General features: G+C 44.9%; 54 protein-coding genes, 1 tRNA gene and 2 pseudogenes (1 of these 57 running past the window's edge). 26 read left to right on the top strand and 31 right to left on the bottom strand.

Going from position 1 to position 57671, the window contains the following annotated elements:
• Positions 1–65: the final stretch of a virulence RhuM family protein/type II toxin-antitoxin system death-on-curing family toxin gene (locus AC1XTG_RS04220; protein ID WP_484841132.1), read on the top strand. 895 nt of this gene lie to the left of the window's left edge; only the last 65 of its 960 coding nucleotides appear in the window; its start codon lies beyond the left edge, outside the window; the stop codon is at positions 63–65.
• A 146-nt stretch (positions 66–211) separates the two neighbouring features.
• Here AC1XTG_RS04220 and AC1XTG_RS04215 read toward each other — a convergent pair whose 3' ends face one another.
• The 8 genes and pseudogenes from AC1XTG_RS04215 to AC1XTG_RS04180 all read right to left on the bottom strand — a co-directional run bounded on the left by AC1XTG_RS04215 (position 212) and on the right by AC1XTG_RS04180 (position 6432).
• Positions 212–1003: an MAE_28990/MAE_18760 family HEPN-like nuclease gene (locus AC1XTG_RS04215; protein WP_484841131.1), complete on the bottom strand. Its 792-nt coding sequence runs from the start codon at positions 1001–1003 to the stop codon at positions 212–214.
• On the bottom strand, positions 1003–2145 hold the full coding sequence (locus AC1XTG_RS04210) for a GmrSD restriction endonuclease domain-containing protein (RefSeq protein WP_484841130.1): 1143 nt from the start codon (positions 2143–2145) through the stop codon (positions 1003–1005). The genes AC1XTG_RS04215 and AC1XTG_RS04210 overlap by 1 nt, the downstream gene beginning before the upstream one ends.
• A 152-nt stretch (positions 2146–2297) precedes the next feature.
• Positions 2298–2921: an NADAR family anti-phage protein gene (locus tag AC1XTG_RS04205; protein ID WP_484841129.1), complete on the bottom strand. Its 624-nt coding sequence runs from the start codon at positions 2919–2921 to the stop codon at positions 2298–2300.
• Between the two features lie 4 nt (positions 2922–2925).
• Positions 2926–3969, bottom strand: coding sequence for a phosphoribosyltransferase-like anti-phage protein (locus AC1XTG_RS04200; RefSeq protein WP_484841128.1), 1044 nt, complete (start codon positions 3967–3969; stop codon positions 2926–2928).
• 347 nt (positions 3970–4316) lie between these two features.
• Positions 4317–4514, bottom strand: a complete 198-nt coding sequence (locus tag AC1XTG_RS04195) for a relaxase/mobilization nuclease domain-containing protein (RefSeq protein ID WP_484841515.1) — start codon at positions 4512–4514, stop codon at positions 4317–4319.
• Positions 4472–4600: pseudogene (locus tag AC1XTG_RS04190) on the bottom strand (relaxase/mobilization nuclease domain-containing protein); the annotation flags it as partial. The gene AC1XTG_RS04195 and the pseudogene AC1XTG_RS04190, both read right to left, overlap by 43 nt.
• Positions 4601–4848: 248 nt before the next feature.
• Positions 4849–5238, bottom strand: coding sequence for a plasmid mobilization protein (locus AC1XTG_RS04185; RefSeq protein ID WP_484841127.1), 390 nt, complete (start codon positions 5236–5238; stop codon positions 4849–4851).
• 264 nt (positions 5239–5502) lie between these two features.
• Positions 5503–6432: a toprim domain-containing protein gene (locus tag AC1XTG_RS04180; RefSeq protein ID WP_484841126.1), complete on the bottom strand. Its 930-nt coding sequence runs from the start codon at positions 6430–6432 to the stop codon at positions 5503–5505.
• 200 nt (positions 6433–6632) lie between these two features.
• Between AC1XTG_RS04180 and AC1XTG_RS04175 the strand changes: the two genes are divergently transcribed.
• Entirely contained in the window at positions 6633–6857 is a 225-nt protein-coding gene (locus tag AC1XTG_RS04175; protein ID WP_484841125.1) for a hypothetical protein, read from the top strand.
• A gap of 40 nt (positions 6858–6897) precedes the next feature.
• On the opposite strand, the gene AC1XTG_RS04170 is transcribed toward AC1XTG_RS04175, so the two are convergent.
• The 3 genes from AC1XTG_RS04170 to AC1XTG_RS04160 all read right to left on the bottom strand — a co-directional run bounded on the left by AC1XTG_RS04170 (position 6898) and on the right by AC1XTG_RS04160 (position 8686).
• On the bottom strand, positions 6898–7875 hold the full coding sequence (locus AC1XTG_RS04170; RefSeq protein WP_484841124.1) for an AAA family ATPase: 978 nt from the start codon (positions 7873–7875) through the stop codon (positions 6898–6900).
• 45 nt (positions 7876–7920) lie between these two features.
• Positions 7921–8214 (bottom strand): helix-turn-helix domain-containing protein, encoded by a 294-nt coding sequence (locus AC1XTG_RS04165; RefSeq protein ID WP_026629440.1) that lies wholly within the window; start codon positions 8212–8214, stop codon positions 7921–7923.
• 399 nt (positions 8215–8613) lie between these two features.
• Positions 8614–8686: transfer RNA gene (locus AC1XTG_RS04160), tRNA-Phe, on the bottom strand.
• 239 nt (positions 8687–8925) lie between these two features.
• Here AC1XTG_RS04160 and AC1XTG_RS04155 point away from each other — a divergent pair.
• Genes AC1XTG_RS04155 through AC1XTG_RS04140 form a run of 4 tightly spaced genes read left to right on the top strand, consistent with a single transcriptional unit; the run spans position 8926 to position 12190 of the window.
• The gene (locus AC1XTG_RS04155) at positions 8926–10251 is read left to right on the top strand and encodes a 4Fe-4S dicluster domain-containing protein (protein ID WP_484841123.1); all 1326 of its coding nucleotides are present in this window, start codon (positions 8926–8928) and stop codon (positions 10249–10251) included.
• Between the two features lie 30 nt (positions 10252–10281).
• The gene (locus AC1XTG_RS04150; protein ID WP_484841122.1) at positions 10282–11079 is read left to right on the top strand and encodes a (Fe-S)-binding protein; all 798 of its coding nucleotides are present in this window, start codon (positions 10282–10284) and stop codon (positions 11077–11079) included.
• Between the two features lie 47 nt (positions 11080–11126).
• Positions 11127–11678 carry a hypothetical protein gene (locus AC1XTG_RS04145; protein WP_484841121.1) on the top strand — a complete coding sequence of 184 codons (552 nt, stop codon included), beginning with the start codon at positions 11127–11129 and terminating at the stop codon, positions 11676–11678.
• A gap of 32 nt (positions 11679–11710) precedes the next feature.
• The gene (locus AC1XTG_RS04140; RefSeq protein WP_484841120.1) at positions 11711–12190 is read left to right on the top strand and encodes a gliding motility lipoprotein GldH; all 480 of its coding nucleotides are present in this window, start codon (positions 11711–11713) and stop codon (positions 12188–12190) included.
• Positions 12191–12237: 47 nt separating this feature from the next.
• On the opposite strand, the gene AC1XTG_RS04135 is transcribed toward AC1XTG_RS04140, so the two are convergent.
• Entirely contained in the window at positions 12238–13464 is a 1227-nt protein-coding gene (locus AC1XTG_RS04135) for an AI-2E family transporter (protein ID WP_484841119.1), read from the bottom strand.
• Here AC1XTG_RS04135 and AC1XTG_RS04130 point away from each other — a divergent pair.
• Both AC1XTG_RS04130 and AC1XTG_RS04125 read left to right on the top strand, forming a co-directional pair.
• Complete coding sequence (locus AC1XTG_RS04130; protein ID WP_484841118.1) at positions 13463–14302, top strand: hypothetical protein; 840 nt, start codon at positions 13463–13465, stop codon at positions 14300–14302. The genes AC1XTG_RS04135 and AC1XTG_RS04130 overlap by 2 nt on opposite strands.
• Positions 14303–14389: 87 nt before the next feature.
• On the top strand, positions 14390–15100 hold the full coding sequence (locus tag AC1XTG_RS04125; protein ID WP_484841117.1) for a response regulator transcription factor: 711 nt from the start codon (positions 14390–14392) through the stop codon (positions 15098–15100).
• A 3-nt stretch (positions 15101–15103) separates the two neighbouring features.
• Here AC1XTG_RS04125 and AC1XTG_RS04120 read toward each other — a convergent pair whose 3' ends face one another.
• On the bottom strand, positions 15104–17596 hold the full coding sequence (locus AC1XTG_RS04120) for an AsmA family protein (protein WP_484841116.1): 2493 nt from the start codon (positions 17594–17596) through the stop codon (positions 15104–15106).
• A 211-nt stretch (positions 17597–17807) separates the two neighbouring features.
• On the opposite strand from AC1XTG_RS04120, the gene lysS reads away from it, so the two are divergent.
• Positions 17808–19523 carry a lysine--tRNA ligase gene (lysS, locus tag AC1XTG_RS04115; RefSeq protein ID WP_484841115.1) on the top strand — a complete coding sequence of 572 codons (1716 nt, stop codon included), beginning with the start codon at positions 17808–17810 and terminating at the stop codon, positions 19521–19523.
• A gap of 63 nt (positions 19524–19586) precedes the next feature.
• Here the strand turns inward: lysS and AC1XTG_RS04110 are convergent, their stop codons facing one another.
• Positions 19587–19781 carry a cold-shock protein gene (locus AC1XTG_RS04110; RefSeq protein ID WP_026629450.1) on the bottom strand — a complete coding sequence of 65 codons (195 nt, stop codon included), beginning with the start codon at positions 19779–19781 and terminating at the stop codon, positions 19587–19589.
• A 347-nt stretch (positions 19782–20128) separates the two neighbouring features.
• On the opposite strand from AC1XTG_RS04110, the gene AC1XTG_RS04105 reads away from it, so the two are divergent.
• Positions 20129–20350, top strand: a complete 222-nt coding sequence (locus tag AC1XTG_RS04105) for a PspC domain-containing protein (RefSeq protein ID WP_056279397.1) — start codon at positions 20129–20131, stop codon at positions 20348–20350.
• Here the strand turns inward: AC1XTG_RS04105 and AC1XTG_RS04100 are convergent.
• The 4 genes from AC1XTG_RS04100 to AC1XTG_RS04085 all read right to left on the bottom strand — a co-directional run bounded on the left by AC1XTG_RS04100 (position 20331) and on the right by AC1XTG_RS04085 (position 25807).
• Positions 20331–21359 carry a glycosyltransferase family 2 protein gene (locus tag AC1XTG_RS04100; RefSeq protein ID WP_484841114.1) on the bottom strand — a complete coding sequence of 343 codons (1029 nt, stop codon included), beginning with the start codon at positions 21357–21359 and terminating at the stop codon, positions 20331–20333. The two genes, AC1XTG_RS04105 and AC1XTG_RS04100, sit on opposite strands and share 20 nt — an antisense overlap.
• Positions 21360–21369: 10 nt before the next feature.
• Positions 21370–21717, bottom strand: a complete 348-nt coding sequence (locus AC1XTG_RS04095; RefSeq protein ID WP_082489051.1) for a YbaB/EbfC family nucleoid-associated protein — start codon at positions 21715–21717, stop codon at positions 21370–21372.
• Between the two features lie 48 nt (positions 21718–21765).
• Positions 21766–23697 carry a T9SS type B sorting domain-containing protein gene (locus AC1XTG_RS04090; RefSeq protein ID WP_484841113.1) on the bottom strand — a complete coding sequence of 644 codons (1932 nt, stop codon included), beginning with the start codon at positions 23695–23697 and terminating at the stop codon, positions 21766–21768.
• 169 nt (positions 23698–23866) lie between these two features.
• The gene (locus tag AC1XTG_RS04085; RefSeq protein ID WP_484841112.1) at positions 23867–25807 is read right to left on the bottom strand and encodes a T9SS type B sorting domain-containing protein; all 1941 of its coding nucleotides are present in this window, start codon (positions 25805–25807) and stop codon (positions 23867–23869) included.
• 176 nt (positions 25808–25983) lie between these two features.
• Between AC1XTG_RS04085 and AC1XTG_RS04080 the strand changes: the two genes are divergently transcribed.
• Genes AC1XTG_RS04080 through AC1XTG_RS04070 form a run of 3 tightly spaced genes read left to right on the top strand, consistent with a single transcriptional unit; the run spans position 25984 to position 28683 of the window.
• Positions 25984–27231: a bifunctional 3,4-dihydroxy-2-butanone-4-phosphate synthase/GTP cyclohydrolase II gene (locus AC1XTG_RS04080; RefSeq protein WP_056279390.1), complete on the top strand. Its 1248-nt coding sequence runs from the start codon at positions 25984–25986 to the stop codon at positions 27229–27231.
• Complete coding sequence (locus tag AC1XTG_RS04075) at positions 27228–27656, top strand: GNAT family N-acetyltransferase (RefSeq protein WP_484841111.1); 429 nt, start codon at positions 27228–27230, stop codon at positions 27654–27656. The genes AC1XTG_RS04080 and AC1XTG_RS04075 overlap by 4 nt, the downstream gene beginning before the upstream one ends.
• 43 nt (positions 27657–27699) lie before the next feature.
• On the top strand, positions 27700–28683 hold the full coding sequence (locus AC1XTG_RS04070; protein ID WP_484841110.1) for a bifunctional heptose 7-phosphate kinase/heptose 1-phosphate adenyltransferase: 984 nt from the start codon (positions 27700–27702) through the stop codon (positions 28681–28683).
• Positions 28684–28700: 17 nt separating this feature from the next.
• On the opposite strand, the gene AC1XTG_RS04065 is transcribed toward AC1XTG_RS04070, so the two are convergent.
• Positions 28701–29681, bottom strand: a complete 981-nt coding sequence (locus AC1XTG_RS04065; RefSeq protein WP_484841109.1) for a hypothetical protein — start codon at positions 29679–29681, stop codon at positions 28701–28703.
• A gap of 133 nt (positions 29682–29814) precedes the next feature.
• On the opposite strand from AC1XTG_RS04065, the gene AC1XTG_RS04060 reads away from it, so the two are divergent.
• Together AC1XTG_RS04060 and AC1XTG_RS04055 are read left to right on the top strand one after the other, a co-directional pair.
• The gene (locus AC1XTG_RS04060) at positions 29815–31578 is read left to right on the top strand and encodes a DUF4153 domain-containing protein (protein ID WP_484841108.1); all 1764 of its coding nucleotides are present in this window, start codon (positions 29815–29817) and stop codon (positions 31576–31578) included.
• Positions 31579–31690: 112 nt separating this feature from the next.
• Positions 31691–32689, top strand: a complete 999-nt coding sequence (locus AC1XTG_RS04055) for a polysaccharide deacetylase family protein (protein ID WP_484841514.1) — start codon at positions 31691–31693, stop codon at positions 32687–32689.
• Positions 32690–32696: 7 nt separating this feature from the next.
• Here the strand turns inward: AC1XTG_RS04055 and AC1XTG_RS04050 are convergent, their stop codons facing one another.
• Both AC1XTG_RS04050 and lpdA read right to left on the bottom strand, forming a co-directional pair.
• Positions 32697–34460 (bottom strand): response regulator, encoded by a 1764-nt coding sequence (locus AC1XTG_RS04050; protein ID WP_484841107.1) that lies wholly within the window; start codon positions 34458–34460, stop codon positions 32697–32699.
• A gap of 124 nt (positions 34461–34584) precedes the next feature.
• On the bottom strand, positions 34585–35982 hold the full coding sequence (gene lpdA, locus AC1XTG_RS04045) for a dihydrolipoyl dehydrogenase (protein ID WP_056279381.1): 1398 nt from the start codon (positions 35980–35982) through the stop codon (positions 34585–34587).
• Positions 35983–36283: 301 nt separating this feature from the next.
• Between lpdA and prfB the strand changes: the two genes are divergently transcribed.
• From prfB to AC1XTG_RS04030, 3 genes are all read left to right on the top strand, one after another.
• A protein-coding gene (gene prfB, locus AC1XTG_RS04040; RefSeq protein ID WP_157474498.1) for a peptide chain release factor 2 occupies positions 36284–37358 on the top strand; the annotation gives its coding sequence in 2 pieces (ribosomal slippage) (positions 36284–36343 and positions 36345–37358; 1074 coding nt in all).
• A gap of 249 nt (positions 37359–37607) precedes the next feature.
• The gene (locus AC1XTG_RS04035) at positions 37608–38402 is read left to right on the top strand and encodes an alpha/beta fold hydrolase (RefSeq protein WP_484841106.1); all 795 of its coding nucleotides are present in this window, start codon (positions 37608–37610) and stop codon (positions 38400–38402) included.
• A 24-nt stretch (positions 38403–38426) separates the two neighbouring features.
• Positions 38427–39722, top strand: a complete 1296-nt coding sequence (locus AC1XTG_RS04030) for an MFS transporter (protein ID WP_056279376.1) — start codon at positions 38427–38429, stop codon at positions 39720–39722.
• A 50-nt stretch (positions 39723–39772) separates the two neighbouring features.
• Here the strand turns inward: AC1XTG_RS04030 and AC1XTG_RS04025 are convergent, their stop codons facing one another.
• From AC1XTG_RS04025 to AC1XTG_RS04005, 5 genes are all read right to left on the bottom strand, one after another.
• Positions 39773–40648 (bottom strand): AraC family transcriptional regulator, encoded by an 876-nt coding sequence (locus tag AC1XTG_RS04025; RefSeq protein WP_056279374.1) that lies wholly within the window; start codon positions 40646–40648, stop codon positions 39773–39775.
• 115 nt (positions 40649–40763) lie between these two features.
• Complete coding sequence (locus AC1XTG_RS04020; protein ID WP_056279372.1) at positions 40764–41087, bottom strand: RNA polymerase sigma factor; 324 nt, start codon at positions 41085–41087, stop codon at positions 40764–40766.
• A gap of 25 nt (positions 41088–41112) precedes the next feature.
• Positions 41113–42090 (bottom strand): dihydrodipicolinate synthase family protein, encoded by a 978-nt coding sequence (locus AC1XTG_RS04015; protein ID WP_484841105.1) that lies wholly within the window; start codon positions 42088–42090, stop codon positions 41113–41115.
• 73 nt (positions 42091–42163) lie between these two features.
• Positions 42164–43747, bottom strand: coding sequence for a sodium:solute symporter family protein (locus AC1XTG_RS04010; RefSeq protein WP_484841104.1), 1584 nt, complete (start codon positions 43745–43747; stop codon positions 42164–42166).
• 128 nt (positions 43748–43875) lie between these two features.
• A complete protein-coding gene (locus tag AC1XTG_RS04005; protein ID WP_229238520.1) occupies positions 43876–44559 on the bottom strand; it encodes a TVP38/TMEM64 family protein in 684 nt (227 codons plus the stop codon).
• 178 nt (positions 44560–44737) lie between these two features.
• Between AC1XTG_RS04005 and AC1XTG_RS04000 the strand changes: the two genes are divergently transcribed.
• The 3 genes from AC1XTG_RS04000 (at position 44738) to crcB (ending at position 46721) form a co-directional block, all read left to right on the top strand.
• Positions 44738–45877 (top strand): cystathionine gamma-synthase, encoded by a 1140-nt coding sequence (locus tag AC1XTG_RS04000; protein ID WP_484841103.1) that lies wholly within the window; start codon positions 44738–44740, stop codon positions 45875–45877.
• Positions 45878–45956: 79 nt separating this feature from the next.
• Positions 45957–46310, top strand: a complete 354-nt coding sequence (locus AC1XTG_RS03995) for a DUF3127 domain-containing protein (RefSeq protein ID WP_056279363.1) — start codon at positions 45957–45959, stop codon at positions 46308–46310.
• Positions 46311–46337: 27 nt separating this feature from the next.
• Positions 46338–46721 (top strand): fluoride efflux transporter CrcB, encoded by a 384-nt coding sequence (gene crcB / locus AC1XTG_RS03990; RefSeq protein ID WP_056279361.1) that lies wholly within the window; start codon positions 46338–46340, stop codon positions 46719–46721.
• Positions 46722–46723: 2 nt separating this feature from the next.
• Here the strand turns inward: crcB and AC1XTG_RS03985 are convergent, their stop codons facing one another.
• Positions 46724–47377: an AlbA family DNA-binding domain-containing protein gene (locus tag AC1XTG_RS03985; protein ID WP_056279359.1), complete on the bottom strand. Its 654-nt coding sequence runs from the start codon at positions 47375–47377 to the stop codon at positions 46724–46726.
• Positions 47378–47563: 186 nt separating this feature from the next.
• Complete coding sequence (locus AC1XTG_RS03980) at positions 47564–47785, bottom strand: DUF2795 domain-containing protein (RefSeq protein ID WP_013927448.1); 222 nt, start codon at positions 47783–47785, stop codon at positions 47564–47566.
• Positions 47786–48083: 298 nt separating this feature from the next.
• On the opposite strand from AC1XTG_RS03980, the gene AC1XTG_RS03975 reads away from it, so the two are divergent.
• The 4 genes from AC1XTG_RS03975 to AC1XTG_RS03960 all read left to right on the top strand — a co-directional run bounded on the left by AC1XTG_RS03975 (position 48084) and on the right by AC1XTG_RS03960 (position 52360).
• Complete coding sequence (locus tag AC1XTG_RS03975) at positions 48084–48812, top strand: copper homeostasis protein CutC (protein ID WP_056279358.1); 729 nt, start codon at positions 48084–48086, stop codon at positions 48810–48812.
• 37 nt (positions 48813–48849) lie between these two features.
• Positions 48850–51288, top strand: a complete 2439-nt coding sequence (locus tag AC1XTG_RS03970; protein WP_484841102.1) for a penicillin acylase family protein — start codon at positions 48850–48852, stop codon at positions 51286–51288.
• A 2-nt stretch (positions 51289–51290) separates the two neighbouring features.
• On the top strand, positions 51291–51638 hold the full coding sequence (locus AC1XTG_RS03965) for a hypothetical protein (protein WP_056279354.1): 348 nt from the start codon (positions 51291–51293) through the stop codon (positions 51636–51638).
• A gap of 101 nt (positions 51639–51739) precedes the next feature.
• Positions 51740–52360 carry an OmpH/Skp family outer membrane protein gene (locus tag AC1XTG_RS03960; RefSeq protein WP_056279351.1) on the top strand — a complete coding sequence of 207 codons (621 nt, stop codon included), beginning with the start codon at positions 51740–51742 and terminating at the stop codon, positions 52358–52360.
• 72 nt (positions 52361–52432) lie between these two features.
• On the opposite strand, the gene AC1XTG_RS03955 is transcribed toward AC1XTG_RS03960, so the two are convergent.
• The 3 genes from AC1XTG_RS03955 to AC1XTG_RS03945 form a co-directional block, all read right to left on the bottom strand.
• A complete protein-coding gene (locus AC1XTG_RS03955; RefSeq protein WP_200942731.1) occupies positions 52433–53185 on the bottom strand; it encodes a succinate dehydrogenase/fumarate reductase iron-sulfur subunit in 753 nt (250 codons plus the stop codon).
• Between the two features lie 73 nt (positions 53186–53258).
• Entirely contained in the window at positions 53259–55247 is a 1989-nt protein-coding gene (locus AC1XTG_RS03950) for a fumarate reductase/succinate dehydrogenase flavoprotein subunit (RefSeq protein WP_056279347.1), read from the bottom strand.
• 59 nt (positions 55248–55306) lie between these two features.
• Positions 55307–55978 carry a succinate dehydrogenase cytochrome b subunit gene (locus tag AC1XTG_RS03945; RefSeq protein ID WP_056279346.1) on the bottom strand — a complete coding sequence of 224 codons (672 nt, stop codon included), beginning with the start codon at positions 55976–55978 and terminating at the stop codon, positions 55307–55309.
• 284 nt (positions 55979–56262) lie between these two features.
• Between AC1XTG_RS03945 and AC1XTG_RS03940 the strand changes: the two are divergent.
• A pseudogene (locus tag AC1XTG_RS03940) lies at positions 56263–57671 on the top strand (gliding motility-associated C-terminal domain-containing protein); the annotation flags it as partial.

The raw sequence follows: 57671 nt of genomic DNA, 5'->3' as shown, positions 1-57671 counted from the left end.
CGGAAGAAATGGAGACGGTAAAGAAATTGATTGTTAGCGTCTTGAATAGGAACCAATACAGCTAACGCAAATATTTAGGCGGGATAAATTGCCTAGGAAAAGAGATTTGCATTTACAGTTGCACACACGGAATATTGACACGTGTGAGTTGCCAAATACGAATATCGTTACACTACTGCCTTTCACCCCTACCAATTAGAATATATAAAAGCTAATTTTCAAAAATTCTGGCTAACTCAACATTCAAAATTTCGCAAATTGCTATTGACTCCACCCTAACCAGTTGAATATGAGTACCTAAAATCTGTATTGAAAGATCTGAGTTTGCTAGCCCGCTATGCGCAATAGCATTTCTCAACCGAAGAAGTTCTCTATGAAATTCATTTAGATACTTTTCTCTATCATTTACCCCCGATTGGCCATAAAACTTTTTAATACTGTCCGTTTTTGCAAGAACTTCGAAGTCCAATTTAATTTCACACAGTTCTAAAAATTCGAAAAAAGAATTTAAGCTAATCAACGCCTTCGGAAAATGCACCATTTCTGTATTTAAGCGATAATCCACAGATTCGTCAAAACAGGTTGCAATATTAGAGGTGATTTTACGGATATCAATTTTTAAATATGGAGGAGATGACGCGTGATTTGCTAGCAAAGTTCCCGTCGACTGTAAGTGTTTATTTCTTAATTGTATTGATAGACCACCGAATGGCCGAATGTTCCTATTAATTTCTGTAATTACAGTTACAAGTAAATTCCTAAGAAAATCTTCGTAGCATGCAGCAAACGACACAAACATTGAATTAAGAAAAGCGATATCTGGAAGGCTCTTTTGTAAATACCCCTGAATAAATTTCTTAGTACCCTGCTCAGTTTGGTTCCAATTTAGATTCTGTAATACGGCAGCTTTAAATTCCTTACTATCCTTAAGATGGATATAGCATGATTCAATATCCTCAATCTGAGCTTGAAAGACCAAAAAGGAATTCTCAAAGTATTTCATCAGGCTATTACCTCGGTAAAAATTGCACTAATAGCTTCCGAACGTTGTACTATCGACGGTGCAGTACCCACTTTTCCGGTAATCAGCTCATAGAAATCCTGATCCCGGCTTCGCTCTGTTAACAAAGCTGAAATTTCACCTTTTTTATCAATCAACTTTTGCAAATCAGCAAAATTATGATCAACCGCTACCATGACCGCATCAAATAGTGGAACCGAAACCTGCATCTTGCCTTTTGAATCTTTTATTTTAAAAGTGTCTTCTTCGAAAATATCATAACAACCATCCAGCCGAGAGACAAAAATGTCACGCAATTTGTCAATGTCCTTCTCCGGTAAATTACGATTCCTTTTCATACAACTATCTAAAATACCTTTAATTGTCCCTTTTACCTGTGATTTTATTCGAAAAGCGAAGAATCTTAAGACTATTTCGCAGTCAACCATGCGTTTAAATAAACTATTATTAGCTAACTCAGAGGAAATTTCACCATCGATAATGTTGTCCTCATATCTCGGAATTGACCATGTGTCATTAAATCTGGAATTTCCAGCTAACGAATTGATCAAATCGTTGAATGGGCCAGAGTAAATACAGTTACGCAATTCTTGGGCATTCAAACGCATTCCACCGGTGTTCAATCTCTCAAAAACCATTTGATGCATTGTCTGTTGATCAGACGCCATTTGATTTTGTCTACTTTCAGCTAGAATGACGGTCGCAGAAATCCGTCGTCGATCTAGCCCGCGCCGTATTACTGGTGGGCAATCCGAATAATTCTTGCCATTCAGCTCCTTCCAGCTTTCCAACCCCGACAACTTGTATTCATTGTTATAAAATCCTATAATAGAATTAAGCCTTTGCTGCCCATCCATCACCTCATATCTGCTATAATCCCATTCAAATAAAAAAATCGGCGGGATAGGTATGTTCATCAACAGCGATTCGATAAATAAAGATTTTCTGTTATTGTCCCAGACCATGCGCCTCTGGTATTCAGGATGCAAGTTCATCCAATGTTTTTGCTTTACAAAGTCTATAATTTGAGGAAGGAGGAAATCATTTCGCTCTTGAGTCAAATTAAACGATCCATTTCTATATCTCTCTTCAATTTCTCTATCAGTGAAAGTAGCTCTTGGCATCTTTTAATATATTAATTTTTATAGACCTAATTAACCTATTAGAATACTTTGAAAAACGTCAATTTAATTTAGCTTTATGAATTCAGCCGCTCAATGAGCTAATTAGCCCATGTATTGCTATTCAAAATTAATCGCTTGGAATAGTGGTTCTATTATGCCATTTGAATGTTATTCGAATCCTCACCTACAAGGTAAAAATCTTCATTACATATAGAATCAATTTCATATCCAAACAGCATAAATCCAGTTATATTTACGGGAGCAATACACTGAGGTTGATAGTCAAATATCACATACTTTTCTCTTAACTCCATCAATAAACGCCCCAAAGCATTTCTTCCGACTAATTGGTTGTTATCGTTTCGGCACGCTCCCCAGAACTGATCCTTCGTCGAATATTCAACAATTGATCTATCACCAGTTTCTTTCAAAAGAGTTGAAAATTTATTCCAGTTCTGTGAAAGCTTTACTTCTAAAACCCAACGCATTACCTTCACTCGTATTTCATCCCAATCTTGTCGAGTTCTCTGAATATATTTTTTACTTATCATTTTAGCTGTCATCGGACTCGATTGCGCGATAATTTCTCGCTGGATATCAGGAAATAAGGGATATCGCATTGCTTGATATAGGGCCTCACTGGTTAATATTATATTGTCATTAATAAACAATGGATATCCAGGTGCCATATTTGACAAACCGCCAAATAGCTCGTTTGTCTTTCCAAAAACAACACTATCACTATAGTGATAAGATCTCATGTTTGAATTTTCCATTCTCTTAATTATTTCCACGATTTTTCAACACAAATAAAGGACTCCATCCATTATTCGCCCACCAGAATACGACTGGACAGTTATTTGGAATATTTCTATACGTAAAGAATAGAGTTCCTAACCCGAAAGTTTTATGAGACTTTATGGTATACCCTAATGGCCTTAGAGACAAGACATTCATAGCTTTAACTCGGCCAAGAATCTCAATGCCTTTTTTTAAAAATATACTTTCCAGCCTATTGCGATTTAAAGGCGAGGAAAATAGCGTCTCTTCAGCTGGTTGATTAGCCTTTCTAAAAGCTCTATCTGCGTTCAAATTTGCATGCATTAGTGATGTAAGGTACCCAGCTTCCTCTGTCGCAAGAGTATCTAAGGGCAACATATTATTGAGAGCCGGCTTCGCACCTTTTAGATTATTTTGAACATTATATATGCTAAAATATTCAATATGCTTCTTGGTTTCAAAATCAATATTTGTCATCAATCTATACTCAACATTTGAGAGTCCCCAATCGTGCGAACAAAGTAGACATACACTCAACTTAATTTTGTTTCTTCTTAAATACTCAAAATTTGAAGATTCTCTTTCGAAATGATTTGCTGCTTTTAGCCACTCGTACAAATGATAATAAATAGTGTTTCCAGTAGCCAGAACGTCGTCTAGATATATATATTGTCGGCATCTGACTCCACAATCGTCTAGAGACATGCCATGTTCTTCAATCAATATTTCTTCTAACAGGCTTAAAAGTTCACTCTGACTCTTGTGTTCAGCTTGAAGATTCAGGAAAACTGTTTCAGTCAAAAGAAGACGAACGTCATTGTATTTAAAGTAACTTGTCAAGTATGCTACATACCTTCGAAGCATGTCTTTACACTTTTCTCTTGAAAAATAAGTTTTTTCAAATATTACAGCCAGTTCATCTAGAATAAACCCTTGATCCTCAGAACTAAATTGAGATACCCAATTTAATATATGTTTCCTAGACATTGCATTATTTTCATAGTCACCTATAATATCTAGGATCCTTTGAGCTTTATCTTCCATTCAAAATTTGATAAGGCCTAACAATCATTGGCTGCTATCGATAAGACAAAGTGCCTATTGCGCTACTTACAAGAGAAGCTCTAAGCTATTATCCTTGAGTTGACCCTGCAATCCTAACTTCTACTAGAATCTGATTCACTGTTTATATATTGTATTAGCCTTGAAAAGTAAGCAAGAAGGCAATATTACCTAATGTACTATAATTTAATTTAGCTTACCCAACTTGACAATAATCTTGAAGGGCCAAACACCAAGCTTTAAGGCTCTCATAATAGCTAAACTAACTACCTTCTGAGCGTTCTTCCCACTTTCCGTGACATGGCGCAATTTCCCTTCTGCTAGCTTCTCTACTTTGGCAAAACCAAGCTCCTGCGTAATCTTCTTACATATCCATACATTACGAGCATATTGTATGACGTCTCCAATGCTCTACTCCCCTCTGTCGGCACTCGGTTGATGTAGATATGTATATGCTTATGAGGCTTGTCGTGATGTTGGTAAACTACAATCTGATGATCTTTGGATAAGCACCCATCTTGGTGCAGTATTGGTTTGCCGCCTCAATCATCTGTTCTTTAGTTGGGTTCTCTTCCAATTTCCAGCTGAGAGAAGAATGCCACACTGGCTTTTTACATCTGCTGAAAGCTGCTTATTGTTGCATTTCCAGTGCAATACCGAGCGGATCTAGTAATACGTGCCGTCTATTCCGTTGGAAACTGTGCTGTTAAGGCACGGTTGATAGCTAATTTGAGTTAGTAGCTACCTCTGCAAGGCAGAACGTGACTCGAAAATGTAAAAAACGACCCACGTATACGTCGATAATCTTAAATCCGACTCTCAATCATCTTTGACTAATTCGTAAGGCTAAGCAGGCATGGATCATTTCAAATATTGGTCGGCTATTTTATCGGTTTGCGTCTTGATTTGATAAAGTATAGAGAACATGAGCATCTTTTCAGATTCGTAGCCCGCAATCCAATCTCGAAACTCTGAAATCTGGTTGATACTGTGCAGACGTTTAACGGACTGATTGAAGTTGTTACCAAGTTCAGTTAACCCCTTACGCAGCCTGGTCAACTCTTGCACTGTGTCATCGAAGGAACCGTTTCGTTCGATGACTGTCACTGGTCGGTTGAAGATTAAATGCCTGACAAATTCACTCAGTGCCCTGCACGTAGTTTGACTGCATTTGCCTTCCAGTCTAGCGTATTCATCGAGCGTGAGCCTAACACCCACCAGCCTCGTTCTGTTTGATTTTATCTTTTTCATAAGCTCCTATCTTCACGTTCAAACATTAATAAAACTCTTTCAAAAACCTGGACCGACTTTGGAGGGGAAGGCCAGACCGGGTGCGCAGCAACCGCGATTGTTTAACAATCGTACATCTGGCCAGACGCTGATAAGAGGCGGCTTAGCCAGTTTCAAGGTTGCAGAAAACAGCAAGCTGAGCTATGAAATCTCAAAGGGCCATTGTTGAGTTAAGTGTAAATTCTATATGTTAAAGGCATCCGCTTCCGCTTTGGATTCTTTCTTTCATACAGCAGGAGTAGCACATTCCTCTCCATCGCATTTACTGTTTTGGTTTAAAAATTCATTCAAATCCTTTTGCCCTGCATAGAACAAGCTCATATCAATCACGCGCGAATATGCTTGTTTAATTTGCGTTGCTGCCTTTATTCCGGACAGATCATTATCAAGAAAAAGGAACTTGGAATTATAGGCAGATAGATACTCGGATGCTCTTCGTACCAGCGAGATTGAATTAAGAATCAGAAAACTTGCATCGGCCACATGAAAAACCGGCAGCATGAGATAGGATAGGAAATCTATGAAGCCCTCAAACACGAGTAGGTTACCACTACCGTTGTCAATCAAGGATACGTCTTTCGGTGCTATGCAAGATTTGAAGCCTTTACTCCGTAGCTCGTAGCCGCCTGCTTGGCTTTTAAATCCAATCCCCTTAAAAATGCGCTCTCGATTCAAGTAGGTAAGCTCCGTGCAATGTTGGTTGGCCACTTCAATGGAGATGCCCCGGGCATTGAGATAATCGATCAGCCGCGGATCTTGGATGTAACCCTCCTTTACTATACGTAGCTTACTAATACTTCTATGTTCAGGAGCTGACTGTGCTGGTTGCGGGTGAAAAGAAGAAAAATTGCCGGTTGTGAGCCGGATTACCTCTTTAACATCTTCCGTTTTGAAAATATGGCAGGCGAGGTCTACTAGATTACCTCCTACCCCCATTCCATGGTCGTACCAGAGATTTTTATAGATGTCGACTTTGAATGATGCGTGCTTCTCCGAATCTCTTATCATGCTGATATACCAATAGTTAGCCCCTATTTTGGACGTTGGCCGGTAGCCATTTTGATCCAAAAATTCTATTATGCTGTGTTGCTGATTTAATTGTTTTGCATTCATGTCTTTTCTTTTTTCACCCGCAGTCGTTCCGTTCCGTTCCATTTTCCACGCGTTCCACTTGTTCCATTTTGCGTAAAAAATTGACTATCTAATTGAATATGAGGGCGTTCCATTTTTAGTCAAATTTTTGACCGAGAAATGTGGAACAAATGGAATTTCTGGAACAAGTGGAACGCCTGGAACGGAATGGAACAAGCGGAACAAATGGAACGAGATGGAACATCTGAGGCTAAATGGAATTAATGGAACGAATGGAACGAAACGGAACTTTGGAACAAATGAAACTTTTGGAACGAGATGGAACATCTCAGGAACAAATGGAAATAATGGAACGGCTGGAACGAAATGGAACTTTGGAACAAATGGAATTTTTGGAACAAGTGGAACAAAGGCGAACTGGCCGAGTTCAATTGCCAGATATCACCATTTTCTTCGAACATTTTTTCACAATCCCCTCTCATAAATAAGGAGGGGTTGTGAGAAAAATGTGGACTTCTTACAGGCCAATCATTCGTTTAGCCAGCGATGAATAGTCCCTTTGCCCCTGTTCAATATTTTCGCAATCTGCTCAATAGTCTTACCCTGATCCCGAAGCTCCCGTGCTAAGTCCTTTTGCTCCTCCTTCACAGGCATTACCTCCGTGCCTATGTGCTGCGCTTCGTCGATGTTGTCCTGGACAAATTCAAACCATAGCGTTTCAGGATTCAGGCGGATTAGCTTAGCACCGTCGGTCTCTTCGCAATGCCTGGATTTGGAGCGCTTGAAGATTCGGTATTGAATGTCCTGTTTGCTCTTCCGAAGGAACATGTCGCTATCCGTCAAATCAGATTTGACACCGGAACCGCTTTGAAGATCACTGTCGGTCAGCAAATTCCTTGTGTGCTTTCGCGTATGGTCTGTGATGATGATCGTTGTATCCAGCAAATCGCGTAGCGTCAAAATCAAGTGCATTGCTTTTGCCACTTCTTTTCCATTGTTAGTGTCGGAATTTAGAAAAGCTACCCTGAAATTGTCCAGGACTATTAAAACCGGCTTCAAGCTCTTCGACATCTCTACAATAGCCTGGACCTCTTCTTCCAACCCCTTTTTAGTTGTGTAGACTTTACTTCGGTAGGTTGAGAAATTGATTTGCTCAGGCGGAGATTCGAATAGCATACCCAGCCTTCGACTGATCGTGTCTTCACTTAGCTCACAGTTAATAAATAATGTATTTCCGTGATACTCGATTGGCTCATTCCAAAGCGAAGGCCATTCTGATGCAATGGCGACGCAGGCTTGGAGTCCTATCAAAGTCTTTCCCGTACCCCGCTCAGCTGCAAATATGACAGCAGAGTTTTCAAGTACATAATTTCCCAGCAAACGCCTGAGGGGAGCAAGCGTTCTTCCTCTAATCGCCAGATCTTCCATATCATTAAGGGAAGATTTATGTAAAATCTTTCCTTCCAAATGGTTGTGAAAACCATTCAAGGCAGCTAATTTTGTCATACTAATTTTGTTAAGAATTTTTGAAGGGGTAATGCGTTCGAGGCATTATCCCTTTTTCTTTGATTTCTGGTTTGTGTACATGTAATCCAACACCTCGGATTTTACAAAATAGATTCTTCGGTGAAGTCGGCGATACGGTAACCCGTCCTTTTGCCACTGATGCAGCGTCACCAGCGAAACGTCGAGCTCCCGAGCCATTTGCGCTCTTGATAGAAGTCGCTCATCACTTTTCGACGTCGGATCTGCCTTCGGGCTAAGGGCATTCTTGAACTCTTCTTGAATCACCTGTCTGGTGAAGTTTTTGAACTCGTCAAACTCAATTACTAGCAGTTTGGTCATGGCACATTTGTTTTTTGTTGATGGGATCAAATGTTGAGGCGAAGGCGTACAAAAGCAAGTATGAAAAAGTATGAACTTTGCTTCAACTGCTATTAAATGCATTTGGAGGCCGTATAGGCTTATTTTGCTTAATCTCAGTACGAGGTGAGCAAAAGCAAAATCTCGACGACGGGGTAAGAAATGATAAAGATTTGACAATCAGTCTCCCGGAAAATGAGAGTTGGAATCCCAACTTTCTGTCACCAATTTTAAAATTTAGGAGCCGAATTGAAACTGAGTCAACTGTAAACTCTGAGGAGGGAAATCTGAATTTCTGGGCGGACTGTAAACCAGAATGTAAACCAAACAAAAAACCGCTAGACAATCTATTGATTATCAAGCGGCTAGCTTTGTTTTCTGTGGTGATGGACGGAATCGAACCGCCGACACAAGGATTTTCAGTCCTTTGCTCTACCGACTGAGCTACATCACCAGGCTCAATTGGTTCCCTTTGGGACTGCAAAGCTAGAAGTTTGGTTTTGGTTTACAAATTATTTTCAAAAATATTTCTCCAAAATCAGAGTCAGAAAAGCCTTTTGCCTCAGTTCCTGATACTTAGACTCACGTTACTATATTTTATCTTAAAACCGTTTGCTTCGAAATACATTTTCGTCATATTTGTTATGGTATGCTTGCATACTATTGAGCTTAGAATCAAATTCAATGGCATAGATGGCAGTATTACAGCAAATTGCATTCATAACGGTTTTAGCCGCCACTTCATGGATACTCCTCAGGCGCGTTAGTCTGATCAGGAAAACCATCTTGCTAGGCAAAGAGGAAAACCGGAGCGATCAGCCTTCCAGACGTTTTTCGACCATGTTGCGCATTGCTTTTGGACAAAAGAAGATGTTCGACAGGCCGCTCATAGGGTCTCTTCACTTTGCAGTTTATATCGGCTTCATTTTAATCAATGTTGAAGTACTTGAAATTATCCTGGACGGTATTCTGGGTAAGCACAGGATCCTGGCTCCATTGCTAGGCAGCCTTTACAATTATCTGATCAGTTTTTTCGAAATCCTCGCCGCGGGTGTTCTCATTGCCTGCTCCATTTTTCTTATCCGCAGATACAATCCAGGCGTACAGCGGCTGCAACCTGCCCGGCACCGGGAAATGAATGGGTGGCCGCAGCTCGACGGTAAGCTGATATTGGTCCTCGAAATTGTGCTCATGATCGCAATCCTGACCATGAATGCAGCAGATAGCGTTCTTCAGAAAGCCGGGCATCTGCATTATACCGCTACCGGCGACTTTCTGATAAGCAGTTTTTTACAACCTCTATTTTCAAACTGGAGTACTGAGGCTCTGGTGATTTATGAACGTGTGGCCTGGTGGCTGCATATCCTGGGAATTCTAGGCTTCGCAGTCTACCTGACTTACTCCAAGCACTTGCATATCGTTCTCGCATTCCCAAACACATATTTTGCCAGACTTAAACCGAAAGGGGAAATGTATAATATGCCCGAGATCACAAATGAAGTGAAAGTGATGCTGGGCCTCGAAAATCAGAATGCCGACGCGGTTGTTCCGGAACGGTTTGGTGCGAAAGATGTGACTGATCTGAGCTGGAAAAACCTGATGGACGCATATTCGTGCACAGAATGCGGCAGGTGTACCGCCGCTTGTCCGGCAAACATTACCGGCAAAAAGCTTTCTCCCCGCAAAATCATGATGGACACGCGCGACCGGCTTGAAGATGTAGGCAAGATCATGCAGGCCAACAAGGGTGAATTTGTGTCCGACAACAAGAGTCTGATCGGAGATTATATTCTTGAAGAAGAAATACTGGCGTGTACAACATGCAATGCGTGTGTTCAGGAATGCCCGGTGCTGATAAACCCGCTGGACATTATCTTACAGCTACGCAGATATAAAGTAATGGACGAAGCGCATGCGCCAGGCTCGTGGAATGCGATGTTTCAAAACCTCGAAACAAATCAGGCGCCCTGGAAATTCTCGCCGGGAGACCGTTTCAATTGGGCCGATGCTGTGCGATAAGTTTAATCAGAAATTGTAAAAAGTCTGAATATGGAACAAGCAGATTACCGGGTGCCAACAATGGCGGAAATGGTGGCGAAAAATGAATCGCCCGAGATACTGTTCTGGGTGGGTTGCGCCGGCTCTTTTGATGACCGTTACAAAAAGGTTACAGTCGCATTTGCGAAAATATTGAACAAAGCGAAAATCAGGTTTGCTGTACTCGGCACCGAAGAAAGCTGCACAGGAGATCCCGCCAGACGCGCTGGTAACGAATTTACTTTTCAAATGCTGGCTATGTCCAACATCCAGGTTTTGGATATGTATGGCGTGAAAAAGATCGTTACGGCGTGCCCGCATTGCTTTAATACACTCAAAAATGAGTACCCGGAGCTCGGAGGAAATTACGACGTTATTCACCATTCGCAGTTTTTACAGCAACTGATTGAAGAAGGAAAAATCAGACCGGAAGACGGACTTCCATTCAAAGGAAAAAAAATAACTTTTCACGATTCTTGCTACCTCGGTCGTGCCAATGATATTTACGAGGCACCGCGTCACGTTCTTGAAACGCTTGATGCGGATCTTACCGAAATGAAACGCTCGCGCGCTAAGGGACTTTGCTGTGGTGCGGGCGGCGCCCAGATGTTTAAAGAACCCGAAAAAGGCAACAAAGACATCAATATCGAGCGGGTTGAAGAAGCGCTTGCAACCGGCGCAGATACGATTGCAGTAGCTTGTCCGTTTTGTATGATCATGATGACCGATGGTTTGAAAAACAAGGAAAAAGAGGATTCTGTAAAAATCTATGATCTTGCAGAGTTGGTAGCACAGGCAAATGGGCTTTAAAGCGACTTTTCCTGTAAGAACTTAGTCCGATTATTCATTGTTGAATTTTGACGACCATATTTGTCGGAACATTAATTGAAGTTGAAACCATGTACATTCCATTCAGCGATATAGATCTTAAAGCGAGGGTCTGGATTTACCAGGCTAACCGCCAGCTTACTGAAACAGAAACAGGCATCATCACAGAAACCCTGAAAGCCTCACTCGATAGCTGGGAAGCACACGGGAAACCGCTGACAGCCTCAGGAAAGGTGTTTGAACATCGCTTTGTAGTCATCGCGGTTGACGAAAGGGATGAACTTCCGAGCGGCTGTTCCATTGACAAGTCTGTACATTGGTTGCAGGAGATCGGACAACGTATGCAGATCGACTTTTTCGACCGGTCGCTGGCTTACCTGGATGAAAATGGCGGAGTACAAACCATACCGGTTGCCAGGATCAAACAATCTGTTCAGGAAGAGATCATTCAACCATTTACTACCATTTTTGACAACCAGGTTGCCACAAAGGCGCAATGGATGACACGCTGGAAAATCGCTGCTTCCAATTCCTGGCTGAACCGTTATTTCAATGCGCAGACCAGTTTAAAGGAAAAATAGATAGTTTTGAAGTCCAACCAGTTGATCCTTTCATGAAGTTTTCCGGAATAGCTGCTGTCCTGATTCTCTGCCTGGCACTTGTTGCCTGTGATGAAAATGTAGTTTACAAGGCGCATGAAGATATTGACGATGGTCTTTGGTATATCAAGAACAGGCCTACTTTCAAAGTAGAAATCACGGATACTACGCAGACCTACAATCTGTATTACCTGCTCAGGAATACATTGCAGTATCCTTATTACAATCTGTATATGACAAGAAACTTTGTTGGTCCCGACCAGAAAGTGATTTCAAATACATTGGAAGAAGTTTACCTGTCCAATGAAGTTACCGGCAAGCCTTACGGTCATGGACTTGGTGATTTGTTTGACCATAAAATCCCTTTCCTTAAAAACTACCGTTTTCCCAGGTCCGGGACTTACACGATAACGCTCTCGCAATCCATGCGCCAAAACCCGCTTCCATTTGTAATGAGTGTGGGAGTAAGTGTGGAGAAAGTGCCGGTTAAGTAGGTTTTAGCTGTTAGTCGTTTGCTATTGGCTATTAGCTATCAGCTTTTTTAGCTATCTACTGATCCGGGTTGGATGTTGCCGGGAGATCCCTCTGGCCTTTTTCGCGGTTTGTTGCGGTATTTTCGGTAGGGTTTTTTCTTGAATTCCTGGGGAACAGCTGCTTCCCGCTGCATTTCTGCTTGCTCTGCCGCTACTTCGTGAACCGGCTCGCCTAAGAGAAATCCGTAAGGTTCCAGGCTTGGAATTGTATCCAGGATCACTTTCAGGATTGCTGTTACGGGAAGTGCAAGTATCAAACCTGACAGCCCCCACAACTGGCCGCCCAAAAACAATGCAATAATGGCCGCCAGCGGATTCACACTTACTTTCGATCCTACGATATTGGGCGTAATAAAGTTACCTTCCAGAAACTGAACAAAGCTCATTATCCCGATCACCCCTACTGCATACCAGGGTGAATCCATCGTCACGATGCTTAAAAGTGCAGGAAGAACCGAGCCGATCAAAATCCCGATGTAAGGAATCAGGATTAAGAAGCCGGCCAAAAATCCAAAAAATATCGCGTGGGGAATTCCTAAAAGCAGTAATCCGACGCTGTTCAAAACACCTACGATCAGGATTACCAGGAATAATCCGGACAGGTAACTTTGGATTACTTCATATATTTTCCTCAACAATGCATTCAGATCTTCGTTAGGTACATTCCGGATTGCTTTGTGCACGAACATTCTGAAAAAGTCGCGGTAGAGCATGAAAAAGAAGATATAAAGCGGGATCAGTACGAATGTTGAGATTGCGCCTGTTGTGGTAACAAGTGTATTCAGGAGAAAAGCGCGACCTTCGGTTAATGCATTGACCAGGTATTTTTTACCCTCACTTACCTGCTGGCTCCGGCTGATATTGAGGTAGCGCTCGCCCATAGTCAGCGTTTGATCCATAATCGTCTCTGCCTTTTCAGTAATGCGGGGCAGCTCTTCTGCAAAACTTCCGATCTGAATGGACACAACGTAGATCAGAATAACAATGACCGTAAAAAGCGTCAGAATACTAAGCAGGATTGCGCCTATCCGGGGTACCTTCTTTCTTTCCAACCAGGCACAGACCGGGTAAAGCAAAATTGCCAGCAGGATTGAAAACGCAAGTGGAATGATAGTTTCACGAAGAACAAACAGAATGTAAACCGTTGCGATTAATGCCACAAGTGTGCTGGCTATCTTCAGGTAAACGGGGGTTTCTTTACTTTTGTCCGGAACAGGGCGTAATGTTGAATTCATGAATAAGTTAATGTACGTGTGGTTTGCTGTGAAGACGCTTTTTTCTACCTGCGATTCTGATCACAAAGTCAACAATTTCAAGAGAGTACGGTCTGAGTACAAAATTAGCAAAATAGGCAAGCTTCCTAGCCTGATATCTGAAAGTTCGGGGCTCGCCAGGTCGCAGAATACAAACATATTCTGGTCGCACAATGACAGTGGCGGTAAACCCGAATTATATGGTTTTGATCTTTCCGGTAAACTCATTTCAATAAAAACCATTCCCCAGGCAAGGAATGCAGACTGGGAGGACCTGGCGGAAGACAAACTTGGTAACATCTACATTGGTGATTTCGGGAACAACGCAGCAATACGCTCGGAATATGAGATATACAAACACAATACGCTGGATTCCACAACACAGGTAATCAAATTCAAATACGCTGAGCAGCAAAAACCTGCAAAGAATAGCGCAGGCCGCATTTTCGATTCAGAAGCCTTTTTTCATCACGACAACAGCCTTTATCTTTTTTCCAAAAATTGGGGAGATGATCCGGTTGTGAGAATGTACCGCATTTCGGATAAGCCAGGCGATTATGTAGTCACTGTGGCAGACAGTATCCCCGTCAATGCGCAGGTAACCTCTGCAGATATCAGTCCCGACGGTAAAAGGTTTGTACTCCTGACTTATGGAAAAGTGCTGGTATTTGAAGTGTCGGACGAGGGCGTTAATTTTAGCAAACCAGTGGGCTGTTTCCGGTTGGTGAAAAAGCAAAATGAGGCGATCTTGTTTTTGAACAATACCGATATGCTTGTCACCGCCGAGCAGGGAGATATGTACCGGATTACTTATCGTTGATATTAAGTTTGTGTTAATAATAGCGCGATACATGTAATGTGAACATCACATCCTCTAATTTCGAAGTGCGTTTTAATCATACTAGCAATGAGCACCACTAAATCCGCTGTATCAGCACCGAAAGTACTTGTAGTGGATGATGACTCCGATATCGTTGAGCTCCTCGAATATAATTTAACCAAGGAAGGCTATTCAGTACTCACAGCCTCCAATGGGAAGAAAGCAATTGAAATTGTGAAGACTTTTACCCCGGACCTTATCCTTCTGGATATCATGATGCCGCAACTTGACGGTATCGAAACAGGAAGGATTTTGCGCCAGAATCCCGACATCAGAAATACTTACATTCTTTTTCTCACCGCACGCTCCGAAGAGTATTCTGAGGTAGCTGCATTTGATGTTGGCGCAGACGATTACATTACCAAGCCGATCAAGCCACGCGCGTTGATGAGCCGCATTAATGCATTGTTCCGCCGCGAAGCCCAGAAAGCTGAATCAGGAGATACGATTGACATACTCGACCTTTCGATCAACCGCAAGAACTATACGGTAACTCAGGCTGGCGAGAAAGCGATCGTGTTACCTAAGAAGGAATTCGAATTACTGTTTTTCCTTGCTCAAACTCCTAACAAGGTTTTCAGCCGCGACGAGCTGCTTCAGAAGATCTGGGGAGCTGACATTTACGTTTTGGAGCGCACAGTTGATGTACATATCAGAAAGCTGAGGGAGAAATTGGGCGACCAATACATCAAAACCTTAAAAGGCGTAGGCTATATGTTCAGTAACGAGCCCGCATAACGCTTACTTCTGAATACTTACCGAATCCGCTTCGGTCTGCTCCTCTTTTTGCTTGTTCTTGTCCTTTCTCCGACGGAAGGCGAGCTTGATATTCACCTCGCCATTCTCGTCGATTGCGCGCAGGAAGATTTTGGAGCCATCTTTTTTCTCCTCGTTGTTTGGATCGAGGACGTAGGTTGAGTCGCGCTTTTTAAGGTTACTCAGCGGGATTTGAATGTTAATGTCCGTTTTATTACCAAAGCTGTAAACGCCGTCCAGATAAAGTGTAAGCACATTGGACTCAATTTCCATGGGTGCAATCTGGATTTCCTGACCCACCAGCCTGATATCATTACGGATAGGAGCAAACCGAACGCGTTCAAAATTGCGCTTCTTGAATATAAGCCGCTTCATTTTCATGAAAGGCTCAAAGTTGATAATGTACCCGTTTGAAAGGTCAAATGACAGCTCTCCACGCATAGTGGAGGGCATTAACCGCACGTTATTATTCAGGTTAGCCTCGAACTTGAAATCGGTATTGAGAACACCCTTGATGTTGTCGCTAGTAATCGCTTTCTGACCAAAATTGTCGAAGGAATAGAACACGGAATGCACATCTGCATTGACGATCTTTCCCTTCACCGCCATTCGCGGCAGCTGTCCGCGCCCGGAGTTATCCATATTCCCCGATATCCGCATACTGCCTTTGCCAAATGCTTTCATCACGAAATACTCAATCCTGACCGCGTTATCCTTAATTGTAAACTCGCCTTTCACATCCCTTGCGGTGAACTGACGGTATTGCAGCTCTTTGGTATCCAGTTTTGCGGTAATCTCCATTTGATCGATCGCATTATCGAGCAGCTGCGACAATCTCAATTTCCGCCGCCTGTTTTCCGGCGCATTCGTTCTTGCAGCAAACAGGTTTTCCAGCCAGTTAAGCTTCCATTTCGGGATATTGATATCCACCGTAGCGCGCAAAGGCTTGGGCGAACCAAAAAGGTAAGGTATCAGGTCAATCAGCTTTCCACGCATGTAGAGCATGTTTTGCCCGTCAGAAAAATGCAGATCCTGAAATACCAGCGCTTTTTCATTGAAATTGAATTCACCATCGATCTTGGAAAGATGGACTTTCCGCGGCAGGTAATCCATTGCAATGTTATTGACGGTTGCTCTACCTGTTATTTTTCCGTCGAACTTGTCTTCCCGGGCATTATAGAAGTTTTTCAGGCTGCCATCAAAATGAAAATCGATCCTCGCAGTCCCCTTCTTGAAAACATACCTGTCCGGGTCAAGCAGCGAGCCCAGGTTAGTAGAGTCTGCCAGAACGTGTCCTTCGAGCACCGCCCGCGGAGACCGGAAATCTTTAACCGAAAACTTAAAGTGAAACGGTATTTTCTCAAATAAACCCGTGATTTTAGGCGCGGTTAAAGCGGAGTTGCGCACATCGGGAATGCGTGAGGTATCTGCCTGGTTTGTAAATGTTCCAAAAGCTTTGATCTGCCTGAGTGTTCCTACGGGCAGGTCATATTTGAATGTATCTGTTTCAAATCTCACATCTACACGTGGCTGTACCGCGGACAACTGCCCTACTACATTCACCTTGGTATCAACTTTGGTTTTAACACCGAGAGAGTCAATCTGGCTCCGGAGTTTTTTGGTTAACAGCGGCAATGCATTGTCCACTTCGATCTGATTGGCAGAGAAGTTCATTCTAAACTTCCTGATCGTATCTGAAAAGTCAAATTCTCCATTGATGTTGATCTTGTCGTGCGTGGCGCTTTCCAGGATCGAGGGATATATTTTTAACTTCTTGTTTTCACTGTCAAATGCAAGAGCGAGGTTCAGGCTGGTTTCCTGGTTAATCAAAAACCCGCCTTTCTCAGGTTTGAAAGTAAGTCCCCTGAACAAAACAGATCCTTTGAAACTGGAATTGGATGTACTGTCTGTTACTGTTATAATGTTGGTAGCGTCGTGGAAAAGCGCGCCGTAGTATTTTTTCTTGACTGAATCGGCAAACATCACGCCGAAATTGATAAACCGGAGGTGGCCAAACTTCTCGACTATATTGTTGCTACCCGACTTTTTCTTCTTGTCCTTTCCTTCTCCGGATTGAAAAATGGTCAGGTTAGAATATCCATTGCGCATTGTAAACAGGTTCAGCGAACCGTCTTGCAACACCAGGTTTTTGATCTTGATATTTCCCTTGTAAAATCCTTTCAGATCCAAAGCAACGTGGATGAGCTCAGCTTCCAGAAATGGTTTTTGGTGGGTAGTAAAAAGGCTGTCGGTAAGTCGGACCTTGTATAAGGTAAAATTCAAGCCCAAGCCGCCGTAAAAAGGGCGGAATTTGAAATCATCTATTTCGAGGTTTCCATTCAGGTTTTCATTCACCACTTCCTGAACACTCCTGAATATTCTTTCCTTATTCCTGTCCACCCATATTTCGACTGCTGCAAACATGAAAACGGCACAGAGGACAACAATTCCAAAGATTTTCAATACTCTTGCAAACATGAAACGAGGGGTTTAACGCAATTGCTCTTAGCAGGATAGCATTGTAGCGCCGACTGCAGCAATATACATCCATTAATAACGTGCCAGCTTATATCCCATCAACCAAGTGAGGTATCTTAAAGGTTCACCTTCGCTATTCAAGGCAAAAAATCGTAGTTTTGCCGACTCTTTCTGAGATCAGTTTCAAATAGTCAAACATATCGCAGCAACAATGCTACTAAGCGAACAGGAAATATTGCGCCGCCAAAAGCGCGAAGAATTGATAAAGCTGGGGATTGAGCCTTACCCGGTTGAGGAGTTTGTGGTTAACACATACGCAGGGGATATCCTTAAAAATTACGAGAACAATAAGATCGACTACAAACATGTGACAATGGCCGGCCGGCTTATGGGCTTCCGCATTATGGGAAGCGCCGCATTTGCCGAGTTTCAGGACAGCACAGGTCGCATTCAGCTATATTTCAGAAGGGATGATCTTTGTCCCGGAGAAGACAAAACTTTGTACAATACAGTTTTCAAGAAACTGCTGGACATTGGTGACATCATTGGAGTTGCCGGGTTTGTATTTACTACGCAAACGGGTGAGATTTCGGTCCATGTGCAGGAGTTCAAGATCTTAAATAAATCCCTTCGCCCGCTACCTGTTGTAAAGCGCGATGAAGAAGGAAACATTTACGACGGTTTTACTGATCCTGAACTAAGATACCGCCAGCGCTATGTAGACCTGATCGTAAATCCGGATGTACGTGAGATTTTCGTAAAACGCGCCAGGATTATCACCACGATGCGGTCGTATTTCGATTCAAATGGCTGGCTGGAAGTAGAAACACCTGTGCTGCAATCCATTCACGGAGGTGCTGCTGCACGTCCATTCGTCACACACCACAATGCATTGGATCTTGGATTATACCTGCGTATCGCTACCGAGCTCCATTTGAAAAGATTGATCGTTGGGGGATTTGATGGGGTGTACGAGTTTGGAAAGCTTTTCCGGAATGAAGGAATGGACCGGACGCACAACCCGGAATTCACGACAGTGGAGCTGTATGTAGCTTATAAAGATTATATCTGGATGATGAAAATGACCGAAGAGCTGCTTGAAAAGGTGGCCATTCAGGTTAACGGAACAACCAAGGCGAAGTTTGGGGATGTGGAGCTTGACTTTGCAGGACCTTACCCAAGGCTGAGTATCACAGATGCGATACATCAATATACCGGGCTTAACGTGGAAGCACTTGATGAAGAAGCGATACGTGAGCAATGCAGACAATGGGGAATGGAAGTGAGCGAAAGCATGGGTAAAGGAAAGCTGATTGACGAGATTTTTGGTGAGAAAGTAGAAGAGCATATTATTCAGCCTACTTTCATTACCGACCATCCTGTTGAAATGTCGCCGCTTACGAAAAAGCACCGGACCAAACAGGGAATGGTGGAGCGATTTGAGCTATTTGTAAACGGAAGAGAGATCGCCAATGCATATTCTGAGCTGAACGATCCTCTTGAACAGCGTGAAAGGTTTGAAGATCAGCTGAAACTGAAAGAACGCGGCGATGACGAAGCGATGGAAATGGACGACGATTTCCTGCGCTCACTTGAATACGGAATGCCGCCATCGTCAGGGATCGGGATAGGGGTCGACAGACTTACGATGCTGCTGACAGACAATTCGAGCATTCAGGAGGTGATATTCTTCCCGCAAATGCGGCCTGAGAAAAAAGCTGAAATGGCGAAGGAGGCCGACTATATCAATGCAGGCGTACCTGCTGTGTGGATACCGGCTTTGCAGAAAATGAATATTCTGACGATCGAGCAGCTAAAAGCGGCAAACCCGAACAAGATCTTTAATGATCTGGGCGGAATGCGAAAGAAGCTGAAAATAGACGAGAAGATGCCTCAGCTTGACGATGTAAAAGCCTGGGTTGAATAGAGTAAAAACGAAGAAAGCCACTCTCGCGAGTGGCTTTCTTCGTTTCATGCAAAAAAAATACAGTTATATTTTTTTTACCTGTACAGCATTAAGTCCTTTTTTACCTTCAACGACTTCGTATTCTACTTGGTCATTTTCACGGATAGTAAGTCCTCCCAATCCTGTCACATGGACAAAGATGTCTCTGTTTGTGTCGTCTTCAACGATGAAGCCGTATCCCTTAGCTTCATTGAAAAATTTTACAGTACCTGTTGGCATAATGTTGAAATAAAAAAATTGAAATAAGGTGAAAACACAAGGATTTTATTCGCGATTCAGTAGATATTCGAAATGCCTTCACCAAATAATTGAGGGAGGCTCAACGCAATGGCAAAAGAAATTTTGGAAATTCTTGTTAAGACATCTTGATTATAATGAACAACTTACAAAATCTTTAATCACAAAGAAACAAAAATTGTTTGTAAAACAATTTATTTGATAAAAGAATTTGTAAAGTAACGACTTAGCGGTATTTTGCTTCACCATACCCTTTGATAAAAATCCGTCAGGTTGATTGTTTATCCCCTCTAAAATTGGTAACTATGAACTAACAATTCGAGAAAGGCATGAACAAACTTCGGTACTACGTTGAGAATCAAATATTTGGAGTATGTGCCAAGCTAGGTGAAAAGCTTAATTTTCCGGCGAGCAGCATTAGAAAATACTTCATCTACGCCACCTTCATGACTTTTGGCTCACCGATCATATTGTATCTGGTACTTGCATTCTGGATGGAGATCCGGCAGCATTGGAGAAAGAGCAATAGTCCTACGATTTGGGAGCTGTAGGCGGGTTTATCCCTGAAAGTTGATCAAAATGGTGCTTTCCACGCACGAAATAATCCCAAACAATACTCCTTGAATATAGCGGCGCCCTGTACGTTGTACGTGGTACATCTTTCATAAGCGACGGGATCATCCTGTAAAACGCGAAATGCGCTCTGATAATGGCAAGTACATCAGGCCAGGCGCCCGCTGCCATGAATCGCACGCTCGATATCCCGTCTAATGTAACCCTTATCAACACCGTTTTCCACCGCCTTCCTTTCGGCAGGTTTTTAAAAAGCATGATCAGGTTATTACGATAGTTGAGAAAGGTTTTTCGCGGATTGGATTTGTGCAAAGTACCGCCGCCAACGTGGTAAACAGCTGATTTTCCGCAATAAGTAACGCGATACTGCATATTCAGAAGCCGCCAGCAGAGATCGATTTCCTCCATGTGCGCGAAGAAGGATTCATCGAACCCATTTGCTTTGTGGAAAGCGGAAGCTCGCATAAAAAGACAGGCTCCTGTTGCCCAGAACACATCTTTTTCGTCATCATACTGCCCAAGGTCCTGATCACGGGTATCAAAAATTCTTCCCCTGCAAAAGGGGTATCCGAGGTAATCCATAAAACCGCCCGCAGCACCTGCATATTCAAAGTGCGTAGGCAGGTCGTAAGCAAGGATTTTGGGCTGACAAGCCGCAATGCTGGCGTCAGATTCCATGAAGGAAATGACGGGCTCAATCCAGTCGGGCGTTACCTCAATATCTGAATTCAGCAGTATGTAGTAATCCGAGGTAATTTGCCTGAGCGCTTCATTATAGCCTCCTGCATATCCTTTGTTTTCGGCAATCCTTAATGTCTTGATTTCGGGAAAGTTTGCACTTACCCAATCGAGTGAATGATCGGTAGAAGCATTGTCCGCTATCCAAATGTCGTGGCCGACCGAATAACGGACAATGTTGGGGAGAAACTTTTCGAGATAGTACTTACCGTTGTAATTCAGGATTACGATCGCAACAGAGGAGGTCATTGAGGAATTATTATTTCATAAACCCACTCAGATCTAGCCCTGGGATATTGGGTAACACACCGTCAGTTGCTTTTTGTAAATGCGCCTTGATTTTGGGTTCAATGTTATCAAAAGCACGGTTAACCGCTGCAACGATAAGATCCTGTAACATTTCCTTATCCTCAGGTTTGATCAGGTCCTGATCGATATCGAGGCTGATCAGCGACTTTTGTCCATTTACAGTGGCTTTTACCAACCCGCCGCCTGATTCAGCTGTTTCCGTGATTGTGATGAGTTGTTCCTGAGCTTCTTTCATCCGGGCCTGCAGGTCTTTCATTTTACCCATCATGCCCATCATGTCTGCCATATTTCCAAACATATCTTTAAACCGTTAAGTGTTAGCTTCTACAAATTTCTTTGAAGATTTCTACCTTAAAAGCATAAAAGTACCACTTTTTTCAACTGTTTGGTTGATGTCGTCCACGAAAGTCATTTTGTAAACGTAGGACCCTACGGGTGCGTTTTCGCCATTGATCGTTCCATCCCAGCCTTTGGCAATATCCTCTGAATGAAAAACCACCTCACCCCACCTGTTTAGCACAGAGAATGCAAAAGATTGAAGTTGGGTTGATTTTGCTTCCAGCACGTCATTATAGCCGTCTCCATTGGGGCTGAATGCGTCAGGCACAAAAACCCCTGCACTTCTGCGGTAATTGATAATGTTCGACAAACTCTCAAAATTCCCCGAAACCGATTTCGCGCGAATCTGGAAATTATATTCAAGATCGCTCTGTGCATTGAGTTGCACGGTGTAGCTTGTTTTAAGCTGATTGGGAATGGCAGTAGCGCCACCCGAGGCAATCTGGCTTACTTCATAACTCTCTGTACCTTCAAGTAAAGGAGATTCAGGAGACCAGTTTAGTGTAGTCAGGTTCTTTTTTAAAAGGATCGTACAAATGGGCTGAGTAACGGGAAGCTTCTGCCCACAGGAATTCTGATAATTGAAGCGGTAGCAGTAAGAAGTCTCGGCTGTTTTTACTTCAGGATCGGAGTATTCACTTTGATTATAAAGTGTAATTATCTTTCGAAATGTTGGTGTTCCGGATTCAGCTTTTTCAATGGAGAGATCGTAGGTACTATTTGGCCCCGCTCCCGGCACATTTGCTTTTATAACAACCATATTGTCCCCCGCAACAGAAACAGAAGCTTGTAATATCGGCCGGGCAGAGGAAACCTCCGTTTTCACACCAACAGGTGCAGAAGTAGATGTTACTTCTTTAAGTTTAGCGATTAGCTGGTATTCTGAATAGCTTCCGCAGGCAACATCCTCATCCGTATAAGTGATCTCTTCAATTGAACTGAAGCTCTTGATGATCGTTCCATCCCGCAGCAGATCGTAGCTGACAAAATCAGCATCGGCGGGATATTTATTCCATGTTAAAACATTCTTCCCATCCTCCGACTTCCCCGCCAGCGTCATACTTGTAATGACTTTGCTGTCTGTCAACCCCTGGCAAAGGTCTTGGGAAGAAAGCTTGACCTTGTAGCTTTGGTTTACATTAACATTGCTGATATCCACTGGCTGTAAGCCGCCTGAGGATCTTCTTCCGGCAGTTCCGTATGTGTTTCCGTCTGTACTATACTTGATTTCAGTAGGTATGGCAGTTACACCCAGATAATTCAGCCGCAAAATTCCGCTTCCCAGCATTTCAACCGACTTAATTGATATATCGTTAAGCTGGGCCTGCTGAAATGAAATCGGGATGTTGGCAGTTGCGCCCTGTGCACAGGATTTACCAACATGCAGCCCTGTCACTTTTACTGTCGGGCTTGTACTTGTATTTGTGTAGTTATGTTCAAATATATAGCTGTCGCCTCTTCTCCATGTTGAAGTCTCACCATCCCCCCATTCAATCCTGGCCTCATCATAACCTGCAATTATCTGGTCTTCCCCTAAACTAAGGGTTATCTTTCCGCCTCCGCAAGAAGAATATGCTGCTGTAAGCTGACGATTTTCGAAGACTGTCACGCTCTTGCATGCATAAATTACACCGCTTGGAACTACTACCTGCTGAAGTACTACAAAACTTCCCCTGATGTTATAAACATTTGAAGTGATAGTACTTAGGCTTGGCGCAGATCTGCCGTCATAACCGTAATTGTATGACACATTCAGACTGTTCGAAACAGTATTGGTAAGCTTTACAGCCAAAGGCGCACATCCTTCTGAAACATCTATATCAAAACCACCTCCACCTTGCTTACATAGACCAATTGTAGGATCCTGTGCATTTGCGGGCGATTTAAGTAAACAAAGAAGAACAACTAGAATTGATTGAAGAGGTAGCAATAATTTCATAAGTGTGCAATATTAAGCTTCGGCTATAACGACAGTCAATTTAACATTGAGCAATATGGAATTGTGAAGAGTATCGGGGAGATCTTGAAAACAGGGTCGCAATCTACGCAAATAATTAACGGGAGAGACTCCAAACTATTATCCGTACAATCAATGGATTAGAAAAATCCTACCTTATCAATAAAAAGCTACCTTTCCGCGCCAGTTTTTGACCTGAACTGTCAGTTGCATTGATCTGGTAAATGTAATAGCCTCCCGCAGCCTCTTTGCTATCAACCTTTCCGTCCCAGCTTCCCGACAAATCGCTGGTATGAAAAACCACTTCACCCCAACGATTGAAAATAGACATTTCAAACTCGGAAATGAAGTACCCTTTCACCTCAAAGCGTTCATTGTGAGTATCCCCATTTGGTGTGAATGCATCCGGTACCAGTACGATCGGATCACTTCTGAATCGAAGCAGATTGGAGTAACTGGTCATCGAGCCGTCAGCCGACTGCGCCTCAACCCGGAAAGAATAGGAAGACTGTTTAGCAAGATCCAGAACATGTGCCGTGCCCAGATCTTTGGGAATTACAGCTTCAATGTTGCCCTGGCCATCAAGCTGATGCAAATTGTAGGAACTTACCGGCTCTGTAAAAGGTGATTCTGCATTCCAGACTATTTCCGGTGCCTTGCTCAACAACAGAATGGAACAAACCGGGCTACTGAAATCTGGTGATTTCTGGTCGCATGCATTCTCATACTGAAAACGATAGCAATAAGATTCTGCGGAAGGATTAACGTTGGTATCCACAAATTGCAGGCTCTGATTGTCCGCCGCAGATATCTTTTGAAAATCGCTGCTACCTAATGGAGCGCGTTCAATAATGAGATCGTACGAACTGGTCAGTCCCTCACCAACTAATGTAACCTGCGTGGTGATCGTGCTATTGTCCTGAACTGTAACACTCGCGCGATTGATCACACCGGGAATGGAGGTTTTAGGTTCCATTACAATCGGTGCTGAATAAGAGCGGATATCGTTGCCGATGATCGCTACAATTTCATATTTGTAACTATTTCCGCAAGTCACATCCGTATCAGAATAGGAAAGTTCAGTAGCTGACGAAAAGATAATAGAACCATCTCTTTTCAACTGATACATTGTCAAATCCCCTGTATTAGGCAAATTTCGCCAGGAAAGTGAAATGATTTCATCCAACGACAGCGCAGCTTCCTGAATACTAATACTGCTTACGATGGGGCTGTCTACCAGTTCATCACAAATGTTTTTGGAAGAAAGCTTGAACCTGTACAGCTTCTTCGGGTCCAGGCCTGCGATGGTGGCAAGCTGAGTTCCCCCATCCTCCCCGACCTTTCCGGTTGAAGCAAATTGACCATCCCCATTGTCCATCAAAACTTCGGTAACAACACCTTCTACGCCTTCATATAACACCTTTGCCTCACCTGATTCCAGCATTTCCACGCTTTTAATTCCAATTCTGGCCAAAGACTGCGGAGTAGTTCCGGTCAAAGTTCTTACTCCCATTTTCTGCTGGCAATCCGCATTCCGGTAGCTTCCTTTTAAAGTAATGGGCCGGCTGGCATTAGATGCGTAACTATGATCAAGGTATAAACTGCTGCTTTTGGGACTCCAACTCTGCGCAGAACCATCGCCCCAGTCAACTATAATCGCATCGTATGCATTGGAAATACTGTCACTGATCAATGTTAATCTCACTTTTCCATCGGAACACCTGATCAACTCCGCATTCGGCGCACGCGTCTCTTTCACAATCACATCCGCACATTGACTAAACCCCGTCCCATTGGCGCTTCCATATTGCAGAATTGTGTAGCTACCCGGCAGATTGTAGGTGAAAGTAGAATCCGGTGTTGCCAACGGTGGGTTTGGGGCTGTCGTCTGCGAACGATCGAAGTTGTAAGCATATGTAACACTTTCAGCTTTCGGGACCAAGTTTTTCAAAGTGACAGTCAGCGGCGCGCAACCCTGCGAGGGTGTGATGGAAAATCCGCCCGTATTTCCGCAAAAGCTTTGACCTGAAACCTGGTAGGACGAAGCCAGGAATAAGCCCAATACAAATGCGATCAACTGCCTGAAATTCATAGATGAGTAGAAATGTCCGCTGATAAGTCGTCTTGCTCCAAACTTTGAAACGGTTAAGATAAATCCATTGTTAACCATTCGACCAAGTTCAAAAATAGAACTTTCGATATTAACAATATACCTTTGTACGGTAAAAACGAGTTTTGGTTTAAAACTATTTTTCATCAACCCGATTAATGAATAGCACTAACAATCCGATTAAGTTGGATTCCATAGAAGATGCCATTGAGGCTGTCAAAAGAGGTGAATTGATCATTGTAGTGGACGATGAGGATCGTGAAAATGAAGGTGACTTTATCTGTGCAGCAGAGCTGGTTACCCCCGAAATCGTCAATTTCATGGCGCGTGAAGGTCGCGGCCTGATCTGCGTTCCCATCACGGAAGAGCGCTGCGTTGAGCTGGATCTCGAAATGATGGTTGGCAACAATACTGCATTGCACGAGACTGCATTCACCGTCTCCGTCGATCTTTTAGGCAACGGTTGCACGACCGGTATCTCCGCAAGTGATCGTGCCAAAACCATTCAGGCGCTTGTAAATCCTGCGACCAAACCCGAAGATCTGGGCAGGCCTGGACATATTTTTCCTTTGAGGGCAAAAAAAGGCGGAGTACTCCGGAGAACGGGGCACACAGAAGCGGCCATTGATTTTCCGAGATTGGCCGGGTTATCTCCTGCTGGCGTTTTAGTCGAGATTTTGAATGAAGACGGGTCAATGGCGCGCCTTCCTCAACTGCGCGAAATTGCCAATCGGTTTAATCTCAAACTGGTCAGTATCAAAGATCTGATCGAGTACCGGCTCCGCGAAGAATCGTTGATCAAACGGGAAATTGGCGTGGATATGCCAACTGCCTGGGGTCATTTTGACCTCATTGCATACCGTCAGATCAACACCGGCGATCTCCATTTGGCTTTGGTAAAAGGAACCTGGGAAAAAGACGAACCTGTACTGGTACGTGTCCATTCTTCCTGTGTTACCGGAGATATTTTCGGTTCCTGCCGTTGCGACTGCGGTCCGCAGCTGCATGCCGCAATGGATATGGTAGATAAGGCGGGCAAAGGTGTGATTGTATATATGAACCAGGAAGGACGCGGAATCGGGCTCCTGAACAAGCTGCGTGCTTATAAGTTACAGGAAATGGGCCGTGATACCGTTGAGGCTAACCTCGAACTGGGCTTTCCAATGGATGATCGCGACTATGGTGTTGGTGCGCAAATCCTGCGTGACCTCGATGTTACCAAAATCAAACTCATCACAAACAATCCCAAAAAGCGCGCTGGCCTGATCGGATACGGACTTGAGATCATTGATTCCGTGGCTGTGGAAATTCCTGCGAATCCATTTAATGAGAAGTACCTTCTTACAAAAAGGGACAAAATGGGACATAACCTGAGCAATCTTACCATTCCTGTTAATAAAGGATGATAACCATCAGGACCGCTGAAACAGAAGCTGACATTCTCAAATGCCGCGGCGCTATACAGGCGCTAAGACCGGGTTTGTCGGATGAAATATATCTTTCGGAAGTTGCAAAAACACTGGTAGACAACCGGAAAATCATTTTTGCAGAAACGGAAAACGAAGCGGCCGCAGTAGCTGTTTTTGAAACGGGTTATAACCTGTTTCGGGGCAAATACATCTATATAGACGATCTTTCGACGCTTCCGCAACATCGTGGAAAAGGTTGTGCCGGAATGCTGCTGGACTGGATCATGGATTATGCCCAGAGAGGCAATTTTGATCAGGTACACCTTGATTCGGGCGTTTCAGAAGCAAGAGCGGATGCGCACAGACTCTATCTCAATAAAAGATTTCAAATTACCAGCCTCCATTTTGTAGCCAAAGTGTGATGATCACGAAAACTGCAATGGATCAAGTGAGCCTATTTTACAAATGAACATTAATCAGATCTTTGAAGCGTTCGATTCCCTGCGTGTATTGGTGATCGGCGATGTTATGCTGGACTCTTACGTCTGGGGAAAAGTAGACAGGATTTCACCTGAGGCGCCGGTGCCGGTTGTAACTGTTCAAAGGCGCGAATACCGCCTCGGAGGAGCCGGGAATGTGCTTTTGAATGTACAATCACTCGGAGCGGAAGCGATTGTTTGCTCGGTGATCGGTGCTGACAGTTCCGGAGATTTGCTTGAAAATAGTCTCAAAGAAAAAGGCTTGAACTGTGAAGGGCTGATTCGCAGCGATGCCCGCATAACCACAATCAAAGAACGCATTATCGCGGGCTCACAACAGGTAGTCCGCATTGATACCGAAACGGACCGCCCTATTTCCAGGAGCGAAACGCAGCAGCTGGTGGAAAAAGCGAAAGAGCTGATCCCGACCTGTCACGTCATTATATTCGAAGACTACGATAAAGGTGTTCTCACGGCTGAGTCCATCGGCGAAATAACTGCATTTGCCAACTCGCTTAATATCCCGACAGTTGTAGATCCCAAAAAACGCAACTTCCTTTCCTATAACCATACTACCCTTTTCAAGCCAAATTTGAAGGAGCTTAGGGAAGGTTTGAAAGTAGAATTCAATGTCGACAAGCCGGAGGAATTGCGCGCGACTGTGGAGCAGCTGAAAGAGACTTTGAATGTAAAAGGTGCATTGATCACACTTTCTGAACGCGGTGTTTTCATTGATCTGAATGGAGAAACACACAAGCTGCCTGCGCACATTCGCCACATCGCCGACGTTTCCGGTGCAGGTGATACCGTGATCAGCATTGCTGCCTGCTGTGTTGCATTGAACCTGCCGCCCAAGTCGATCGCGGCGATTTCAAATCTCGGTGGCGGACTGGTTTGTGAAATGGTAGGCGTAGTACCTATTAACAAGGCACTTTTGAAAGCCGAGGCAGAAAAACTAAACCTGGCGTGATCCCCAAAACAACGCGATTACCAGTTAATACCAGTCTGTCCGAGGCCCATTCTCTTGATAAACTTGGAAGAAAGACTTGACCGGCTTGTAATGTAGCGTACGCTCGCTCCAATGTAAGGCGTTGTAGCCGGTGTGTAGGAAGTCAGATTTTCCCTTGCGCTGTTGAATGTACGAAGCTGCCGGAAGGTAGTAACACCAGCTTCAAGTGAGACATTTATTACGCTGAAAAGGTGAGCATTGGCCGACATTCCGATTTTGATATGCCGGTAATTTTCTCTTCTGAGGGTTTTCTCTTCGGGTGTCTGAAACTGAAAACCGCCGCTGTACCCATTCAGCCCGCCAAACATATCCACATTGAACCACTTGGTTGCCTTATAGTTTACATTGGCCACAAAAGGCAGTAATGCAGAAGCCCGCCAATGTTTTCCCAAACCCTTATTGACCCCGAATACCGGCACGAAACGCAATTTCTGATTGTAAGCAATGACTGATCCGTAGGCAATCTGCGTTCTTAAACCAAGAATATGCATCCGCGCGGCACCTCCCCAGAAAAATGGCTGCGGACTAAAAAATGTCTCGTTTGTCTCCGTCATCCCCAAACCCCCGCCATAGGCCCAGAGCCGGTCCTTGATGCTCGCCTGCAACCTGATAATGCCGAGTGAAAGTGTCTTGTAGCCATTTCCAGGAACATTCTTAGTGTCGATAGTAGGCTGGATCTGCGTGTATTGTGCGATAGCTACGGTATGTACCGCACGTAAATCAAACTTTTTTCGCAAGCTGAATCCCAGCTGCACCTCACTTTGCAAAGGAATAACTCCAAGGAACCCGGTTCTTGACATGCCATAATCCTGCACGCCGTCGAGGCTGGAAGGCACATAGTAATCTGCTTTTAATGTAAGATTAGGATAAAAGAGCCGGCTTAATGCAAAATGTTGCGCGTTGGCAGCTGTTATCGTCAATAACAAAAGACACGCCAGGGAGTACCGGATGTTTATCATAAAGCAAAATTAGGGGGTGCGTTAATCTGGCAGATAACGTGAAAGTAAAATGGGGTATTGTGTTTGAAACTATGAGGGACTAATTTGACCTGGATTTCTGAATACATTTCACACGTTAAGAATCCCGCCAGCCATGATCAAATTACCCTCCATTCGAATAGTAACCGACCAACTTACCCACACGATCAGGCGTTTCCCCTGGGTGGCAGCGGCAGCGATCTGTAAAGCGGCTGTGTTATGGCGGTATATTGAATCGGTAGGTAATGCTGAGGAAGTAAATCTGATGATCCGCCTGGTGTACCCGCTTTTTTTGGCAACTCCGCTGCTGATCGCTATTCAGCTGATTTCGGAACAAAAACAATGGAAACCTTCTTTGGTGATTGGGATAAACCTGTTGCTCTCAGCAATTCTCACGCTCTATTTTTTTACTATTCCCAATGAACCCTCTTCGATCGATTTTTACAGATTTATGCTTTTCATGGTTGCGTGTCACTTCTTCGTTGCATACGCCCCGTTTTTAAGTAAAAGTCAGTCAAATGGCTTCTGGCAGTTCAACAAGACACTTTTTCTCCAATTTCTGAATGCATCATTGTATGCCATTACCTTATATATCGGGTTGCTCATTGCTGTAAAAACGGTCGAATACCTTTTTAACATTACCTATCTCATTAAAATAGAAAGCGACCTCTTTGTATTAATCGCCGTTGTTTTTCATTCGCTGTTCTTTCTTAGTAAGATCCCTGCAAATCTGCATTCACTGAACGACGAAACCAACTATCCCGCGGGACTGAAAATATTTACACAATATGTTCTGCTGCCATTGGAAGTAGTTTACATGGTCATCCTGTACGCCTACACAGTACGGATTCTTTTTAAATGGAAACTGCCGGATGGAGGAGTTGCCTATCTGGTTATGGCGTTCTCGATTGCGGGGATACTTGCGTTATTGCTCCTGCACCCTTTGAGGGAATCGGTCAGGGAAAAATGGGTGAGGCTATTTTCCAAAAGATTTTACCTCGCGCTCCTCCCCCTTATTGTACTGCTTTTTATAGGTATTTTCAGAAGGATCAATGATTACGGTATTACTGAAAACAGGTATATCATAGCTGTTCTGGCATTCTGGCTGGCGGGAACCACCATTTATTTCCTGGTCAATAAACTGGCGGATATCAGGTGGATACCGGTCTCCCTTTCTGCCATCGCATTATTGCTGGCAATCGGACCGTGGAACATCTTTGTTGTCGCCAGACATAGCCAAATCCGGACTTTTGAGAAAATACTTCAAGACAACAAAATGCTGAATTCAAGTGGACATATATCCGGGAAAGTATCCGTTGATCTAGAAGATTTCCGGCAATTAGAATCGATCATTCAGTTTTTCAATACACGCAAACAGAAAGGATTGGAAAAGTATTTTCCAGGATTAAAAAAGAAATACAAAACGGATTATCAGCATTATGAAGAAATGCGGCAGATCTTGGCCGGGCACGTGGTGAACAAGCCCGATAACTTGGGACGATATGGAAATTACGCCAATTTTTCGTCCCGATCCCCTGAAAATGAGAATGCTACCTTGTCGATCTCAGGCTTCAACCAACTTGCATACTTTCAGCTAAATCAGTCAACGCAATTAAAATCCGGTCCATACAAACTTGACGTTTCAGCAAATGGACGGTTTATTCATCTTTATAAAAATGGAAGTAAGCTCAACACCTGGGATCTGTCTGAAAAGATACGAACGTTGAAATCTGCTTACGGTAATAACTTCGATTCGGTACCGGCCAGCGAAATGATGATCCGGTACACAAGTGCTAATGAAGATGTAGCAATTGCTTTTTCTTCCATTAACCAGGGCACAGATTATTATTTTGGAGAAGGAGTGCTGTTGATAAGGTAATATCCCGACTCATCTTGCCTACCTGAGCGGATAATTAAAACAGTAGAATCAGTAGTACATAATTCTTCATGGCATGTAAGGTTGTTAGTCATAAACTTAACCAAAATGCATGATGAACGTAACACTGCTCCTGATCATGATCTGTTTCTCAACAGTTGCCTTTTCGCAAAGCGCCGGGCAGACCTATGCCGAAAAGCTGGGTTATCCCAAGGGTAAAAAGGTCCTGATTATCCATGTCGACGATGTAGGAATGAGTTACGAGTCAAACCAGGGCGCAATCCGTGCGATCCGGGAGGGAGTCGCCAATTCGCTGAGCGTGATGATGCCGTGCGGCTGGGTACCGGGCTTTGTCAAATACTGGAAAGAAAATAAAGACCTCGACGCGGGATTACATTTGACGCTGACTTCTGAATGGAAAGACTATCGCTGGGGACCTTTGGCCGGGAAACAACAGGTAAAAGGCTTAACAGACCCCGAGGGCGCCTTGTGGCCCAGTGTTGCCGAAGTAGTAAAGAATGCATCACCTGACGAAGTAGAACAGGAGATCCGTGCACAGCTCGACCGTGCCAGGTCAATGGGCTTTGAACCTACGCACCTTGATTCACATATGGGGACATTGTTTGCTACACCCCAGTTCATAGAGCGGTATCTTAAAGTAGGAATGCAGGAAAAAATCCCAGTCATGTTTCCCGGAGGTCACAATACTGCGGTGCGTGCGGAAGAAAAACTGGTTGCCGAGCAATTTGAAATGACACAAAAAGTTGGACAGCAACTCTGGAATGCAGGCCTGCCCGTACTCGACGATCTGGAAAACAGCAGCTATGGCTGGAAAGGCCCTGAAAATGGCGATAAGTCGGAGAAGGCAATGCAACGATACAAGACAGTAAAGTACATTGAAGCTTTTGGCAAACTAAAACCCGGACTTACAATGGTGATCATGCATTGCACCATTCACACCGAAGTTTTCCCGAAAATATCAGATTCATGGCCGACGAGAGAAGGTGATTTTCTCGCGATGATAGATCCTGAATTGAAAAAATACATTGAAAAAGAAGGCATTGTACTGACTACCTGGCGCGAAGCAATGCAGCGCAGGCAAAAAGTGAAGTAGGCGCGAATTATGGCAATCCGCCATTTTCGACTCCGATATGAAGTGCGATAATCTTGTAAAAATCAGGCGGCAGGAACGGTTTGACAAGATAGTCGCTGAACCCGCTGGATAATGCCCGCTCCCGTTCATCTTCAAATGCAGAAGCAGTTAATGCCACGATCGGCACATCAGGATTCAGCGTCCGGATTTGCTTTGTGGCTTCGAAACCATCCATTACGGGCATTCTCAGATCCATGAAGATCAGCTCGTGGCCTTTGTCGAGATACAGATCCACCGCCTGCTTCCCGTTTGCCGCCAGGTCAAACGGGATTTTTTTTCTTTCAAGAAGTCTTGTCGCGAGCATCAGGTTGGTGGCGTTGTCATCGACCAGCAATATTCTGGAGTTGAGATTGAAATGGGCAGTAGGCAACTTCTCGACTGGCAATTGAGGCATCTTTTTGACAGAATAAGGCAGTTCAATTTGAAATGAGAATGAAGAGCCGCTGCCGAGCCGGCTTTCCAGCTTGATCTCTCCGCCAAAGAGGCGAACAAGCTCCCTGGATATTGCCAATCCCAGCCCGGTACCACTATCCTGCCTTTTAACCAAGCTTTTAACCTGCGTGAAAATCTGAAATACATTCGATTGCTGCGATTCTGATATACCGATCCCGCTATCGGAAACTTTGAATGCAAGCGTAATGATGGAGTCAGTCCGGCTCACTTCTGCTACTGAAAAGCTGACAAAACCACGATCTGTAAACTTGATCGCATTATGTACCAGGTTTGTAATTACCTGGCTCAATCGCGTCTGGTCACCTGTAAGCTGCGGCAGGGATTCTGGAATATTAAACAGCAGTTCGAGGTTTTTCTCTCTCGCTTTCGGGACAAATGTGTTATAGAGGTTTTTGAACAATAATTCGGGATCAAAGCTCTCGGAATGCAGCTTGACGTGGTTTGAATTGATTTTGTTGAAGTCAAGAATATCATTGACTACCGCCATCAAATGCGCGGCCGAGAATTTCAATGTTTCAATGAGCTCCTGCTCCTGACTATCCCTTGATTTATTTTCCTGCAGAAGATGGACGATACCTACAATCCCATTCAGCGGAGTACGTATCTCGTGGCTCATCGTGGACAGGAACTCCGACTTTGCTATGGTTGCATTCTCTGCGATTTGCTTTTGTTTTTCAAGCTTTTCGTTTTGGGTAGCCAGGGTATATCTGTAAAAAAACTCCCGCTTGTCTCTTTTTTCATTAAGCAGCATGATAAATGGAAAAAGTAGCTGCCCCATAAAAAAGAACAAGCCGCCTTCGCGTAAAAATTGAAAGAAAAACTCCGGGTGTCGCGCGTATAAGGCAATGGGAAAACTGATTAAAATGAGCGCAGTGGCTACTACCGCCTTCCAAACCGGCCAACGCACCATGAAGAATGTAAATATTAGAGCGAGCGTCATATTGAATGTAGCCCGGCCGTAATAGTCGTGTGGAACAGTGGCAAGAATGTATGCGTGAATAGGAATGAGGGCTAAGTAGGTCAGAAATGAAGATCTCTGACTGGAAATCCGGCCACTCAGATGCAGAAACAGGAGCACGAGCGACACAAAGCTGAAAACGAGTTCAACTGTGAGTATTTCGGCGAATGCAGGGTTGTTCCGCAGCAGATAAAGGAGTGAAGTGGCGGGGTAACCCAGGAGGAACGCTATGCAAAAGATGAGGTTCCCCCAACGGGCCTTGATTTCCCGTTCTTTTTTCCACAAAATGTCGAAATCACCCGTGTAAGTGGCACTTTTCAAGAATAAAGATTTTAAACGCTGAGATATGATGCAGAAGGTCTTGTAACCCAAATTTACAAAATCATTAAAAAAATAGGGTATCCAATTTCTTGAATACCCTACTTTCAGCATTAAAGGCTATTTCTTACAAGTCAATCGCCTCTCCGTAAGCCGCTTCTGTTGCGCCTTTCAAAGCCTCAGACATAGTCGGGTGCGGGTGGATTGACCGCAGGATCTCGTGCGAAGTTGTTTCCAGCTTGCGGGCTACTACTACCTCGGCGATCATCTCGGTTACATTGGTACCGATCATGTGCGCGCCAAGGAATTCGCCGTATTTAGAATCAAAAATCACTTTAACGAAACCGTCCGTTGCACCGGCAGCAGTTGCTTTTCCGGAAGCTTTGAATGGGAATTTACCCACTTTGATATCGTAACCTGCTTCTCTTGCTTTCTTTTCTGTGTAGCCAACAGACGCAATTTCCGGCTGGCAGTAAGTACATCCTGGGATGTTACCGTAGTCGAGTGCCTCTGTTTTGTGTCCTGCAATTTTTTCAGCACAAATGATACCCTCGGCAGTAGCGACGTGCGCCAATGCCGGGCCAGGTGTACAGTCACCTATTGCGTAGAAACCGGGAACGCTGGTTTCGTACCATTCGTTAACCGCGATTTTGCCTTTTTCGGTTTTGATACCTGTTTCTTCCAAACCGATATTCTCGATATTGGAAACAATACCTGCTGCTGAAAGCACTACATCTACCTGGAAAGACTTTTGTCCGTCCGGCGTTTTCACCGAAACAACGCAGCCGTTTCCGCTGGTATCTACATTCTCAACCGTAGAATTTACGTAGGTATCCACACCCAGCTTTTTGTATTGCTTGGCGATCTCTTTTGAGATCTCCTCATCTTCTACCGGTACCAGGTTTGGAAGGAATTCCACCACGGTAACTTTCGTGCCCATGGAAGCGTATACATACGCAAACTCCATTCCGATTGCACCAGAACCGATCACCAATAGAGATGCAGGCTGTTTTTCAAGGCTCATTGCCTTGCGGTATTCAATGATTTTCTGTCCGTCGATCTTGATATTTGGCAACTCGCGCGCACGTGCACCTGTTGCAATGATCACACCTTTATTGGCAGTGTAATCCGTTTTCTTACCGTCTTTATCAGTAACCTCAACCGTTTTCTGCCCCTTCACCTTACCGGCGCCCATGATAACGTCGATCTTATTCTTTTTCATCAGGAAGGATACCCCTTTGCTCATCGAATCGGCAACCCCGCGACTGCGTTTGATTACCCCAGAGAAATCAGCAGATGATTCGCCTACATTGATCCCGTAGTCTTTTGCATGCTTAATGTATTCAAAAACCTGAGCACTTTTCAAAAGCGCTTTGGTAGGAATGCAACCCCAGTTAAGGCATATTCCACCCAGACTTTCTTTTTCGATAATTGCAACTTTAAGTCCTAATTGGGAAGCACGAATGGCTGCCGGATATCCCCCGGGGCCGCTACCAATTACAATCACATCATATGTTTGAGCCATTTTCTGGTATTTTTATTGATAAGAAATGGGTACACTAAATTTCTCGCAAAGTTAAGACGATTTGCCGGAATGCCTACACGGACAGTAGCTCCTATTTGATTGAAACCGACCATTCTTGTGAATTGTTATACCTTTGTAACTAACAGTGCCCGCTGATACCGCTGTTGACCACTTTTTGTCACACTGAGCGGAGTCGAAGTGAAGGCACTACGCTATTTCACTTCGACTCCGCTCAGTGTGACAAAGTATTCAACAACGTTTTAGCTTGCCATTTTTTCAACTTAACATTCAAAAACTTCAAATGACAGCAGAGCAATTGAAAGACTTGAAGGCCCGTGTAGAGGCTTTGGGGAGGTATCTTTGACTACGGTAACCGTAAAAAACAACTAGAAGATCTTGAACAGCAAACTGTTCAACCGGAGTTCTGGAATGATTCAGAACGTGCCGAAAAAACAATGCGGGAAATTCGCGGACTGAAATTCTGGACAAATGGCTACGAAGAACTGGCGCGCCTCCGCGACGATCTGGATACCATTTGGGAATTTTATGAAGCCAAAGAAGCTACCGAAGAAGAGGTAGACGAAGAAGGCAAAAAGCTCTCAGACAAGCTGGAAGAAATTGAATTCCGGAAAATGATGGGCGAAGAAGGCGACGAACTGCCTGCCGTGATCGAAATTAATGCAGGCGCCGGTGGTACCGAGTCGCAGGACTGGGCTTCGATGCTGATGCGGATGTACATCATGTGGGCGGAGAAAAATGGCTACAAAGTACGTGAAGTGGATTTGCAGGACGGTGATGTGGCAGGAGTAAAATCTGTAACATTGGAAATCGACGGCGAATATGCTTATGGTAACCTGAAATCTGAAAACGGTGTACACAGGCTCGTGCGCATTTCGCCGTTTGACTCAAATGCGCGGCGCCACACTTCCTTTACCTCCGTGTATGTGTATCCGCTGGCTGATGATAACATCGAAATTGACGTAAACCTGGCTGATATTACCTGGGATACGTATCGCTCAGGCGGCGCGGGTGGACAGAATGTGAATAAGGTTGAGACTGCAGTTCGTCTGCATCACAAACCTTCGGGCATTATCATCGCCTGCCAACAGGAGCGGTCGCAGCTGATGAACAAAGAAGTCGCAATCAGGCTTTTGAAGTCGCGTTTGTACCAGATTGAGCTTGAAAAGCGCAACTCAGCACGCGCAGAAGTGGAAGCTTCCAAACGAAAAATTGAATGGGGCTCCCAAATTAGAAGCTATGTACTGGATGATCGCCGGGTAAAAGACCACCGGACTGACCATCAGACCTCCAACACGGATGCGGTACTCAATGGTGAAATCAATGATTTTATCAAGGCTTATTTGATGGAATCCTGAGTAATTGAAAAACCTCCGATCGCCGATGGATTATCGGGGTTGGAGGTTTTACTGTTTTTTGTTAAATTTCTAATCAAACAGCAGAATTATGACTGGTATCAGATATATCACAAATGACAAAGGTCAAAAGACCGATATAGAGCTTATTGCTCAATTGAAATCAGAAGGAAGAATATCGGGTGCTATATTTAATTGAAGATACAATCCGGATTGTTGAAATTTCCGGTGTTAAGTACCGCCGAGATGCTTATGAGTAATTATATAGCTCAAAATCTCCCCTACCACAAACTCGGCCACGGCCCACGCATTCTCCTCGCATTTCACGGTATCGGGCAGGATGGACTGAGTTGTTTTAAGCCTGTCGAACACTTACTGGGAAAGCACTATACCATTTACGCATTCGACCTTTTTTTCCACGGAAGCAATGCAAACTCAAAAGTTGACGTCATTTCAAAACCATTCTGGAAAGAGTTGCTCAGCGACTTTTTAATCAAGAACGACATTGCCGATTTCGATGTCATAGGTTTCAGCATGGGCGGCAGATTTGCATTGGCTACGCTGGAAGCTTTTGCCGACAGGATCGGGCATGTTTATCTCATTGCCCCGGACGGAGTTTCTGAAAATCCCCTATACTCTATTGCAACGCGGAATGCATTCGGCCGGTCACTTTTTCGACAGCTAATGCAAAAACCTGCATTCTTCTTTAAAACAATCCTGATTCTCGAAAAATTGAACCTCGTTAACAGCAGCCTGATCCGCTTTACACAACACGTTCTCAACACACCAGAAAAACGGAGCACTATTCTACGTTCGTGGATTGCATTCAAGAATCTCCGGTTTGACATTCCCCAAATAGGCAGGCTTGCAAAGGCTCACAACGCACGTATATTTCTGTTTACCGGCGAGTTTGACAAGCTCTTAAAACCTCACACCGTCAGCAAGCTAGCCAGGTTGCTGCCTGCTAATCAGACTATCCGTCTAAAAAGCGGCCACTCGCAACTGGTTGCACATTCTGCTGCGTGGATTTGTACATTATTTGAGTAACTTGTCAGACACCCATCTGACGTTATGCAGCAACATTTACCTCAAAATGACACCAACTGGCGGTTAAAGGCGATCATCGGCGGCTCCGCCGGGAACCTGGTTGAATGGTACGATTGGTATGCCTACTCCGCTTTTTCGCTCTATTTCGCAAGTACCTTCTTCCCGGACTCCAACCCGACGGTACAGCTGATCAACACAGCAGGTATTTTTGCAGTCGGATTTTTAATGCGACCAATCGGCGGGTATGTCTTCGGGAAACTGGCTGATACGAGAGGCAGGAAAGTCGCGATGACATTGTCGGTGTTACTGATGTCATTCGGCTCTCTGCTCATCGCATTTTTACCGGGGTACAACAGCATCGGTATTTTAGCGCCAATCCTGCTGCTGATCGCGCGCTTGCTGCAAGGATTGAGCGTAGGCGGCGAGTACGGTACTTCGGCCACTTACCTGAGCGAAGTAGCAACTGAGAAGCGGCGTGGTTTCTATTCGAGTTTTCAATATGTGACATTAATCGGTGGACAGCTCATTGCACTTGGCTTGCAGCTGATCCTTCAAAACATATTTCTTACTGACAAGCAAATGCACGAATGGGGCTGGCGCATTCCCTTCATTTTCGGTGCCGCATTATCACTGATCGCCCTGTACCTGCGCGCACATTTAACTGAAACAAAAGCATTTCAGACAAAAACACAGGAAGTAAAAAAAGAAGGCTCATTGAAAGAGCTGCTCAAACATCCCCGGGCAATATTGATTGTAATCGGTCTGACACTCGGCGGCACGCTCGCTTTTTATACCTATACCACTTACATGCAGAAGTTTCTGGTTAACACCGTCGGGCTTACCAAATACCAATCTACGATCCTCACCTTTTGCTCTCTCTTTATTTTCGCAGCTTTGCAGCCGCTTTTCGGCGCGTTGAGCGATCGCATTGGCAGGCGCCCATTGCTGATATCTTTTGGTGTATTGGGTACCATCTGCACTTACCCGCTCTTAACTACATTGAGCAAAACAACGGATATGTGGTCGGCTTTTGCGCTTTTAATGGCCGCGCTGATCATTGTAAGCGGGTATACTTCCATTAATGCAGTGGTAAAAGCCGAGCTATTTCCAGTGGAAGTCAGGGCACTGGGCGTGGGGCTCCCCTACTCGCTTACAGTCGCAATCTTCGGAGGAACGGCGGAGTATTTTGCGCTCTGGTTTAAAAACCTGGGACACGAAAGCTACTATTACTGGTATGTGACCATCTGCATTTTCATATCGCTGGTGATCTATATCCGCATGAAAGACACAAAACATACTTCCCTCATCGAAGACCATTAACCTTCCGTAGCAACAGCTGATATTTAATCTTAAAAACACATAAACAGCTCTCAGATCATCTCAGGTGTGGTTTTATACAAATACTTCCTTTTGTATTCAAGCGGAGTCATATCTGTTACCTTCTTGAAATGCCTGTAAAAATTGGAGACATTGTTGAAACCGCATTCGAAGCAGATTACCTCCGTTGCCAGCTTATCCTCAATCAATAACCTGCAAGCCTGACTAATGCGTATTTCCACGAGGAAGTCATTGTAAGTCTTCTTGGTCATTAACTTGAAGTACCGGCAAAACGATGTTATCCCAAGATTAGCGATAGAAGCCACGTCTTGCAATGTGATGTCATTCCGGTAGTTGGACAATGTGTATGCGTAAATTTTGTTAAGCCGCAGCGTTTCAGAATCGTTCGACTTATAAAATGCGTGAGCAGAAGCAATGGTCTCGTATTCCGTTGTTTCCGCCAGTATTTTCAAAATAGACAAAAGCGCGATCAGCCGGTCAAGGTTTTGTGCATTCACGGTGGAATACATCAACTCGACTATTTTCTCTTTTGCACTGCCCGAAATCAGAAGTCCGCGCTTCGCTTTTTCGTAAAGTTTAGGGATCTGGTAAGCTTCCGGTAGAAGCAAAAAATCACCACCAAGGCAATTCGGCAGGAAATGGATAATAACTACTTCAACAGCTGTGTTGGCCGCGCCTTCCTCTACGCGCCAGGTATGCGGCAGATTTTCTCCCAAAAGGATCAGCTCGCCGTCTGAAAAATTGCTGATACTGTCACCAATAAAGCGTACTCCCTTGCCTCTTACCAGATAATGCAATTCAAGCTCAGGGTGATAGTGCCAGACTGTACCAAAGCCGGCGTCTTTTTCATGGCGGATGCTGAATGAAGTTCGCGAAGGTATCGGAACTTTGTGAAAATGAGGTTTCATTTCAAATGTCCAGTGTGACAGGGTTTAGGTATCTGTCTGCTATTCATTTAAAGAGTAATATTTGTTTATCTATCCGGTCTTTTGTCAAAAAGTTCTACAAGCCTGTGCACTTTCACTAGGATCTGTGGACTGCACCCATTTTGTCGAGGTAGGCTTGCCGCACGTCAAGGTCCTGGTACTTCCTCATCTCCGTAAAAATCTGATTTTTCAAATTAAGGAACAGGTATGATTGAAAATTCTCTTCCGCCTCCAACCTGATCCTGTCTTCCCAGATCTTCTCAAAAACGTGGCTTGTTACTGCCTCTGCCTCGCCTTCATCTTTCAAAATAACCCTGCAAAGGCTCATGGCAGGTTCACGAAAATAGGTGCAAAGCTGCGTAAACGCGACCTTATCTCCTTCGGTAATGCGGTGCAAAATCTGCTGGGTCGGGAAGGCCATGATTTTTTTGATTTAAATGTTTGTATTATTTCAAAGGCACTGCGAAGCTGTTCTTAAAAATGCTGTCAATTCCAAGCTCACTGCGAAGCTGGTCCGCTTCTGCCAGTAATTTATCGGCACGATCCTTCACTTCTTCGGTCAATGCATCCACTTCTCTCCTGGTATAAAGTGAAATAGGGAAACCTCGTTTTTGAAGGCAGTACTTCGCAATAACCGGGTAGGCTGTATGCACGATATCCATTGAATCATTAAAGAATGCCTGCAACCTGTCTGCCTCTGCGACGCGGGATGCATCATTGTAATGATTGCATATCCACACCACGAGTTCGGGATATATGTTGCCCTGAATGCATGATAACCCGGCAGCCCCGGCCCGGAGCGAGGCAGTTGCATTCACCATATATGCATCATACAAGCCAAACCTGAATCCTTCCGTAGCTTTAATTCGGTTAACAACTTCTCCGATATCGAGACAGGTATCTTTATGGTAAACAATTCGCCGGGTCTGTACCAGCTCACCCAGCAATTTGCTGTCGATTAACCGCTTGTACGGGACCGGGCATTCGTAAAAGCCAAGCGGAATCTCCTCTGTAAGAGCCAGCAGCTTTTTCACATTTGTTTCAAATACCTCCTCCGGATCATGCTCCTCAGCCAGCAAACCTGTAATTACGATCACAGCATCTATTCCGGTATTGTATATACGTTTTACAAAATCTGCTTGTTGCTCAACCGATCCGCCCAGGGTTCCTGTGGCTACCACCGGCACTCTTCCGGCGACCTGGTCCACAACGGTCTGGGTTACTTCCAGACGCTCAAATTCCGTTAATTCAAACATTTCACTCGACAAACAGTTGGCAAACAGCCCCGCTGCACCGGCTTCAAGGTACATTTCAGTCAGCATTTTCAGCCCTTCAAAATCGACTGCTCCTGATTCCAGAAAGGGTGTAAGCATAACCGGAATAAACCCCTGCGGCAGCGAACGTGACGTTTGTGCATTTGTCATGTTGAGTAACAATTAAAATTGGTGTTGTTATTGAAATAATATAAGCCTGACTCTCCGTTTTTGCTCAGCGCATTTATTTATTGTCCAGTATCACTTCCCTTTCGGCAGTTCGTTTTCTTTTCAGCCTGGTCAGGAGCATTCCGATTAAAAAGATCGTGAGCGTCCCTACCACCATGATCATGTTCTGGTGCAATGGGTTACGGAGGTATGCGTATTCATCGGGTAGCTGGCCTGAGAATGTCATCCAGATAATCACCACAATGCCGATCAGCGTGGCGGTTAATGCCTCCGCATTCCGGGTTTGTCTTGAAATAATCCCTAACAGGAACAATCCGAGCATTCCGCCGGCAAAAATACCCGACAGCATCCACCAAACATCCAATACGCTTTTCACTCCGATCATCGCAATTCCTGTCAGCATGCCCAGCAAGCCGAACACCGTTGTAGCAATGTATAACAGCCGCAGCGACTCTTTCTGAGACAAGTCTGACTTGATGTATTTCTGATAAATATCAACTGAAAATACCGTAGCGGAGGCATTCATTCCCGAACTGATCGTGCTCATTGCAGCCGACATAATTGCTGCGATAATGAGCCCTAGCAATCCTACGGGCACTTTCGTTACCATGAAATGCGGCATTACCTTGTCGCCGTAATCAGCAGGTAGCAATGTAGCCGCCAATCCTCTGATCGCTTCCTGACTTCCGGTTGGCAGCCGCTCCGTCGCAACCTGCATTTTAATCGTTTCAAGAAGCTCGGGATTACTCTGGTAATATGCGTAGAGGCAGGATCCGAGAAAGAAAAACATCAGTGAAACCGGCAAATAGAGATAAACACAGAGCCAGACCGACCCGGCAGCCTCTTTTACCGATGTGGTAGTATGGTAGCGCTGCACGTAATTCTGGTCCATTCCAAAATTGTTCAGGTTCATAAAAAACCCGTAGAGCAACACCACCCAAAAAGAGGATTGCGTAAAATCCGGCGCAAATGTTCCGAGACTGAATTTGTTCTCGGCACTGCCGATATCCATAATCCTGGATACACCTCCGTCCATTCCTGCGATCACCAGATAAAGGATAACCAATGCGCCGACGGTCTTGATCACCCCCTGTACCACCTCTGTCCAGATTACCGCCTCCATTCCGCCCATTACTGTATATAACACAATACAAATCCCGACTACGATCATGATCGTCGACATTTCATATCCTGTCAATGCCTGCAAACTCAGTGCAATCCCGAAAAAGATAGATCCCATTCGCGCCAGCTGTGTCAGCAGAAAACAGACAACAGCGTAAGTCCGCGCCCAGGGACCAAACCTGTGTTCAAGATGGGTGTAGGCCGAAACAGCGCCCGTATTTCTGTAAAATGGTATAAAAAACCGCGTTGCAACCCAGGCTGCCAGCGGCATTGATAAACTGAATACAAATGAATTCCAGTTACTCCCGAATGCTTTTCCCGGAACTCCCAGAAAGGTGTTACTGCTTAAAAAGGTAGCATAAATGCTGATCCCGATTGCCCAGCCCGGTATCCGGCCCGAAGCTTTTGTGAATTGATCGGCAGTCGTATTCTTTCTTGAAAAGTAAATTCCTACACCCACCATCCCTGCCAGATAGGCTAGCACAATAACCAGATCTATAAATGGTAAGGATTTCATTCTGATTTTGGATGAATTATAACTTTACCACAAAGAAACAGGATGAAGTCAATGGGTTTATATGGTTTCGTAGCGTATTATTGTAGGATCTTAGCAAGAAAAGCTATTTTCCTCAAAGGATAGCGTAACTATCCTACTATTTTTCGCTCCCGAAAGAAATAACCCACCCCAATTGTAGAAACGATGATCAGCAGGACCAAAACCACTTTGGTAGCAAGTCCCTCATTGGGATGCTCCAGCAGGTACCTGATATCCTGAGCTTCTCTCCCAGCCCAAACAGCTAGAACTGTGCGTGGGATCATTCCCAGTGTACCGCCGGCAAGTACCTGCTTGAAACGCGCGCCCGCCATTGCAAAAAAGAGGTTGGTGATCGCAAATGGAAGAACAGGTGAAAGTTTGGCAAAAAAGATCAGCCGCAGTTCGTTCTTGTAAAAGCGACTTAACAAGCTTCCAACCTGCGGATAAATCTGCATTAAGTGCTTTCTCAGTGAAGTAGCATGCAAATAGTTGGCAGAAACGTAGATCAATGCGATAGCACCCAGGTTCATCCCGAACAGCATCGGAATTGATTTCCAACCCAAAAAATAACCGTAAACAAGTGCAAGAAAGGTAGGCGGCGTAAGTGCTACTGAAGACGCAATCGTCAGTATTAAGGTAATCCCAATCCACCAGCCCAGCGGCATGGCTCGCAGAAACTGCTCGTTATTGATTGCCCAGGCAGTGAGAAGCGAAGTAGTCAGCAGTGGAACAATGGTCATCAGCACACTGATAACCACGGGTAACGAGAATTTTTTGGGAGTAGATTTTTCCACGGCTGTAGTGCGGCTAAGTATGCTGTCTCTGCATTCAGATAACCACTTGTTTGTACAAAAGGTTTTTAATGGGCTTGCCTTTTATGCAGGCCGCCTAAATTTCCGGGCAGCATAAAAGTGCATTATCAATTGTCTTATTCGTGTATTTTCGTGTCTTCGTGGCACTACAAACATCCCAATGAAATTCGGAACCAAAGCAATACACGCAGGTGTAACACCCGACCCGACTACCGGCGCTATTATGACGCCAATCTACCAGACTTCCACCTACGTACAGGAAAGTCCTGGAAAGCATAAAGGCTACGAATACTCCCGCACCCACAATCCGACCCGAACTGCTTTGCAAAATGCATTGGCAGCATTGGAAAACGGGCAGCACGGGATTTGTTTTTCCTCCGGAATGGCTGCTACCGACGCGGTACTGAGGCTGTACAAGCCGGGCGACGAAATCATCGTCACCAACGACATTTACGGCGGCACTTACCGGATCATGAAGCGCATTTATGAAGGTTATGGGTTAGTTTTCAAGTTTGTGGATATGTCCGATGCCGGGAATGTGACAGAAGCTATCTCAGACAAAACAAGGATGATCTGGATCGAAACACCTACGAACCCGCTCCTCAAAATCATTGATATCAAACAAATCACTGCGCTTTGTAACGGACGAAATATCCTCTGTGCCGTCGATAACACATTTGCCTCGCCTTACCTGCAAAACCCGCTTGACCTGGGAGCAGATATTGTAATGCATTCCGTAACCAAGTACCTCGGCGGGCATTCGGATACTGTAATGGGCGCATTGGTCACCAACGATACGGAACTGGCAAAGCAACTTGCATTCATCCAGAATGCAGCTGGCGCGGTACCCGGTCCGCAGGATTGCTTCCTTGTTTTGAGAGGACTGAAAACGCTGCATATCCGGATGCAAAGGCATTGTGAAAATGCCATGCAGATTGCGACCTGGCTTTCAAACCATCCAAAGGTCGGCAAGGTTTATTATCCGGGGCTCCCTTCGCATCCTGGTCATGAAATAGCCCGGAAGCAAATGCGGGATTTTGGCGGAATGCTTTCTTTTGAGCTAAAAGGCGACGTTTATGAAGAGGCCGTCGCCACCATGGAGCGACTTACGTTGTTCTCTCTCGGCGAATCCCTGGGCGGCGTGGAATCGCTTTGTACGCATCCTGCAAGTATGACGCACGCCAGCATTCCCAAAGCAGAAAGGGAGCAGGTGGGCTTGAAAGACACATTGATCCGCCTGAGCGTAGGTATCGAAGATGCAGAGGACCTGATCGCCGACCTGGAACAGGCAATTGGCTAGTCGCAGATTGTTGCCATTCAATCTCAAAAATCTTACTTTTGGATCACCTTTTTTGAAACACTAAAAATCAAAACAATAAATGGAATTAACGGGAACAGTGATCGCTTTGCTTCCTGAAGTAACAGGCCAGGGCAAGAATGGAATGTGGCGTAAACAGGAATTTATTCTTGAAATACCTTCTCAGTATCCGAAAAAAGTCTGCATTTCGCTTTGGGGGGATAAAATAGACCAGGCTGATCTTCAAATTAACCAGTCGGTTACAGCTTCCATTGATATCGAAAGCCGCGAGTACAATTCCCGGTGGTACACAGAGGTAAAAGCCTGGAAAGTAGACAAAGCAACTAGCGGCGGCTCTTCTTCGTCTGCCGGCGGCAGCCCGCTTCCTCCTGTTACTACTTTCACAGAGGACGAATCCGACGATCTTCCTTTCTAATCAAGCTGACACTTACATCAGGCCGACTTGAAAAATATATTACTGATATTTATTGGAGGAGGCTTGGGTAGTCTGGCAAGATATGGTGTTGCCAGAGCATTCATTTCATGGTCGTCAATTTTCCCTGTTGGTACATTGACGGCCAATATTCTTGCCTGTTTGCTGCTTGGGCTGCTATCCGGCTGGGCAACTTTAAGTAATTCGACCAACATTCCGGACTACCGCGCTTTCGTAGCAATCGGATTTTGTGGCGGGTTCAGTACCTTTTCTACTTTCAGCAACGAGACGATCCAGCTCTTCGTCAGTGATCGCTGGACAGAAGCATTCCTCAACATTTTTGTAAGTCTGCTGCTTTGTTTCTTTGCCACATTCGCCGGATTATGGCTGGGAAGACAGCTGATCGTGTTTTAACGTCAGTTGGATTGATAGCTCATCGACATTGTAAACTTGTCGATCATTTCCTGAGGGTGAACATCCAGAATGCGCGCCAGTACCATCACTACCAAAGTATTAGAGGCAATTTTCCGGGGTATTCCGGCTACCGTTGCAAAAAGATCGACTGTAACTGACTGCTTTTCATCCAGCAGCTTCATCAGCTTCTGCTCCTTGTCACCATATTGAAAACGGATATCGCGCTCACCTCTGCCTCGGCGCATGATTTCCTTCATCTCCCTGCTCGCCTGCAATGATTTGTCTTCTACACGGATGTAAGCCTGGCGGGTACCGGTTTCATCCACCACATAATGCGGCTTGTCAACACTGCGCGGAATAGTGAGCACAAGCACATCCCTGTCCTGGCTGACGGGAACGCGTTCTTTTTTGTAGCTTATTTTGGGATAAATGTATTTGTCGATCGCCCGGGTGAGCGTAAATTCATCTTCATCAGCATCTTTCAGCCCCTTGATGGTTTTGTCGTCGCCAACTCCTACGAAGAGCTTCCCGCCGCCTGTGTTGGCAAAAGCGACAACTTCGCGGACAATTTTCTCAGGATGGCTGGATTTCAATTTGAACTCCACATGCTCACCCTCCCCTTTCTTTACCAGCTCTTTTAACAATCGAAGCTCCATTAGTTAGAATGGATAGATATCTGAATTATGACAAACTCACCTTCGGTTATATCCTCGTCTTTCCTTTCTTAACGCTAACAATATACATTCGTTTTGCCAGATTTAAAAAAAATATTCAGGAGCGAGTTTCACGAAAATCTGAACCCTTATAAAACAAAAAACGACACCTTTCAGTGTCGTCTCTTATCAATATTCATCTTCGTTAAAAAAGAAATCGTCTTTTGTCGGATAATCAGGCCAAATTTCCTCAATGCTTTCATAGGGTTGACCATCGTCTTCAAGCTCCTGTAGGTTTTCAACTACCTCTAACGGAGCGCCTGTTCTGATTGCAAAGTCAATTAGCTCGTCTTTGGTAGCTGGCCAGGGAGCATCTTCAAGGTACGATGCAAGTTCGAGAGTCCAGTACATAATATTTTCGCCTATTAATGGTTACTTTACTTTTTTGCAAAAGTAAAAAATTTGACATCTTTTAAAAGCTTAAAGCGAAAAAAAGCAAAAATAATTGCCTGGTTAAAAATAATATTTCCCACAACCAAGCAACCACCTGTTTATCAAGTTATTACAGATATCACTTTATTGAAAATACGGTGACAAATCTTCCAGACGAACCTTAATTTCTACCTGTTCCAATCATTTCTTTCAACAGCCGTCCGTCGCCTCAAACCTTTTTGTAAATTCCCTGTTTCGTTCCTTAAATACCATTATTATGACTATCGAAGTTTGCGCGTACTCTCTTGAATCCTGCATTAACGCACAAGCCGGAGGTGCTGGCCGCATTGAGCTTTGCGGCGGGCTGGGTGAAGGCGGAACTACCCCCAGCGCCGGTCTGATTGAAATCGTCAAACAGTATATAGAAATCCCTCTTTATGTAATGATCCGGCCACGCGGTGGTGACTTTGTCTATGATTTTTTTGAAGAAGAAATCATGAAAAAAGACATTGATGTAGCTAAAAAGCTGGGCGCAAATGGCGTTGTGCTTGGGATACTTAATGCAGAGGGGCAAGTTGATGTGCAACGTACGAAAGCGCTGGTGGACTATGCCGCTCCAATGAAAGTAACATTCCACCGTGCATTTGACCTCACACCTGATCCGCACAAAGCATTAAAGGCGGTAATAGAAACCGGCGCTGAAAGAATCCTGACCTCAGGTCAGAAAGCCAGCGCCATTCAGGGGATTGACCTGCTAGCAGCACTTGCAAAGGAAGCAAACGGCAAAATCGAGATTATGGCCGGAGGCGGAGTAAATCCTGAAAATGCCGCTGAGCTGGCCGCAGCCGGCGTACATTCCCTGCACCTTACCGCAAAAGCATTCCGTCCGGCCAGACAGAAATACTTCCCGGCAGCCGTTTCAATGGCGGGTGAAATTCCTGATGAACGTTCGGTGCTTTATAGTAAGCTTGAAGTGATAGAAGCTATGGTTCAAGTAGTTTCGTAGTCAAAAAGACCTTTTTCTGCAAAAGTGTCCCCTCTCTATGAAGATTGTTAAAGCGATTGTTTCTTTGGCCATTGCCATAGCCCTGATTTATTTTCTCGACAAACCCCTCGGACCTGCTCCTGCACTGGGACCATTCCTGAGCCCATTCACGGGATTCAGCCAAAATGGTGAAGATGCCTCGGGTTCAGACACTGAATTGGTACTTAAACTCGATAGTCTGCAAAGCGAAGTGATCATCCGCTTTGACGACACCGGCGTGCCGCACATTTTTGCAAGAAACGATTTCGACCTGTTCTACGCCCAAGGCTATATCACAGCCAGAGACCGGTTGTGGCAAATGGACTTGCAAATTCGTGCTGCTTCGGGCAGGCTGTCGGAGATACTCGGCAAGGTAACGCTTGAAATGGATCTGCAGAGCCGCCGGCTCGGAATGGGCTATGGAGCTGAGGCAAACTTCAAAATGGCCATGAGCGAACCGCAGTCGCGCACCGCGTTGCTGGGCTACACTGCCGGAGTAAATGCGTACATCAGGCAGCTTGCGCCCAAAGATTATCCTATCGAATTCAAGCTGCTGGGCTACAAACCCGAGCCTTGGAAGCCGATTAATACCATGTACATGCTCGAACAAATGACGCTCACCCTTGCCGGGCGCTCGAATGAGACAGGTATGACAGAGTTGCTTCAAAAATATGGTAAACAGGTAATCGATCAGGTTTTCCCCGATTATCCGCTATTGCAGGAAAGCCCCATTATTCCGTCAGGCACAAAATGGGATTTTAAACCAATTGCCATTCCTGAAAAACTAACTTCAACCGACAGTGTTAATTCCGGATCGCACCTAACTCAAAAACTTAGTTTACCAGCGAAAAGGTTTGAAAAAGTAGAAGGGATCGGAAGCAATAACTGGGCGGTCAGCGCTGAGAAATCCATTACCGGCTACCCGATCCTGGCCAATGATCCGCACCTGGAACTCACACTCCCCTCGATCTGGTACCAGGTACAGCTGCATACGCCCGAGATGAATGTGTATGGCGTTTCTTTGCCAGGTATCCCCAGTGTTATTATCGGCTTCAATCAAAATGTAGCCTGGGGAGTTACCAATGTGGACGCTGACGTTTATGATTTATACAAAATCAAATTCAAAGACAGCAGCAGGAAGCAATATTGGCATGAAAACCAATGGAAAAACACCCGCATCAGGAAAGAAGTGGTTTATATCAAAGGTGAAAAATCACCTGTGACAGAAGAGGTGGTTTACACCCACCACGGGCCGGTTACCGAAATGGACAATACTTCGAAGCAGCCCGACCTGGCGATCCGCTGGATCGGGCACGAGCCTGGCAACAGCTTCATGACATTTTACCAGCTGAATAAGGCAAAGAATTATGACGATTACCGAAGTGCATTAACCAGATACGTGGGGCCCGCGCAGAATTTCGTTTTCGCGGACAACAGCAAGAACATCGCCATTACCGTGAATGGAAAGATGCCTGTTAAATACAAGGAGCAAGGTAAATTCATTCTCGATGGTACCGATCACCGGAACGACTGGCAGGGATGGATTCCGGCTGAACAGAACCCTTACGTCAAAAATCCTGAGAGAGGATTTGTGAGCAGTGCCAATCAATCGAGTACAGACACGACTTATCCTTATTATATCAACTGGGTTTTCGCACCTTCCGAACGCGCGATCCGAATCAACGAACGCTTGCAGGCTATGACACAGGCGAATGCAGACAGCCTCCGTGCTTTGCAAAACGACAATTTCAGTGTCCTCGCCAGAACCATTTTGCCCAAACTTCTGGAAGTACTATCCACAACGGCATTATCTCCGTCTGAAAAAGCGGCCAAGATCATTTTAGCCAATTGGAACTACCAGAATGCACCAAACTCGGTTGCTGCTTCCATATTCGAAGAATGGATACCTGCATTACGAAATGCGATATGGAGCGATGAATTCGGATCTGAGCTGCCAAGCCGGGACCGGACGTTGTATTTGCTTTTGAAACAAACGAAAGAAAAATGGTTTGATAACATTACTACTTCTAATAAAGAGACAATGCCGGACATTGTTTACGGCAGCTTTAAAGCTACGCTTGACAGCCTGAAAGCGCGACACGGAACCATGAGCCCTACCTGGCAGTGGTCGAAAGTAAAAGGTACCGAAATCCGGCATTTGAGCAGAAGCCTGAAATCCTTTAATGCACCTCCCATTACGACCGGAGGCGGCAGTAGTATCGTCAATGCGATCACAAAACGGAATGGACCTTCATGGAGAATGGTCGTCGAGCTCGGGCCGACGCCGCGCGCCTACGGTATCTATCCAGGCGGACAATCCGGAAATCCGGGTAGCCCATATTACCTTAATATGCTTGGTAAATGGGAGAAGGGGGAATTGAATGAACTGCTCTTCCTCAATGCACCCGACCAGCAACATTCCCGCCTTACAGCCCGGATCACCCTTCAAAAGAAATAAAGATGAACTTCCTCGTCATTCTGATCATCACGGCCATACTGCAATTCTTCGCTCCCTGGTGGGTAGTCGCCATTGTCCCGTTTGTAGTTCACCTGTGGTGGCCCACAGCGGCTTTCAAATCATTTTGGATCAGCTTTCTGGCAATTTGCGTGTTGTGGCTGGGTTACGGCTACTATTTTCACCTGATATCAAACGGCGCGATTTCAGACCGGATTGCGCAGATATTTTTCCTGCCTGACGGCCTTTTACTACTGCTTGTGAGCGGCATAATCGGTGGACTTGTGGGCGGATTCGGAGGGTTATCGGGATTCCTGATCCGCGACATTTTCGTGCGGAATGCAGAAAGTTAAGCCACTGCAAAAATGCCTTTTTAAGGTTCTATAAGATTCATTGTACTTAAACACAAATCCTTATCTTTGCGGCTCATGCAAAAAAATTAAACCTTAAAGACGTGAACAATAATACTTCGTTGATCTGGAACATTGTGCTTTCATTGGCTGTAGCCGTACTTTTCTTCCTTCACTTTTCAAGTAAATCGTCGGGCGATGCCGGCGTAGCAGCAGACGGTAATGTAGTGGCAGGCCGCAAGACAGTTTATGTTCAGGTAGATTCTCTTTTGAAAAATTACGAGTTCTTCAAAGACACAAGAAAGGAACTTGAAAACAAGAACTTCCAGCTGGAAAACGAATTGAATACCAAAGGTCGCTCTCTGCAGAATGAAGTTGCATTCTTTCAGCAAAAAGCGCAGACTATGACACCCGAGCAAGCAAGATCCACTGAGGCGCAGCTGATGAAAAAACAGCAGGATTTAATGGCGTACCGCGATCAGTCGGCACAAGCATTGGGCCAGGAAGAAGCTAAGAAAAATGAAGAGCTTTATAAAAACATCCGCTCTTACATTGAGAAATATAATAAGGAAAATGGTTTTGAGTACGTCCTTGGTTACTCACTTGGAGGCGGAATCCTTTTTGCAAATCCTTCGCTGGATGTTACGCAGAAAATTCTGGACGGCTTGAACAAAGAATATAAATCATCAGGCAAACCGGCAGCAGCAGATTCTACCAAGAAATAAGCTGGCAGGTTACCAACAAAAAAGGTGTCGGTTCAATGGAACCGACACCTTTTTTGTTGCTTATTAAATCTATTAGACAGCCGAAGAAGAAAACTTCGCGCCGATATATTCGCGGTTCATACGCGCAATGTTCACCATGCTAATTTCTTTCGGGCATTCAGCCGAACATGCCCCTGTATTGGTACAAGCTCCAAAACCCTCCGCATCCATTTGCGCTACCATTTTCTCAGCACGGATACTGCGCTCTGCCTGACCTTGTGGCAACAATGCAAGCTGAGAGATCTTTGCAGATACAAACAACATCGCAGAAGCATTTTTACAAGCAGCTACACAAGCACCGCATGCAATGCAGGCTGCCGCTGAAAATGCCTCGTCAGCCGCTTCCTTCGGAACTGGCAAACTGTTGGCATCCTGCGCATTTCCTGTGTTTACAGAAATAAAACCTCCTGCTGAAATCACGCGGTCAAATGCATCACGATCCACAACCAGGTCTTTGATAACCGGGAATGCCGCCGCTCTCCATGGCTCTACTACGATCGTATCTCCATCGTTGAAAGAACGCATGTGCAACTGGCAGGTTGTAACTCCTTTCAGCGGACCGTGCGGTCGTCCATTGATAAACATTGAGCAAGCTCCGCAAATACCTTCCCTGCAGTCGTGGTCAAATGCAACCGGTTCTTTTCCTTCTTCAATGAGTTGTTCGTTTAACACGTCGAACATTTCAAGGAATGACATATCAGGGGAAACTTTATCCAGCTTGTAGTCTTCAAAACCGCCCGCTGTATCTTTATTACTTTGTCTCCAGACTTTCAGAGACAAACTCATATTTCCTTCCATATCTATCTTATTCTTTATGCTGTGATAAATTGTACACCCGGACAATATCCGGCTTTACTAATTATTTGTAACTCCTCTGGGCAATCTTAATGTTCTCGTAAATCAGTTCCTCTTTGTGAAGCTCCCACTGCTCAACTCCCTTGTGCTCCCACGCAGACACGAACATATAATTATCATCGTCGCGCATTGCTTCTCCTTCTTCGGTCTGGAACTCTTCACGGAAGTGTCCGCCACAAGATTCGTTCCTGGTCAAAGCATCAATACACATCAGCTCACCTAATTCAATAAAGTCGGCTACGCGGTTGGCTTTATCAAGCTCCGGATTGAAGTAGGTAGCTGTTCCCATTACTTTTACATCCCTCCAGAATTCTTCTCTCAGCTGACGTATTTCTACGATTGCTTCCTTCAACCCTTTTTCATTACGCGCCATTCCACACTTATCCCACATGATCTTACCCAACCGGCGGTGGAATAATTCAGGAGATGTATTACCCTGAATGCTCAACAGTTTTTCAATTCTGTCCCGCACTTCTTTCTCCGTTTGAACAAACGCTTCATGGTCGGTAGAGATTTTACCTGTTCTGATTTCATTAGCCAGATACGCTCCGATGGTGTAAGGGATCACAAAGTATCCGTCGGCTAAACCCTGCATCAAAGCGGAAGCACCGAGACGGTTTGCTCCGTGGTCAGAGAAGTTGGCCTCACCCAGTGCATATAATCCTGGTACGGTTGTCATCAGGTTATAATCAACCCAAAGTCCGCCCATTGTATAGTGAACAGCCGGGTAAATACGCATGGGAACTTCGTAAGGATCCTCACCCGTAATCTGCTTGTACATGTCAAACAGGTTACCATATTTTTCTTTCACCACCGCTTTACCCCAGGCAATAATATCTGAATGGGATGCATTGTGAATATTGTTTTTATTTGCTTCTGCCTTACCGTAACGCTCAACCGCAGCAGCGAAATCGAGGTAAACGGCCAGCTTGGAAGTTCCTACTCCGTAGCCTGCATCGCAACGCTCCTTAGCCGCACGCGACGCAATGTCACGGGGAACAAGGTTACCAAATGCAGGGTAGCGTCTTTCAAGATAGTAATCACGCTCTTCTTCCGGAATTTCATTACCCGGACGATTGTCGTTCTTAGCTTTTGGTACCCAGATCCGTCCATCATTACGAAGCGATTCAGACATCAGCGTCAGCTTAGACTGGTGCTCACCAGATACGGGGATACAGGTCGGGTGAATTTGGGTAAAGCAAGGATTTCCGAAGAATGCACCGCGTTTGTGCGCTTTCCATGCGGCGGTAACGTTACTTCCCATTGCGTTGGTAGAAAGGTAGAATACGTTACCGTAACCTCCCGAGCAAAGCAATACAGCGTGACCTGCATGTCTTTCCAGCTCACCTGTAACCAGGTTTCTTGCAATGATACCGCGGCATTTACCGTCAATATTTACGATATCCAGCATTTCGTGGCGGTTGTACATTTTAACTGTACCCATACCAACCTGACGCTGCAGACCTGAATACGCGCCGAGCAACAACTGCTGACCGGTTTGTCCGGCAGCGTAAAATGTTCTCTGAACCTGCGTTCCACCGAAAGAACGGTTGGAAAGCAAACCGCCGTACTCACGTGCAAAAGGCACACCGGCAGCTACACACTGATCAATAATACTACCGGAAACTTCGGCAAGGCGGTGCACATTTCCTTCTCTTGCGCGGTAGTCACCTCCTTTGATTGTATCATAAAAAAGACGGTAAACCGAGTCCCCGTCATTTTGATAGTTTTTGGCAGCATTGATACCTCCCTGCGCTGCAATGGAGTGCGCACGGCGTGGTGAATCCTGGAAGCAGAAAGCTTTTACCTTATATCCAAGCTCAGCCAGTGTGGCAGCTGCAGAAGCGCCTGCCAGACCGGTACCAACAACGATAATTTCAAGATTACGTTTATTCGCGGGATTTACCAGCGGCACCGAAGAACGGTATTTGCTCCATTTAGTTTCGAGCGGTCCCTGAGGTATTTTGGCATCCAGACGAGATGAAGTCGCCATATAAATTTTATTTAATCGAAATTAGAAATGAAAGAATCACCGGTATTACCGGTACTCGTTTATTTGACCCAACCCAAATACATCGCGATCGGCATCAAGGCAAAAAGAAGAGGCACAACGATCGAAAAAGCTGTTCCTATAAATGAAATCAAACCATTGTACTTCACGTGGTTCGCTCCCAATGTCTGGAAAGCGCTTTTGAATCCGTGCAGCAAATGCCAGAACAATGAGATACAACCCAACACATAAATCAACACAACCCACTCATTCTGAAATATATCCAGCATCATCTGATACAAGTTCAGCTCCTCGCCTGTGGCAAACTGGTTGGAACGGTTGGGAATCCAGAAATGCGCCGTGTGGATAACAAGAAAGATCAGCAGCAACGTGCCCAGCAATCCCATACTTCTGGAATACCAGGTACTGTTTGCAGAAGCATTAGTGACTGCATACCCGATCGGACGTGCTTCTCTGTTGTTTTTCCATAAAATAAGGCCGTCGGCAATGTGGATCAGGAAACCTGCAACCAATCCGATTTCCAGTGTCCTGATGATCGGGTTAGTACCCATGAAATGACCCCAGTGGGTGAAAGTTTCTCCGCCATCATTATAGAAGATCATCGCATTGATGGTGGCATGAATGACCAGAAAGACAATTAAAAAAAGACCGGTAAGAGCCATCAGAAGCTTTTTCCCGATCGAGCTCGTTAACGTTTGTGAAAACCACGACATATGAAACACAAATGGTTTTAGTGCAAAAAAATGAGGTATATTTAGAACCATTCAAAGGTATATCACAAACGCTCGTCAGGCAAAAAAACCTGTCCATTTTTGCTGAATGGGGTATTATTTATAATCATTATTAAGAAATTTCTGATCCCGGCAAGCGAGTGCTAATCAGTGTGTTCGAAACAGCCTTAGAACACCGAAAAACCTACTTTTGTTTGATAATACCGTACACATTTTATAGCAAGAATTTCGTTGAGAGTTCAGGTCAGACTATTATCTATTCTTATATGTCACGTACTTTACGTTCCCTTCTATCATTAATCAGTTTTATCGTTCTGCTGTTTTCTGTTTCCGAGGTAAAAGCCACCCACTTCCGGGCGGGGGAAATAACAGCGAAAAGGTTATCAGGACTGACTTACGAAATTAAGCTGTCTGCCTATTTCGACGTTTCGCCTCCTGGCAAGACTGCCGCTGACGCAGCTATCAATGTTGATTTCTTCTTCGGAACTGATGGTCCGCGCCGCGTTGACCGCATACCCAGCGCAATAAGGAACATCGGCAACAATACCACTTACAACGAGTACGTCACCACTTACACATTTCCGGCCGCCAGTACCTACGAGATTTCCGTAAGGATGGAAAACCGGAATGCAAATACAGTTAACCTCAACAACGGAGTGCAGACCGACAGGCTCAACTTCTTTGTCCACAGTACACTTGAAATCAACTCGCAATTCGGCCCGAACCAAACTCCCGTTTTACTGAACCCGCCGATTGATCTTGCGGCAGTAGGACAGCGTTACATTCACAATCCCAATGCATTTGATGCCGATGGCGATAGTCTTGCGTATAAACTCTTCGTTCCTCAGCAAAGTAATGGCGGTGGAGTTGGAATCAACATTCCGTACGCCGCCCCCAATGCAATCGGCGCGCCGGGCCGCACTGAGGCAGGTGCTTCACCCGCTAATTTCAGCATCAATGAACTCACAGGTGACCTTGTCTGGGATGCGCCTGCATTGAAGGGACAGTATAATGTCGCCTTTATCGTGGAAGAATGGAGGGATGGTATATTAATCGGCCAGATTGTTCGGGATATGCAGATTTTGGTCGAAGACGCCCGTAATGACCGCCCGTTAATGGACCCGCTGAATGACATCTGTGTGGAAGCAGGTACTTTCATCAACCAGCAGATCAGGGCCACTGACAAGAATGGTGACAGGCTTACACTTACTTCCACCGGAGGGGTGTACCAGAGTGCATTGGTACCGCCTGCCCTGGCTGCATTCACTGTCCCCCAGCAAGGTTCGCAGAACACCGTCGTGGGCCAGTTTACCTGGCAGACTTCCTGCAACCACATCCGGATGGAACCCTATGATGTGCTCTTCAAGGTAGAAGATGCCCCGGCAAGTGGTACCCCCAACCCGTCTTTGTTCCGCAAGCTCGTCGATATGACGACCCTGAACATCCGTGTCTACGGGCCTAAGCCCACCGGGCTGGTTGCCGTAGCGGCCACTGACCCGGCAGGTACTGCTTACAGGCTCAACTGGGCAGCCTATAAATGCCAGGTACAAGGCGCAAGGGTGGTTATTTACAGAAAAGAAGGGTGTACCGACATCCCCGAGGACGTTTGTATCACGGGTATACCCGCAGGATCAGGTTATGAGGAAGTAGCCCGCGTGCCGGTCACACAAACCAC

This window comes from Dyadobacter sp. HNCC25DJ183, from assembly GCF_056895175.1.
The sequence above is the reverse complement of the archived record's forward strand: the minus strand, read 5'-3'. Positions and strand labels throughout refer to the sequence as shown.

Excerpts from the sequence above, each read along its gene's own strand:
- AC1XTG_RS04215 (WP_484841131.1), bottom strand. The coding sequence starts at position 1,003 with ATGAAATACTTTGAGAATTCCTTTTTGGTCTTTCAAGCTCAGATTGAG.
- AC1XTG_RS04210 (WP_484841130.1), bottom strand. The coding sequence starts at position 2,145 with ATGCCAAGAGCTACTTTCACTGATAGAGAAATTGAAGAGAGATATAGA.
- AC1XTG_RS04205 (WP_484841129.1), bottom strand. The coding sequence starts at position 2,921 with ATGGAAAATTCAAACATGAGATCTTATCACTATAGTGATAGTGTTGTT.
- AC1XTG_RS04200 (WP_484841128.1), bottom strand. The coding sequence starts at position 3,969 with ATGGAAGATAAAGCTCAAAGGATCCTAGATATTATAGGTGACTATGAA.
- AC1XTG_RS04185 (WP_484841127.1), bottom strand. The coding sequence starts at position 5,238 with ATGAAAAAGATAAAATCAAACAGAACGAGGCTGGTGGGTGTTAGGCTC.
- AC1XTG_RS04180 (WP_484841126.1), bottom strand. The coding sequence starts at position 6,432 with ATGGAACGGAACGGAACGACTGCGGGTGAAAAAAGAAAAGACATGAAT.
- AC1XTG_RS04175 (WP_484841125.1), top strand. The coding sequence starts at position 6,633 with ATGGAACGAATGGAACGAAACGGAACTTTGGAACAAATGAAACTTTTG.
- AC1XTG_RS04170 (WP_484841124.1), bottom strand. The coding sequence starts at position 7,875 with ATGACAAAATTAGCTGCCTTGAATGGTTTTCACAACCATTTGGAAGGA.
- AC1XTG_RS04165 (WP_026629440.1), bottom strand. The coding sequence starts at position 8,214 with ATGACCAAACTGCTAGTAATTGAGTTTGACGAGTTCAAAAACTTCACC.
- AC1XTG_RS04155 (WP_484841123.1), top strand. The coding sequence starts at position 8,926 with ATGGCAGTATTACAGCAAATTGCATTCATAACGGTTTTAGCCGCCACT.
- AC1XTG_RS04150 (WP_484841122.1), top strand. The coding sequence starts at position 10,282 with ATGGAACAAGCAGATTACCGGGTGCCAACAATGGCGGAAATGGTGGCG.
- AC1XTG_RS04140 (WP_484841120.1), top strand. The coding sequence starts at position 11,711 with ATGAAGTTTTCCGGAATAGCTGCTGTCCTGATTCTCTGCCTGGCACTT.
- AC1XTG_RS04130 (WP_484841118.1), top strand. The coding sequence starts at position 13,463 with ATGAATAAGTTAATGTACGTGTGGTTTGCTGTGAAGACGCTTTTTTCT.
- AC1XTG_RS04135 (WP_484841119.1), bottom strand. The coding sequence starts at position 13,464 with ATGAATTCAACATTACGCCCTGTTCCGGACAAAAGTAAAGAAACCCCC.
- AC1XTG_RS04125 (WP_484841117.1), top strand. The coding sequence starts at position 14,390 with ATGAGCACCACTAAATCCGCTGTATCAGCACCGAAAGTACTTGTAGTG.
- AC1XTG_RS04120 (WP_484841116.1), bottom strand. The coding sequence starts at position 17,596 with ATGTTTGCAAGAGTATTGAAAATCTTTGGAATTGTTGTCCTCTGTGCC.
- lysS (WP_484841115.1), top strand. The coding sequence starts at position 17,808 with ATGCTACTAAGCGAACAGGAAATATTGCGCCGCCAAAAGCGCGAAGAA.
- AC1XTG_RS04110 (WP_026629450.1), bottom strand. The coding sequence starts at position 19,781 with ATGCCAACAGGTACTGTAAAATTTTTCAATGAAGCTAAGGGATACGGC.
- AC1XTG_RS04105 (WP_056279397.1), top strand. The coding sequence starts at position 20,129 with ATGAACAAACTTCGGTACTACGTTGAGAATCAAATATTTGGAGTATGT.
- AC1XTG_RS04100 (WP_484841114.1), bottom strand. The coding sequence starts at position 21,359 with ATGACCTCCTCTGTTGCGATCGTAATCCTGAATTACAACGGTAAGTAC.
- AC1XTG_RS04095 (WP_082489051.1), bottom strand. The coding sequence starts at position 21,717 with ATGTTTGGAAATATGGCAGACATGATGGGCATGATGGGTAAAATGAAA.
- AC1XTG_RS04090 (WP_484841113.1), bottom strand. The coding sequence starts at position 23,697 with ATGAAATTATTGCTACCTCTTCAATCAATTCTAGTTGTTCTTCTTTGT.
- AC1XTG_RS04085 (WP_484841112.1), bottom strand. The coding sequence starts at position 25,807 with ATGAATTTCAGGCAGTTGATCGCATTTGTATTGGGCTTATTCCTGGCT.
- AC1XTG_RS04080 (WP_056279390.1), top strand. The coding sequence starts at position 25,984 with ATGAATAGCACTAACAATCCGATTAAGTTGGATTCCATAGAAGATGCC.
- AC1XTG_RS04075 (WP_484841111.1), top strand. The coding sequence starts at position 27,228 with ATGATAACCATCAGGACCGCTGAAACAGAAGCTGACATTCTCAAATGC.
- AC1XTG_RS04070 (WP_484841110.1), top strand. The coding sequence starts at position 27,700 with ATGAACATTAATCAGATCTTTGAAGCGTTCGATTCCCTGCGTGTATTG.
- AC1XTG_RS04065 (WP_484841109.1), bottom strand. The coding sequence starts at position 29,681 with ATGATAAACATCCGGTACTCCCTGGCGTGTCTTTTGTTATTGACGATA.
- AC1XTG_RS04060 (WP_484841108.1), top strand. The coding sequence starts at position 29,815 with ATGATCAAATTACCCTCCATTCGAATAGTAACCGACCAACTTACCCAC.
- AC1XTG_RS04055 (WP_484841514.1), top strand. The coding sequence starts at position 31,691 with ATGAACGTAACACTGCTCCTGATCATGATCTGTTTCTCAACAGTTGCC.
- lpdA (WP_056279381.1), bottom strand. The coding sequence starts at position 35,982 with ATGGCTCAAACATATGATGTGATTGTAATTGGTAGCGGCCCCGGGGGA.
- AC1XTG_RS04035 (WP_484841106.1), top strand. The coding sequence starts at position 37,608 with ATGAGTAATTATATAGCTCAAAATCTCCCCTACCACAAACTCGGCCAC.
- AC1XTG_RS04030 (WP_056279376.1), top strand. The coding sequence starts at position 38,427 with ATGCAGCAACATTTACCTCAAAATGACACCAACTGGCGGTTAAAGGCG.
- AC1XTG_RS04025 (WP_056279374.1), bottom strand. The coding sequence starts at position 40,648 with ATGAAACCTCATTTTCACAAAGTTCCGATACCTTCGCGAACTTCATTC.
- AC1XTG_RS04020 (WP_056279372.1), bottom strand. The coding sequence starts at position 41,087 with ATGGCCTTCCCGACCCAGCAGATTTTGCACCGCATTACCGAAGGAGAT.
- AC1XTG_RS04015 (WP_484841105.1), bottom strand. The coding sequence starts at position 42,090 with ATGACAAATGCACAAACGTCACGTTCGCTGCCGCAGGGGTTTATTCCG.
- AC1XTG_RS04010 (WP_484841104.1), bottom strand. The coding sequence starts at position 43,747 with ATGAAATCCTTACCATTTATAGATCTGGTTATTGTGCTAGCCTATCTG.
- AC1XTG_RS04000 (WP_484841103.1), top strand. The coding sequence starts at position 44,738 with ATGAAATTCGGAACCAAAGCAATACACGCAGGTGTAACACCCGACCCG.
- AC1XTG_RS03995 (WP_056279363.1), top strand. The coding sequence starts at position 45,957 with ATGGAATTAACGGGAACAGTGATCGCTTTGCTTCCTGAAGTAACAGGC.
- AC1XTG_RS03985 (WP_056279359.1), bottom strand. The coding sequence starts at position 47,377 with ATGGAGCTTCGATTGTTAAAAGAGCTGGTAAAGAAAGGGGAGGGTGAG.
- AC1XTG_RS03980 (WP_013927448.1), bottom strand. The coding sequence starts at position 47,785 with ATGTACTGGACTCTCGAACTTGCATCGTACCTTGAAGATGCTCCCTGG.
- AC1XTG_RS03975 (WP_056279358.1), top strand. The coding sequence starts at position 48,084 with ATGACTATCGAAGTTTGCGCGTACTCTCTTGAATCCTGCATTAACGCA.
- AC1XTG_RS03970 (WP_484841102.1), top strand. The coding sequence starts at position 48,850 with ATGAAGATTGTTAAAGCGATTGTTTCTTTGGCCATTGCCATAGCCCTG.
- AC1XTG_RS03965 (WP_056279354.1), top strand. The coding sequence starts at position 51,291 with ATGAACTTCCTCGTCATTCTGATCATCACGGCCATACTGCAATTCTTC.
- AC1XTG_RS03955 (WP_200942731.1), bottom strand. The coding sequence starts at position 53,185 with ATGAGTTTGTCTCTGAAAGTCTGGAGACAAAGTAATAAAGATACAGCG.
- AC1XTG_RS03950 (WP_056279347.1), bottom strand. The coding sequence starts at position 55,247 with ATGGCGACTTCATCTCGTCTGGATGCCAAAATACCTCAGGGACCGCTC.
- AC1XTG_RS03945 (WP_056279346.1), bottom strand. The coding sequence starts at position 55,978 with ATGTCGTGGTTTTCACAAACGTTAACGAGCTCGATCGGGAAAAAGCTT.